This is a genomic window from Ruegeria sp. AB8 (assembly GCF_056542605.1).
Genome location: NZ_JBQGAB010000005.1, coordinates 1 through 56670, shown reverse-complemented (window position 1 = coordinate 56670; position 56670 = coordinate 1). Strand labels below are relative to the sequence as shown.

The 56670-nt window shown below is 56.9% G+C and carries 54 protein-coding genes and 1 pseudogene (1 of these 55 only partly in view); 31 read left to right on the top strand and 24 right to left on the bottom strand.

Features of this window, described 5'->3' with window-relative positions:
* On the top strand, nt 1-497 hold the 3' portion of the coding sequence (locus ACR0CG_RS06770; protein WP_170816066.1) for a GNAT family N-acetyltransferase. 19 nt of this gene lie to the left of the window's left edge; 497 of the gene's 516 nt are visible here — the last part of the coding sequence; its start codon lies off the left edge, out of view; the stop codon is at nt 495-497.
* Nucleotides 498-597: 100 nt separating this feature from the next.
* Here the strand turns inward: ACR0CG_RS06770 and ACR0CG_RS06765 are convergent, their stop codons facing one another.
* Both ACR0CG_RS06765 and ACR0CG_RS06760 read right to left on the bottom strand, forming a co-directional pair.
* Nucleotides 598-1989, bottom strand: a complete 1392-nt coding sequence (locus ACR0CG_RS06765; RefSeq protein WP_170616061.1) for an aminotransferase family protein — start codon at nt 1987-1989, stop codon at nt 598-600.
* A gap of 38 nt (nt 1990-2027) precedes the next feature.
* Nucleotides 2028-2153 (bottom strand): hypothetical protein, encoded by a 126-nt coding sequence (locus ACR0CG_RS06760; RefSeq protein ID WP_480523599.1) that lies wholly within the window; start codon nt 2151-2153, stop codon nt 2028-2030.
* Nucleotides 2154-2204: 51 nt separating this feature from the next.
* Here ACR0CG_RS06760 and ACR0CG_RS06755 point away from each other — a divergent pair, with 51 nt between their 5' ends.
* Entirely contained in the window at nt 2205-3833 is a 1629-nt protein-coding gene (locus ACR0CG_RS06755) for an acyl-CoA synthetase (protein WP_480523597.1), read from the top strand.
* On the opposite strand, the gene ACR0CG_RS06750 is transcribed toward ACR0CG_RS06755, so the two are convergent.
* The 4 genes and pseudogenes from ACR0CG_RS06750 to ACR0CG_RS06735 form a co-directional block, all read right to left on the bottom strand.
* Nucleotides 3830-4171, bottom strand: coding sequence for a DOPA 4,5-dioxygenase family protein (locus ACR0CG_RS06750; RefSeq protein ID WP_480523595.1), 342 nt, complete (start codon nt 4169-4171; stop codon nt 3830-3832). The two genes, ACR0CG_RS06755 and ACR0CG_RS06750, sit on opposite strands and share 4 nt — an antisense overlap.
* A gap of 92 nt (nt 4172-4263) precedes the next feature.
* A complete protein-coding gene (gene maiA, locus ACR0CG_RS06745; protein ID WP_480523594.1) occupies nt 4264-4902 on the bottom strand; it encodes a maleylacetoacetate isomerase in 639 nt (212 codons plus the stop codon).
* Between the two features lie 19 nt (nt 4903-4921).
* Nucleotides 4922-5998: pseudogene (locus ACR0CG_RS06740) on the bottom strand (NAD-dependent epimerase/dehydratase family protein).
* Between the two features lie 187 nt (nt 5999-6185).
* Nucleotides 6186-7082 carry a LysR family transcriptional regulator gene (locus tag ACR0CG_RS06735; RefSeq protein WP_480523592.1) on the bottom strand — a complete coding sequence of 299 codons (897 nt, stop codon included), beginning with the start codon at nt 7080-7082 and terminating at the stop codon, nt 6186-6188.
* 135 nt (nt 7083-7217) lie between these two features.
* Here ACR0CG_RS06735 and ACR0CG_RS06730 point away from each other — a divergent pair, with 135 nt between their 5' ends.
* The 4 genes from ACR0CG_RS06730 (at nt 7218) to speB (ending at nt 11176) form a co-directional block, all read left to right on the top strand.
* Complete coding sequence (locus tag ACR0CG_RS06730; protein WP_480523590.1) at nt 7218-8234, top strand: TRAP transporter substrate-binding protein; 1017 nt, start codon at nt 7218-7220, stop codon at nt 8232-8234.
* Nucleotides 8235-8305: 71 nt separating this feature from the next.
* Nucleotides 8306-8911, top strand: coding sequence for a TRAP transporter small permease (locus ACR0CG_RS06725; RefSeq protein ID WP_480523588.1), 606 nt, complete (start codon nt 8306-8308; stop codon nt 8909-8911).
* Nucleotides 8908-10188 (top strand): TRAP transporter large permease, encoded by a 1281-nt coding sequence (locus ACR0CG_RS06720; RefSeq protein ID WP_480523586.1) that lies wholly within the window; start codon nt 8908-8910, stop codon nt 10186-10188. The genes ACR0CG_RS06725 and ACR0CG_RS06720 overlap by 4 nt, the downstream gene beginning before the upstream one ends.
* Before the next feature lie 22 nt (nt 10189-10210).
* A complete protein-coding gene (gene speB, locus ACR0CG_RS06715) occupies nt 10211-11176 on the top strand; it encodes an agmatinase (RefSeq protein WP_480523584.1) in 966 nt (321 codons plus the stop codon).
* A 226-nt stretch (nt 11177-11402) separates the two neighbouring features.
* Here the strand turns inward: speB and ACR0CG_RS06710 are convergent, their stop codons facing one another.
* The gene (locus tag ACR0CG_RS06710) at nt 11403-12083 is read right to left on the bottom strand and encodes a GntR family transcriptional regulator (protein ID WP_480523582.1); all 681 of its coding nucleotides are present in this window, start codon (nt 12081-12083) and stop codon (nt 11403-11405) included.
* Between the two features lie 322 nt (nt 12084-12405).
* Between ACR0CG_RS06710 and ACR0CG_RS06705 the strand changes: the two genes are divergently transcribed.
* Both ACR0CG_RS06705 and ACR0CG_RS06700 read left to right on the top strand, forming a co-directional pair.
* Nucleotides 12406-13395 carry a TAXI family TRAP transporter solute-binding subunit gene (locus ACR0CG_RS06705; protein WP_480523580.1) on the top strand — a complete coding sequence of 330 codons (990 nt, stop codon included), beginning with the start codon at nt 12406-12408 and terminating at the stop codon, nt 13393-13395.
* 73 nt (nt 13396-13468) lie between these two features.
* Nucleotides 13469-14419, top strand: a complete 951-nt coding sequence (locus tag ACR0CG_RS06700) for an aminotransferase class IV (RefSeq protein ID WP_480523578.1) — start codon at nt 13469-13471, stop codon at nt 14417-14419.
* A 294-nt stretch (nt 14420-14713) separates the two neighbouring features.
* On the opposite strand, the gene ACR0CG_RS06695 is transcribed toward ACR0CG_RS06700, so the two are convergent.
* Nucleotides 14714-16255: a phospholipase D family protein gene (locus ACR0CG_RS06695; RefSeq protein WP_480523577.1), complete on the bottom strand. Its 1542-nt coding sequence runs from the start codon at nt 16253-16255 to the stop codon at nt 14714-14716.
* A gap of 269 nt (nt 16256-16524) precedes the next feature.
* A complete protein-coding gene (pdxR, locus tag ACR0CG_RS06690) occupies nt 16525-17940 on the bottom strand; it encodes a MocR-like pyridoxine biosynthesis transcription factor PdxR (protein WP_480523575.1) in 1416 nt (471 codons plus the stop codon).
* 94 nt (nt 17941-18034) lie between these two features.
* Between pdxR and ACR0CG_RS06685 the strand changes: the two genes are divergently transcribed.
* The 4 genes from ACR0CG_RS06685 to ACR0CG_RS06670 are packed head-to-tail and all read left to right on the top strand — an operon-like array spanning nt 18035 to nt 21040.
* The gene (locus ACR0CG_RS06685; protein ID WP_480523573.1) at nt 18035-18781 is read left to right on the top strand and encodes a GNAT family N-acetyltransferase; all 747 of its coding nucleotides are present in this window, start codon (nt 18035-18037) and stop codon (nt 18779-18781) included.
* Nucleotides 18778-19962: an MFS transporter gene (locus tag ACR0CG_RS06680; RefSeq protein ID WP_480523571.1), complete on the top strand. Its 1185-nt coding sequence runs from the start codon at nt 18778-18780 to the stop codon at nt 19960-19962. Before ACR0CG_RS06685 ends, ACR0CG_RS06680 begins: the two co-directional genes overlap by 4 nt.
* Nucleotides 19959-20699 (top strand): YggS family pyridoxal phosphate-dependent enzyme, encoded by a 741-nt coding sequence (locus ACR0CG_RS06675; protein WP_480523569.1) that lies wholly within the window; start codon nt 19959-19961, stop codon nt 20697-20699. The genes ACR0CG_RS06680 and ACR0CG_RS06675 overlap by 4 nt, the downstream gene beginning before the upstream one ends.
* Entirely contained in the window at nt 20696-21040 is a 345-nt protein-coding gene (locus ACR0CG_RS06670; protein ID WP_480523567.1) for an antibiotic biosynthesis monooxygenase family protein, read from the top strand. The genes ACR0CG_RS06675 and ACR0CG_RS06670 overlap by 4 nt, the downstream gene beginning before the upstream one ends.
* Nucleotides 21041-21089: 49 nt before the next feature.
* On the opposite strand, the gene pcaQ is transcribed toward ACR0CG_RS06670, so the two are convergent.
* On the bottom strand, nt 21090-22007 hold the full coding sequence (pcaQ, locus tag ACR0CG_RS06665) for a pca operon transcription factor PcaQ (protein ID WP_170617274.1): 918 nt from the start codon (nt 22005-22007) through the stop codon (nt 21090-21092).
* Between the two features lie 93 nt (nt 22008-22100).
* Here pcaQ and pobA point away from each other — a divergent pair, with 93 nt between their 5' ends.
* The 12 genes from pobA (at nt 22101) to ACR0CG_RS06605 (ending at nt 32741) form a co-directional block, all read left to right on the top strand.
* Nucleotides 22101-23270, top strand: a complete 1170-nt coding sequence (gene pobA, locus ACR0CG_RS06660) for a 4-hydroxybenzoate 3-monooxygenase (protein ID WP_170807489.1) — start codon at nt 22101-22103, stop codon at nt 23268-23270.
* A gap of 23 nt (nt 23271-23293) precedes the next feature.
* Nucleotides 23294-23677 carry a 4-carboxymuconolactone decarboxylase gene (pcaC, locus tag ACR0CG_RS06655; protein ID WP_170617270.1) on the top strand — a complete coding sequence of 128 codons (384 nt, stop codon included), beginning with the start codon at nt 23294-23296 and terminating at the stop codon, nt 23675-23677.
* On the top strand, nt 23674-24399 hold the full coding sequence (gene pcaH / locus ACR0CG_RS06650; RefSeq protein ID WP_480523565.1) for a protocatechuate 3,4-dioxygenase subunit beta: 726 nt from the start codon (nt 23674-23676) through the stop codon (nt 24397-24399). Before pcaC ends, pcaH begins: the two co-directional genes overlap by 4 nt.
* A gap of 2 nt (nt 24400-24401) precedes the next feature.
* The gene (pcaG, locus tag ACR0CG_RS06645; protein WP_480523563.1) at nt 24402-25001 is read left to right on the top strand and encodes a protocatechuate 3,4-dioxygenase subunit alpha; all 600 of its coding nucleotides are present in this window, start codon (nt 24402-24404) and stop codon (nt 24999-25001) included.
* Nucleotides 24994-25845, top strand: coding sequence for a 3-oxoadipate:acetyl-CoA acetyltransferase (locus ACR0CG_RS06640; protein WP_480523561.1), 852 nt, complete (start codon nt 24994-24996; stop codon nt 25843-25845). The genes pcaG and ACR0CG_RS06640 overlap by 8 nt, the downstream gene beginning before the upstream one ends.
* Nucleotides 25845-26630: a 3-oxoadipate enol-lactonase gene (gene pcaD / locus ACR0CG_RS06635; RefSeq protein ID WP_480523559.1), complete on the top strand. Its 786-nt coding sequence runs from the start codon at nt 25845-25847 to the stop codon at nt 26628-26630. The genes ACR0CG_RS06640 and pcaD overlap by 1 nt, the downstream gene beginning before the upstream one ends.
* Entirely contained in the window at nt 26627-27685 is a 1059-nt protein-coding gene (locus tag ACR0CG_RS06630) for a 3-carboxy-cis,cis-muconate cycloisomerase (RefSeq protein WP_480523558.1), read from the top strand. The genes pcaD and ACR0CG_RS06630 overlap by 4 nt, the downstream gene beginning before the upstream one ends.
* Nucleotides 27686-27758: 73 nt before the next feature.
* Entirely contained in the window at nt 27759-28793 is a 1035-nt protein-coding gene (locus ACR0CG_RS06625; protein WP_480523556.1) for a TRAP transporter substrate-binding protein, read from the top strand.
* Nucleotides 28794-28856: 63 nt separating this feature from the next.
* On the top strand, nt 28857-29354 hold the full coding sequence (locus ACR0CG_RS06620) for a TRAP transporter small permease (protein ID WP_480523555.1): 498 nt from the start codon (nt 28857-28859) through the stop codon (nt 29352-29354).
* The gene (locus ACR0CG_RS06615) at nt 29347-30738 is read left to right on the top strand and encodes a TRAP transporter large permease (protein ID WP_480523552.1); all 1392 of its coding nucleotides are present in this window, start codon (nt 29347-29349) and stop codon (nt 30736-30738) included. Before ACR0CG_RS06620 ends, ACR0CG_RS06615 begins: the two co-directional genes overlap by 8 nt.
* A gap of 135 nt (nt 30739-30873) precedes the next feature.
* A complete protein-coding gene (locus tag ACR0CG_RS06610) occupies nt 30874-31800 on the top strand; it encodes an MBL fold metallo-hydrolase (protein ID WP_480523550.1) in 927 nt (308 codons plus the stop codon).
* On the top strand, nt 31800-32741 hold the full coding sequence (locus ACR0CG_RS06605; protein ID WP_480523823.1) for an MBL fold metallo-hydrolase: 942 nt from the start codon (nt 31800-31802) through the stop codon (nt 32739-32741). Before ACR0CG_RS06610 ends, ACR0CG_RS06605 begins: the two co-directional genes overlap by 1 nt.
* Nucleotide 32742: 1 nt before the next feature.
* Here the strand turns inward: ACR0CG_RS06605 and ACR0CG_RS06600 are convergent, their stop codons facing one another.
* The 14 genes from ACR0CG_RS06600 to ACR0CG_RS06535 form a co-directional block, all read right to left on the bottom strand.
* On the bottom strand, nt 32743-33801 hold the full coding sequence (locus ACR0CG_RS06600; protein ID WP_480523548.1) for a YeeE/YedE family protein: 1059 nt from the start codon (nt 33799-33801) through the stop codon (nt 32743-32745).
* Nucleotides 33802-33853: 52 nt separating this feature from the next.
* The gene (hemA, locus tag ACR0CG_RS06595) at nt 33854-35077 is read right to left on the bottom strand and encodes a 5-aminolevulinate synthase (RefSeq protein WP_480523546.1); all 1224 of its coding nucleotides are present in this window, start codon (nt 35075-35077) and stop codon (nt 33854-33856) included.
* Nucleotide 35078: 1 nt separating this feature from the next.
* A complete protein-coding gene (locus tag ACR0CG_RS06590) occupies nt 35079-35513 on the bottom strand; it encodes a DUF302 domain-containing protein (protein WP_480523544.1) in 435 nt (144 codons plus the stop codon).
* Between the two features lie 78 nt (nt 35514-35591).
* A complete protein-coding gene (locus ACR0CG_RS06585; RefSeq protein ID WP_480523542.1) occupies nt 35592-36854 on the bottom strand; it encodes an FCSD flavin-binding domain-containing protein in 1263 nt (420 codons plus the stop codon).
* Between the two features lie 24 nt (nt 36855-36878).
* The gene (locus ACR0CG_RS06580; RefSeq protein ID WP_480523821.1) at nt 36879-37532 is read right to left on the bottom strand and encodes a c-type cytochrome; all 654 of its coding nucleotides are present in this window, start codon (nt 37530-37532) and stop codon (nt 36879-36881) included.
* Nucleotides 37533-37588: 56 nt separating this feature from the next.
* Entirely contained in the window at nt 37589-38647 is a 1059-nt protein-coding gene (locus ACR0CG_RS06575; protein WP_480523540.1) for a c-type cytochrome, read from the bottom strand.
* Nucleotides 38631-39902, bottom strand: a complete 1272-nt coding sequence (gene soxC / locus ACR0CG_RS06570) for a sulfite dehydrogenase (RefSeq protein WP_480523538.1) — start codon at nt 39900-39902, stop codon at nt 38631-38633. Before soxC ends, ACR0CG_RS06575 begins: the two co-directional genes overlap by 17 nt.
* Before the next feature lie 64 nt (nt 39903-39966).
* Nucleotides 39967-41664 (bottom strand): thiosulfohydrolase SoxB, encoded by a 1698-nt coding sequence (soxB, locus tag ACR0CG_RS06565; RefSeq protein ID WP_480523536.1) that lies wholly within the window; start codon nt 41662-41664, stop codon nt 39967-39969.
* An 87-nt stretch (nt 41665-41751) separates the two neighbouring features.
* Nucleotides 41752-42597 carry a sulfur oxidation c-type cytochrome SoxA gene (gene soxA, locus ACR0CG_RS06560; protein WP_480523534.1) on the bottom strand — a complete coding sequence of 282 codons (846 nt, stop codon included), beginning with the start codon at nt 42595-42597 and terminating at the stop codon, nt 41752-41754.
* Between the two features lie 70 nt (nt 42598-42667).
* Nucleotides 42668-42997 carry a thiosulfate oxidation carrier complex protein SoxZ gene (gene soxZ, locus ACR0CG_RS06555; protein WP_170617232.1) on the bottom strand — a complete coding sequence of 110 codons (330 nt, stop codon included), beginning with the start codon at nt 42995-42997 and terminating at the stop codon, nt 42668-42670.
* A 34-nt stretch (nt 42998-43031) separates the two neighbouring features.
* A complete protein-coding gene (gene soxY, locus ACR0CG_RS06550) occupies nt 43032-43448 on the bottom strand; it encodes a thiosulfate oxidation carrier protein SoxY (RefSeq protein WP_321254752.1) in 417 nt (138 codons plus the stop codon).
* A 46-nt stretch (nt 43449-43494) separates the two neighbouring features.
* Nucleotides 43495-43971, bottom strand: a complete 477-nt coding sequence (gene soxX / locus ACR0CG_RS06545) for a sulfur oxidation c-type cytochrome SoxX (protein WP_480523532.1) — start codon at nt 43969-43971, stop codon at nt 43495-43497.
* Between the two features lie 131 nt (nt 43972-44102).
* Nucleotides 44103-44681 carry a thioredoxin family protein gene (locus ACR0CG_RS06540; protein WP_480523530.1) on the bottom strand — a complete coding sequence of 193 codons (579 nt, stop codon included), beginning with the start codon at nt 44679-44681 and terminating at the stop codon, nt 44103-44105.
* Between the two features lie 14 nt (nt 44682-44695).
* Nucleotides 44696-45436, bottom strand: coding sequence for a cytochrome c biogenesis CcdA family protein (locus tag ACR0CG_RS06535; protein ID WP_480523529.1), 741 nt, complete (start codon nt 45434-45436; stop codon nt 44696-44698).
* Nucleotides 45437-45516: 80 nt separating this feature from the next.
* Between ACR0CG_RS06535 and ACR0CG_RS06530 the strand changes: the two genes are divergently transcribed.
* The 7 genes from ACR0CG_RS06530 (at nt 45517) to ACR0CG_RS06500 (ending at nt 56002) form a co-directional block, all read left to right on the top strand.
* Entirely contained in the window at nt 45517-45891 is a 375-nt protein-coding gene (locus ACR0CG_RS06530) for a thioredoxin domain-containing protein (protein ID WP_170807468.1), read from the top strand.
* A gap of 100 nt (nt 45892-45991) precedes the next feature.
* Nucleotides 45992-46300, top strand: a complete 309-nt coding sequence (locus tag ACR0CG_RS06525; RefSeq protein WP_170617300.1) for a metalloregulator ArsR/SmtB family transcription factor — start codon at nt 45992-45994, stop codon at nt 46298-46300.
* Nucleotides 46301-46343: 43 nt separating this feature from the next.
* The gene (locus ACR0CG_RS06520) at nt 46344-47405 is read left to right on the top strand and encodes a YeeE/YedE family protein (RefSeq protein WP_480523527.1); all 1062 of its coding nucleotides are present in this window, start codon (nt 46344-46346) and stop codon (nt 47403-47405) included.
* Between the two features lie 133 nt (nt 47406-47538).
* A complete protein-coding gene (locus ACR0CG_RS06515) occupies nt 47539-51138 on the top strand; it encodes an adenylate/guanylate cyclase domain-containing protein (RefSeq protein WP_480523525.1) in 3600 nt (1199 codons plus the stop codon).
* Nucleotides 51139-51164: 26 nt separating this feature from the next.
* Nucleotides 51165-51422 carry a DUF4242 domain-containing protein gene (locus ACR0CG_RS06510; RefSeq protein ID WP_170617216.1) on the top strand — a complete coding sequence of 86 codons (258 nt, stop codon included), beginning with the start codon at nt 51165-51167 and terminating at the stop codon, nt 51420-51422.
* Between the two features lie 109 nt (nt 51423-51531).
* On the top strand, nt 51532-52947 hold the full coding sequence (locus ACR0CG_RS06505; RefSeq protein ID WP_480523523.1) for an FAD-binding oxidoreductase: 1416 nt from the start codon (nt 51532-51534) through the stop codon (nt 52945-52947).
* A 970-nt stretch (nt 52948-53917) separates the two neighbouring features.
* Entirely contained in the window at nt 53918-56002 is a 2085-nt protein-coding gene (locus tag ACR0CG_RS06500; protein ID WP_480523521.1) for an alkyl/aryl-sulfatase, read from the top strand.
* Nucleotides 56003-56670 lie beyond the last annotated feature (668 nt).

Sequence of the window (56670 nt, the reverse complement as noted above, 5' to 3'; positions counted from 1 at the left end):
TCAGAACCCAAACACAAGCAGATGCCGTTTATTCGTTGGCATACGAGTTCACGGACTGGCTGCGCGAACGCTATCCGGAAATGGCGGCAGATATTGATGTTTACCTCAAACACCAGAAGTTTGATGAGCAGATCCGAGATGTGCTGATCCATTTCAGCCCGCCAAAAGGGGAATGCCTGCTTGCCGTCAATAATGGGCAAGCGATCGGAATTCTGATGTTGAAGGATCTCGGAGAGGGGACTTGCGAAATGAACAGGATGTTCGTTCGCGAAACCGCGCGGGGGCTGGGGGTAGGCCGGGCTCTGGTCCAGGAACTCAAACGGCGGGCACGGGAAATGGGCTTCAGAACCATGACGCTGAGCGCCCTGCCGCGCCACCACGAAGCTCTGGCCCTTTATCGGGCGAGCGGGTTCCAGTTAGATGATCGCGCAAGGGATGCAGGAAACTCGGCAAACGCTGTTCTCATGAAAATCAATCTGGATGCGCTTTCCGAATAATGGCTGGCCCTGCGGTTTTTGCTGACAAGAAACCAGTTTGTGGTCAAAAAAAACCGGCGCTAAAAGCGCCGGCTCAATTTGCAAATCACCTCGGGTCTGTTTACCCGAACACACGCCCCAGCGCGCCGTCAACGGCGTCAGTGATCTGGTCAATGTCATCCGCCGTTGCGATCAGCGCGGGCGAGAAGCACAGCGTGTTGTTGCGGCTGGGGATCGAGCGGTTGGTGGCCCCGATGATGACGCCCTGCGCCATACAGTCGGCCACAACCGCCTGAACGCGTTTCTCGTCCATCGGGTCTTTGGTGGCGCGGTCGGTTACCAGTTCGGCACCCAGGAACAGGCCCTTGCCGCGCACGTCACCGATCACCTTGTGTTTTTCCATCAGCGCCTGCAGGTTGCCCATCATGCGGTTGCCCATGTCGGTGCAGTTGCCCAGCAGGTTCTCGTCTTCGATGATGCGCATGTTCTCGATCGCGGCCGCCGGACCTGCGGTGCAGCCGCCAAAGGTCGAGATGTCGCGGAAGTAGTTCAGCGGATCGGATGCGTCGTCCTTGAACAGGTCAAAGACTTCCTCGGTGGTGACCATCACGGCAATCGCCGCATAGCCCGAGGCAACGCCTTTGGCCATGGTCACGAAGTCCGGCTTGATTCCGTATTGCTGATAGCCGAACCATGTGCCGGTCCGGCCGACGCCGCAGACGACCTCGTCAATATGCAGCAGCACGTCGTACTTCTTGCAGATCTCCTGCACACGCTGCCAGTAGCCTTCCGGCGCTTCGATCACGCCACCGCCTGCGGTCACGGGCTCAAGGCACAGCGCACCAACGGTGTCGGGACCTTCGCGCAGGATCACTTCTTCGATCTGGTTTGCGGCCCATTCACCGAAGTTCTCCTCGGGCGCGCCGTCCAGCTCGTGCTTGCGGTATTCCATGCAGTGCGGAACGCGTACGAAATCAGGCGCAAACGGACCATACTGCGCGGTGCGCTCGTCCTGACCGCCTGCCGACATGGTCGCCAGCGTCGAGCCGTGATAGTCGCGGTCGCGATACAGGATCTTGGTCTTCTTGCCGCCATAGCGCTTATGCGCGATCTGCCGGACCATCTTGAACGCTTTCTCGTTCGCTTCCGAGCCCGAGTTGGTGTAGTAGACGCGGCTCATCCCCGGCATCTTTTCGATCAGGTTTTCAGCAAAGATCGAACCGGGAATCGAACCTGCGGTATTGGCGAAATAGCACAGCTTCATCAGCTGGTCGTACACCGCCTTGCAGATCGATTCGCGGCCATAGCCTACGTTGACCGTCCAGACCCCGCCGGACACGGCATCCAGATGCTCTTTGCCTTTCTGGTCCCAGACGCGCATGCCCTTGCCTTCGACAATGATGCGCGGGTCACTGGTTTCAAAAGGTTTATGCTGCAGCAGATGGTGCCAGATATGGGCGCGGTCGGCTTCGACTACGCGCGAAAGATCGTTTTCGTTGAACGTGCCGTCCATGACATGTCCTTTCCAAAATGCAGTGCCCGGCGGCGAAATCAGCCCTGTCCCGGGAAGTGTTTCCGATAGCCCAGATCACCTTGAAAGGTGCTTTGTAGATAGGGCCAGATCGCATCATCCCGTATCTCCAGAGCATAGGCCAGCGTATTTTTACGGATTTGCACAGCCCTGTCTTTGTGGTGAAGTCTACCGGCACGAATTGGGAGGACCAGCGGATGTCAGGCACCAACATCTATACCCGCCATCTGGATAAAAGCGGCGCGAACTACACACCGTTGTCTCCGCTCAGCTTTATCGAAAGGACGGCGCAGGTTTACCCGGATTATCCGTCCGTGGTTTACGGTGATCGCAGGTATACTTGGGAGGAAACGTACACGCGTTGCCGCCAGCTTGCCGGCGCGCTCGCGGCGCACGGAATCGGGCAGGGGGATACGGTGTCGATCATAGCGGCCAATCTGCCTGAAATGTACGAGGCGCATTTTGGCGTGCCAATGGCAGGGGCAGTGCTGAACGCGATCAACACCCGGCTGGATGCTCCGATCGTTGCGTTCATCCTGAACCATGCCGAAGCCAAGGTTCTGCTGGTGGATCCCGAGTTTTCAGGCGTGGTCAACGAGGCGTTGAAACAGGTCGATCACGAGGTTTTGGTCATCGACATAGAAGACCCAAGTTTTGCCGGCGGCGAAAAGATCGGATCAGTCACCTATGGTGATTTTCTGGCCACGGGTGATCCGCATTACAACTGGTCGTTGCCGGCAGATGAATGGGACGCCATCACGCTGAACTATACCTCCGGTACGACCGGAAACCCGAAGGGCGTCGTCTACCACCACAGGGGTGCCGCCCTGAACGCGCAATCGGATATTCTGGACTGGGACATGCCGAAACACTCGGTGTACCTGTGGACCCTGCCGATGTTTCACTGCAACGGGTGGTGTTTCCCATGGGCCATGGCGGCCAATGCCGGGGTTTCGGTCTGCCTGCGTGCAGTGCGGGATGAGCCGATCTATGCCGCGTTCCGAGAGGAGAAAGTAACCCATTTCTGCGGTGCCCCCATTGTTCTGAACATGCTGGCCAATGCCCCGGACCACCTCAAGGTTTTTGATCATCCCATCAAGGTGATGACCGCCGGTGCGCCGCCGCCAGCCGCCGTCATCGAAAAGATGGAGGCCATGGGCGTCGAAGTGACCCATGTTTACGGGCTGACCGAGACTTATGGCCCTTCGGTTGTCTGTGCGTGGAAAGAGAAATGGAATGAGAGGGGCGCGGATGAACGCGCTGCGCTGAAGGTGCGGCAGGGTGTGAAATACACGGCGCTGTCCGGCCTGATGGTCGCGGATCCGGAAACACTGGAACCTGTTCCGGCCGATGGCGAAACCATGGGTGAGATTTTCATGCAGGGCAACGTCGTGATGAAAGGGTACCTGAAAAACCCGGATGCCACGGACAAGGCGTTCCGGGGCGGTTGGTTCGCTTCGGGCGATCTTGGGGTGATGCATCCCGACGGCTATGTCGCGTTGAAGGACCGATCCAAGGACATCATCATTTCGGGGGGCGAAAACATCTCATCCGTCGAGGTTGAGGGGATCCTTTACAAGCATCCCGCCGTGATGGAGGCGGCAGTGGTCGCGCGCCCGGATGACAAGTGGGGCGAAACACCCTGTGCATTTGTCGAACTGAAGCCGGGCAGGGAAGCAACTGAGGCTGAAATTATCACTTTCTGCCGGGACAACATGGCCCATTTTAAAGCGCCCAAAACGGTAGTTTTCGGCGCATTGCCCAAGACCTCGACCGGCAAGATCCAGAAATTCAAGCTGCGCGATCAGGCGCGAGAGCTCTCTTAGGTCCTGGCGTCATCGAAAATGGACAGATCGAGAGGCAGCATCTCTCCCATCCAGATCGCGCGGTCACGGTGATCGCTCAGATGGTCGCCGGTCTCGGGGTGGGTGAACACGGTCAAACCCCTGCGGTTTATCATAAGCCAGGGAATGACCTGGTCGAATGTCTCCGGCCCAAAGCCCAACTGGCAACTCCACCGGGGGTGGGGGCCGACATTGCGCGCATGCATTCGGCCCACCTGAACGGGAAACAGGCGCGCGGCTTCTTCACAGACAAGCCGGGCAGATTCCTGTGTATCCGCGTCAAAATAGACATGGGCGTGATAGCCGGTAATTTCAGTCATATAGGGCCTCGATCATCATTCACTGGCCAAAGTGTACCGGCTGCACGGCTTCCTAGCCATCCTTGTCAAACACACAGAGACTGTGCGCTGAATCAGGCTGGGGCGTGCGCGTCAGGATATGCCGCTGCAAACGCCGGGTGTTTGGTGCACGCGGCCTCAACTTGCAGGATTCGGGGCATTCCGCTCAGGTCGACCTGCCAGCGGCGCGCATTGTACATCTGCGGCATCAGGCACAGATCGGCCAGACCGGGCGCGTCTCCGGTGCAATACGGGGATTGATCGAACCCGCCCAGCAGGTCTTCAAACGCCAGCAGACCGGGGCGAATGAAATGACGCATCCAGTCGTCGGGCATGTCACCGGCCCCGCCGCTCAGCGTGGTGGCATGGCGCGCGACGGAAAGATTGCAGACGGGATGCAGGTCGACGGCAATGGAATGCGCCAGGGCCTGAACTTTGGCACGTTTGCCTGCGTCAGCTGGCAGCAGCCCCAGATTTCGCGTTTGATCGAGATACTCAAGGATTGCCAGAGACTGGGTCAGCCGCAGGCCGTCAATCTCCAGAACAGGAACGAAACCCTGCGGATTCCGGGACAGGTGGGCCTTGGATTTATGTTCGCCCGCAACCAGATCGACGATTTCCGACCGATAGGGGATGCCAGCCAGATTAAGGGCGATCCGAACCCGGTAGCTGGCCGATGACCGCCAGTAGTCATAAAGAACGACGTCACTCATCCTCGTCTCCGCTGCCAAATCACCCCTGCTCCTTTTTTGCCCATATGCTGAATTGGTTGAGGCCGTCCCTGACGGAGACCTGTGGGGACCAGTTCAGCAGGCGGCGTGCCTTCGAGATATCGGCCAGAGCATAGCGAATGTCGCCGGCGCGGAAATCGCCGGTGACTTGGACGCCGTTGCGCGCGTCCCCGACAAGGTCGATCAGTTGCCGGGCCACGTCGATGATGGTCGCCGCCTCGCCTGCGCCGATATCCACGATCTGATCCGAGAAGCTGTCCAGCGCGACGGTGCTGGCAAAGGCGCGCACAACGTCGTCGACATAGATAAAATCGCGGGTGATGTCGCCGTCCTCGAAGATGTTGAGCGTCTTGCCCTGCATGATCTAGTCGGCAAAGATCGAGATCACGCCGGTATAGGGGTTCGACATGGACTGCCCCGGGCCATAGACGTTCTGCAGGCGCAGAATGCCGACCTCGGTCGGGGTGCCCCAGAAGGCCTGGGTCAGCAGGTATTCCTGCATCAGCTTGGTCGAGGCATAGATCGAGGCGGGTGCCACCGGGCAGGTATCGGCATTGGTCGGCACCGGTGTCAGGGTTTCGCCGCTGGCCGATTTCGGCAGGAAGTCTCCGTTCGACATGTCCTGGCTGGTGCGGGCGACCGCAGGCACAAGGACGTTGTTGGCGTCCACGCAGGCGCCCTCGCCATAGACGCTGCGCGAGCCGGTCAGAATGATGCGGCGTACCGGGGTATCGGCCGCGCGCACCGCCTCGATCAGGTTGGTGGTGCCGATGATGTTGACCTCGTTGTACCGGGTCGGGTGGTCAAAGGACTGGCCGGTGCCGGTTTCGGCGGCCAGGTGGAAGATGAACTCGGGCCGGACCTGCGACATGGCGCGCTGCATGTCGTCGCGCGAACGCACGTCGCCCACGATCATCCCGGCGCCCGAGGATTTGGCGATCCTGAAATTGGTCTCGTTCTGGAAATGAACCTGTGGGTGCAGCGAGTCGAAAATCGTGACGTCATGCCCTTGCTGAACAAGTTCAGCGCTCAGCCGCGACCCGATAAAACCCGCGCCCCCCGTGATCAGAATCTTCATTAAGCTATCCACCATGTCTACAGATGGCGCGTCACTAGTTCATTCAGGCGAATTTCGCAATGTAGCCCGGATGTGCCGGGTGCAACCGGCCTGAAAATTCAACGTCTCAGGCGTTGTCCTGGAGCCGGCAGGTGCCGGCATGTGTTGAGGCAGGTGAGCCCAAATACTAGCTACACGGCAAGTGCATTTAGGTTTTAAATGCCCCGCATGACCGGAGCACGTCCGCCACAAAAAGTTCAACGGCCTGTCTGTGCAGGCTGGAAGATCGCGTTGCGAGGTAGAATGTCGAGGTCCAGTGCAGTCTTTCAGGCGCAAGTTCTCTCAGACGGCCGTTTTGCCCAAGGCCTTCCACAAAGTGAACAGGCAGCGGCCCCAGAAAATGGCCGGTTTCAATCAATGTCGCCATCGCCTCCATATTCGCCACGACCGCTTTGGATTCCTGGGATTGCAGTTCTGGCGATACCAGCATGCCGTAGGACCGCTGGCAAATCTGATGTTGCGAGATGACGTCGAGATCGATCTTGTTGTCGGGCTGGTCGTACAATGGATGGTCTCGGCCGCAGTAGAGCCGATGTTCTTCCTGACACAGTTCGTAATAGGTCAGTTCGGCAACCTGATTGCGAAATGGCGCAATTGCCACATGCAGTTCCCCGGTCAGCAACCGTTGCGTCAATTCTGTTGGTGAGGCAACGACGACTTCCAACTGCACCTCGTTTGGCCGATCCAGAAATCGCTTGAGGGCTTCTGCCAGGTTCAGCTCGGCCAACGAGTTGACAGCGTCCACGACGCCGATCCTCAAATCGCCGGCTATCGTATTTCGAAGCCCCAGCAGTTCGGCATCAAAATCACGCGCGCTCCGCAATATGTCTTTGGCCTTTTTGTAAGCAATCTCGCCGCGTTCCGTCAGCCAGAAACCGCCGCGCCCCCGTTCGCAGACCCGGTAACCCAGCGCAGCTTCCAGGTCGCGGATTCGGATGCTGATGGCTGATTGGGTGATACCTAGCGCATATTGCGCATCGGTGAATCCACCGCAATCGACCACGGCAACAAAAGTCTCCAGAAGTGTATTTCTCAGCAGTTTCAACGATCAGCCCTCACTGAGGTCATTGCATGAAGAATCCTTATGTCAACATTTACAGTATGATATTTTTTAATGAAAGGAACCGTGATGTGATCTCCCTCAGAAGCAACTGACTAAGCGAAACGGGAGGATATTCGCGTGGCTTTTACTCTTAGTACCCTAAGAACAACTGCGGCCGCCGCGCTGCTCGGGCTGGCGCCCATTGGTGTGCTGGCGGAAGACTGGAAATTCGCCATCGAGGAAATTCCGGGCTCGATCATGGATGCCTATGCGCAGGAGTTCAAATCCCGCATCGAAACCGCGACGAATGGTGACGTGACCGTGACCGTCTATCCTATGGGCACGCTGGGCACGCCGACAGAAACAGTCGAGCAGGCCGCCGATGGCATCATCCAATTCACCAATGTCTCGATCGGCAACTTGGGCACTGTTGTGCCGGAAAGCCAGGTGTTCCTGCTGCCCTACCTGCTGCCGTCCGACCCGGCTGCAATCTCGAACATCCTGAGCAGCTCGGAAACCATATACGGCCCGATGAATGATGATTTCCGCCAGCGCGGTCTGGAAGTTCTGACGATGTATTCCGAAGGCCCGCAGGTCTGGACCACCAACCGCGAGATCCGCACGCCTGAAGACTTCGACAACTTCAAGATGCGCGTGATGGTGTCGCCGATCCTGCTGGAAACCTACAAGAACATGGGTGCAAGCCCGACGCCGCTGCCGTTTGGCGAAGTGTTCGGGGCGCTGCAACTGGGTGCTGTTGATGGTCAGGTCAACCCGATCCCGACCATCGAAGAGATGAAGTTCTATGAAGTCACCAGCCACCTGATCTGGGCTGGCGAGCAGGAGCTCGTCACCACAGTTGTGGCCGGTTCGGACTGGTTTGAAACCCTCAGCCCGGACCGCCAGCAGCTGGTACGTGACACCATGGCCGACATGACCGGGTTCATCGATGGCGTTGTCACCGACTTCAACCAGCAGCGTCTGGACATCATCAAGGAAGCCAAGCCTGACATCGGTCTGGTTGTTCTGACCGAAGAAGAGCGTGATGCGTTCCGCGCGCGCAGCACCGACACCTCGGCGACTTTTGTTGATACCGTCGGTTCCCGCGGCCAGGAGTTGCTGGACGCGCTGCAGGCGGAATTGGCTACCAACTAACCTCTCCCCAACCACTCATATAAAACGTCCTCACGCGTATTGCGCGTGAGGCTTCAAAAAGGGAGGACTTCATGCACAGCGGCACTACCACTCCCTTCGGCTTTCTGGGAAAGATCGACGCCGTCATCGGACGGATCGAAGTCTGCATCCTGGGCTGGGGGATCATCCTGATGGCCTTGAACACAATCGTCAATGTCTTTGGCCGGTATGTGTTCAACCAGTCCATCTATTTCTCTGAGGAACTGAACGAGTTCCTGATCGTCATCGTCACCTTCATGGGGCTGGGCTATGCCACCCGCAAGGGTATCCACATCCGCATGTCGGCGATCTATGACGCATTGCCGATCAAACTGCGCAAGGGTCTGATGGTGGTGATTGCCGCCACCACCGCAGTCGTCATGGCGGTACTGGCCTGGTACGCGCTTGAATATGTTCAGAAAGTCGCCTCGCGCGGGCGGATAACCCCGGCGCTGCAGCTGCCGCTGTACCTGACCTATGTCTGGGTGGTGATCGGACTTGCGCTGGCTTCATTCCAATACCTGCTGACCGCGATCCGCAACCTGAATTTCGCCGAGGAGGAGGTCTACGTCTCGTACCTAGAGGTCGACAGCTACGAAGACCCCGAGACCGCGGCGGCCATCAAGAAATTCGAAGATTCCAAGGAGGCAGGCAAATGACCGAGTTGATGCTGGTCGTCATGATCGTCCTGCTGCTGGCAGGCTTCCCGATGAAAATGCCGCTGATCTCGGCGGCGGTGCTTGGGTTTCTCGTCTATTTCCCAGACATGAACATGCAGATTCTGATCCAACAGATGATCGGGGGTGTGAAACCGGCTGCGCTGATCGCGGTGCCGATGTTCATTCTGGCCGCTGACATCATCACACGCGGTCATTCCGCCAACCGGCTGATTGACCTGGTGATGAGCTTCATGGGTCATATCAAGGGCGGGCTGGCCATCTCGGTTACGTCTGCCTGCGCACTGTTCGGCGCGGTTTGTGGCTCGACACAGGCGACGGTTGTGGCCATCGGCGGCGCGATGCGCCCCCGGATGCTGAAATCGGGCTACAGCGACAGTTTCTCGATCGGTCTGATCGTGAACGCCGCCGACCTTGCCTATCTGATCCCGCCGTCGATCGGCATGATCATTTATGGCGTCGTGTCAGGCACTTCGATCTCGCAACTGTTCATCGCGGGTATCCTGCCAGGGCTGCTGATCCTGGCGCTGTTCTCGGCCTATTGCATGGTCTACGCCTATCGCCATGACATCCCCGTGCTGCCGCGCGAGGGCTGGGTGCAGCGTTTTACCGCCCTGCGCAAAGCGCTATGGCCGATGGGTTTTCCAGCGATCATCGTGGGCGGTATCTATGGCGGCGTCTTTTCCCCGACCGAAGCTGCTGCGATTTGCGTTCTCTATGCGGTCGTGCTGGAGGTCGTGATCTTCCGCTCGATCAAAATCGGAGATCTTTTCGATATCGCGCTGTCCACCGGTGCCATCACCTCGGTCGTTTTCATCCTGATTGCGGCAGGCGCGGCGTTCAGTTGGACGCTCAGCTTTGCGCAGGTACCGCAGACCATCATCGCAGCATTGGGTCTGGAAAGCGCCAGCCCGCTGATGGTGCTACTCGCAGTCAACGTGGCCTTCTTTGTTGGCTGCATGTTTGTGGACTCGATCGTGGTGATCCTGATCCTGGTTCCGATCTTCGCGCCTATGATCAAGGCCAGCGGGCTGGACCCGGTTCTGGTCGGTGTGCTGATCACGCTGCAGGTTGCCATCGGAGCGGCGACGCCACCCTTTGGCTGCAACCTGTTCACCGCCATCGCGGTCTTCCGCCGCCCCTTTGTCGAGGTGGTACGCGGAGTACCCCCGTTCCTGATCATCCTTTTGATCGTGACGGGCTTGCTGATAACCTTCCCTCAAATCGCCCTGTTCCTGCCGGAACTGGCCTATCGCTAAACCATAAGAAACGGAGAAAATCATGTCGGGACATGGTTATGAAGCTGGTCGCCTGAATCTGCCTTTTGTCGGCATCTCGACCTTTGGCAAGAAACCTTATGTCGAGAACTGGGACGAGATTGACGCCGATGTGGCGATCCTTGGCGCGCCATTCGATTTCGGCTGTCAGTTCCGCTCGGGCGCACGGTTCGGGCCACGCTCGGTGCGCGAGGCATCGACCCTGTTCAGCTTTGGTCACGCGGGAGCTTATGATCACGAGGATGACGCCACCTATCTGGGCAGCGACGTGCGCATCGTCGATCTGGGGGATGCCGATATCATCCACACCAAGACCGAGGAAAGCCACGCCAACATCGAATACGGCGTCAGGAAAATCCTCGATGCCGGCGCGATCCCTGTCACCATCGGCGGCGACCATTCGGTCAATATTCCCTGCATCAACGCATATAGGGACGACTGCGCCAAAAACGGACCGATCCACGTGATCCAGATCGATGCGCATCTGGACTTCGTCGACGAACGGCACGGTGTCACCGTTGGCCATGGCAACCCGATGCGCCGCGCCATCGAAAAGGACTATGTCTCGGGCATGACCCAACTGGGCATCCGCAACGTGTCCTCGACCGCGAAAGAAGGTTATGACGATGCGCGGGCGCGCGGATCGGACATCCTGTCGGTGCGGCAGGTTCGCAAGCTGGGCGTCGAAGGCGTTCTGGATCGCATCCCGGAAGGCAGCCGGTACTATGTCACCATCGATATCGACGCTTTCTGCCCGTCGATTGCGCCGGGTACAGGAACACCCAGCCATGGCGGGTTCCAGTATTATGATGTTCTGGAAATCCTGCAGGGCCTCAGCAAACGCGGCGACGTGGTCGGCATCGATCTGGTCGAGGTCGCGCCTGCTTATGACCCCTCTGAAAGCACACAGATCCTGGCAGCCCAATTGTTACTGAACTTTATCGGGTTCATTTTCCACAACAGAAAATAGGCTCCCTCCCATGGCGTTTTCTGATGCCGTGACACGCCGGCGCGCTGACAACAAACGTCGCGTGCCGGTTTGGACCGTTCCCATAATGCATTGACGGTTGCGCGGCTTGAACCAAGGCCCCTTTGCATCCTCGGACGATCGGTTCGGGAAGTGGAGCGAATCTCAAGATGTGCGACTCTAAGGGCGTGCAGTGTTTGTTCAATCCCCGGGAAAGCTATGGCCTGACTTACGAAACGTTTCGTTCATCAAGAAACTTCATCGTATTTTCCAGGCCTTGTCGCATGTGGTCTTCAAGGTGATCCAGCATGTCATCCAAGCTGTCCCCGTTGGCTAGCTGAATATACTTGTCGTGGGACTCATGGAGCGGGCCGCCACGCCCATGCGCCTTTTGATGCATGGCAAAGTAGAACTGCAAGTTGGGTTTCAGACGTTCCCAGCTTTGCAACAGCAGGGTATGCCCCGACAGTTCGTAGCACCAAGAATGAAGATGCATTTCGGCCATGATCGCGCCGTATGGATCATTGTTCGAGATGCAATCGCATAGCTTGTTGTTTCGCATCTGCAGGTCGGCGAGGCTGATCAGATCGCGCTTGTCCCAGCAGAACTGGAAGGCCATCTTCTCGAGCCCGGTGCGAAACGAATAGATTTCATCCAGATCAACCGGATCCAATGTACGCAGGAACGTTCCGCGGAAAGGCAGATAGACCAGAAGCCCGATCTCGCTCAATTGAACCATGGCCTCGCGAAGCGTTGCGCGGCTTACGTCCAATTGGGCGGCAACTTGTGTTTCAAGCAGCTTTGCACCCGGATCCAGATTGCCGGTCAGGATCAGTCTCTGGAGACGCTCCAGTGTTCTGTCTTTCAGCGTGTCGCCGGATTTTTCTGGTGAGGATTCTTTCCGTGTCATTTCGATCCCGTTGGTGGAACACCCGATGGGCGGAAGGCGAGATTACTTCTTTAAGCCAGGATAGCCAGAAAAATGACCGAAGCTGAACTTTCTATTCCGGTTCGACGGCTGGCTGCGGTGTTTGGAAACTTAAGTTAGTTCGAATATGCAGTATTGTCGACAATTATACAAATTGTCGACAATATGAAAATCCTGCTGTAGTGTCATGCCAGGTGGGGATTCGAAAAGCGCGAAACCTGGCTGCGATTGCCCACCCCATCGGCAAGAACAGTTCATCCGGTCCGGAACCGGGATGACGCAACAGGTGAAAAGGGAGAAATTCATGTTGTCGACCGGCGTTCTCAAACGGAAAATGCACTCGGGGCTCGCGGTGATTGGCGCCGCTGCGCTGCTGTCGGGCGCTCCGGCAAAAGCCGAAGAGTTCCTGACCATCGGCACGGGCGGTGTTACCGGCATCTATTACGCCGTTGGCGGCGGCATCTGCCGGCTGGTCAATCAGGGACGGAAAGAGCACGGCATTCGCTGCTCGGTCGAGAGCACCGGCGGTTCGGTCTACAATCTGCGCACGATGCGTGAAGGTGAACTGGAGATGGGCATTGTGCAATCGGACTGGCAGTTCCACGCCCTGAACGGAACCAGCTTATTCGAAGAAGATGGTCCGGATTCTGAGCTTCGCAGCCTGTTTTCTCTGCATCCGGATACGGTCATCATCGCCGCGCGCAAGGATACGGGGATCGAGTCGCTGGACGATCTTGGCGGTCGGACTATCAATCTGGGCAATCCCGGCTCTGGTACGCGAGGGACGGCAGAGGTTCTGGTAGACGCGTTGGGTTGGGATATGAATCACTTCGGGCTGGTGACCGAGTTGAAGTCCGCAGAACAATCCGCAGCGTTGTGCGACAACACCATCGAGGCGTTTCTGATGGTCGCTGGGAACCCGGTGGCCAACGTTCTGGAAGCCGCCACAACCTGCGACATCAACATCATTCCGGTTGAAGGCGAAGCCGTGCAGGCTCTGGTCGAGAGCAAACCCTATTACGGTAACGTCACCATTCCGGGTGGTCTGTACCGCGGCGTAGATGGAGACGTTCCGTCCTTCGGTCTTCCGTCCACCTTCGTGACATCCTCGGACGTGCCGGAAGAAACCGTCTACGTGATGGTCAAGGCGGTCTTTGACAACTTTGATGCCTTCAAGTCGTTTCACCCGGCCTTTGCCAACCTCAAGAAAGAGGAGATGGTCGTAAACGGACTGTCCGCACCGATGCACCCCGGTGCAGAGCGCTATTTCCGCGAAGTCGGGTTGTTAAACTAACCACCTTTACCAGGGCGGCGGCCATCGCCGCCTCTGCACCACCTAAACCCAGCGTCCAGCTACGAGCGAAGATATGAGCGAGCAATCCCTGAGCCATTCCACCCATGACGCGCAGGAAGATCTGCGCAATCGGGACATCAAGATCTTTCTCAACGGCAGGATCGTACCGCGCAGCGAAGCCATGGTGTCCGTCTACGATTCCGGCTTCATGCTGGGTGATGGGATGTGGGAGGGGCTGCGGCTTTATGACGGTGTATGGGCGTTTTTTGACGAACACATGGATCGGTTTTTTAACAGCTGCAAGGCCGTCTCGATTGATGTTGGCATGAGCAAGGCCGAAGTCCTGCAGGCGCTGAACGATACTGCCAAGGCCAACGGTATGACAACGGACGCACATTGCCGGTTCATGGTGACCCGGGGGCCAAAGGACAAGCCGTTTCAGCATCCCGGGTTGTCACGGTCCGGGCCCACGGTAGTTGCAATCGTCGAGCACTCGAAACCCGCGGACAGCCTGATGAGCCAGGGCATCCGGCTGGCCACCGTGCCTCAGGTGCGGGGGCTGCCGATGAGCCAGGACGCCAAGTATAACAGCCACTCGAAACTGAACTGCGTCATAGCATGTCTGCAGGCCGAGCAGGCGGGTGCCGACGAAGCCCTGATGCTGGACCCTCATGGCTTTGTGAACACCACGAACGCATGCAACTTTCTCATCGTGCGCCGTGGCGAGGTTTGGACCTCCACCGGAGACTACTGCATGAACGGGGTGACGCGCCAAAAGGTCATCGACCTGTGCCATGCCAACGACATCCCTGTGTTCGAAAAGAACTACTCGATATACGAAGCCTATGGTGCCGACGAGGCATTCCTGACAGGTACTTTCGGCGCCCAGACACCCGTCGCGTCAATTGATGGAAAAAAAATCGGTGAACATGAAGGTGCCGGTCCAATGACCCGTCGCATCCGAGAGCTCTACAAGCAGCTTGTGCAGCGAAATGTTCGCCATCAAGCCGGTTGCCCCGACTAAGCGGAGAGCATTGAGAGCGACCTGGCCAAACTGTTGCTTTTTTCGGTTTGCAAAGTGCGCACCGCCTTCCAAACGAGAGATGCTGAGGAAGGGGAACCTGCAAAATCACAGCGGACATTGCCCGCCCACATGGCCTCCAGAGTGAGAGAGAGGCATGTTCTTCCAACAGCAACTTGGCGTTATCCGCGTCTTTGATCAGAGCGGCATCGAACATGCCTTTGAGATCAGAACCCTCAGTCCGGGTATCCCAAGCAACGACGGCTCGTAAACACCGGACTGTTCAAAGTAGGGAAACTAGAGCATCCACTCGACCGGCAGCCACCTTACGACCGCCGTCAACGCGCGCTGGAAGCTGCTGGTTTCCGGTTCCGTCATGTGAACGGTGACTGTCCCGTCTTTTTCTTCTTGCAGCCAGATCACCTCACCGTTGTCGGCCAGTTCAACACGGTACGCGAATTCGGGCCTGTTCAGTTGATCGGCAAGCGATGCCGCAATCGCAGGGCTTTCGACCAGCAATCCCATTTCGGTATTGAGACGCGCAGATCTGGGGTCAAGGTTATAGGAACCGATAAACACCCGCTTTCCATCGGACCCAAAGACCTTCGCGTGTAAACCCGATGCTGATCCGGCCAGTATCTCGGGCAGGCTTCGGTCGCGATGTTCCTGCCGTAACGCCCGAAGTTCCAGCAATTCGACACCGCTGTTCAGCAGGCCATCCCTGTATCGCATATAGGCCGCATGAACCGGCATAACGTCCGTGGCGTCCAGCGAGTTGGTCAGAACGCGGACCTTAACGCCGGACTTCGCCAACCCTTCCAGAATGTCAGCCCCTCTTTCACCGGGAATAAAATACGCCGACACAAGGTCCAGCGAGGTTTCAGAGCCTTGTGCGAATTCGATCAGCCGTTCCACGATCAGGTCTTCGCCTTTGACTTCGCCAAGGCCTTTTGCCGGGTCGTCAGCAAAAAGGGTGATTTCGCTCCATTCGAACTTCAGATCATGTGCGGCTATTTGATCGGTCAGCGCATTTTCCTGGATTGCCTTTTGGTAGCCCGCGCCAACGGCAGTCTGTCGCGCAGCGTCCGCCGTGGATTGAAGGCTTTGTTCCGCCGGAGGCCCAAGAAAGAGGTCGGCGTCGTAGGATGAACCGCTGTTCCAGTAAGAATCGAAGGATTGCGAAACCTCGTCCACGATCGGACCAATGGCTATTGCGTCCACGTCCAGGTAGTGGGTTCCAGCGCCGTAATCGAAGTAAATGTCGCCGACATTGCGGCCCCCGACAATCGTTGCCACACCGTCCACTGTCATTGATTTGTTGTGCATGCGTCGATTCAGGCGGCCGAAGTCAAAAGCATATGACAGGAGTTTGGGGTTTCTCAGCGTGAACGGATTGAAAATACGCACATTTGCGGTCGGTAGGGCATCGAGTTCGGCAAGATAACTGTCCATTCCGGATATGCCGCTATCGTCGACCAGCAACCTGACCCGCACGCCGCGCTCGGCCGCCGACCTAAGCTCATCCAGCAGCATCACGCCCGTGACGTCATCTTGCCAGATGTAGTACTGAGCATCGATTGAGGAAACCGCCTCTCTCGCGAGGATGGCCCGGGCCGCGAAAGCCACGCGCCCATTGCCCAAAGGCCGAATTCCGTCCCGCCCGGGATTCCGTTCGAGAGCGTTTTTGATCGTCTCCCCCAAGGGTCCGGTCCAGTCCGCATCTTGCTTCAGCGTTCGCTCAGAGAAATTCTCTTCAGGAAGCGGAAACGCCAGTCTTAACCCGACTACGGCGATTGCGATCACCACCACTGCAATCAAACAAATCCTGATCAGCCGCATTCAGGGTCCCTTGTTGTGCGCGCCGGATTGGCCTTGTTGCCAAGATTGACCTATTGGAACTTGGGTTTTCAAGAGAATAGATCGAAGCAAGTGGTTTAGCGACATGCTGTGACTGCCTTTGGGCGGAATCAGACCATCGCGCTAAGTTCCGGACTCTGAGGAAGGATGCGGATCTCAGGCAAAGTGAGGATCAGCGCATCGAACAACAGGATCGTTCACTCGAATTTCGGCACGGATTGCGCTTGAGGCTTTGCAGGGCGAACGGACGATCACTGGCGGGCTTTGCGCCTCATGAAACAGGTTTTTAACGCGGCCAATGCCGAATCCATTTCTTCCTCGGAATACCCGCAAAAGCCAAGGATCAGGCCATTGTGGGCCGAACCTTTGACTGAGAACCGTGATAGCGGCTGCGCTGTGACGCCCGACTCTGATGCGCGCATGGAAATTTCGGTATCTTCGAAGCCATCGTTGAGGTGCAACACGACCTGCATACCCGCCTGGTGGTTGATGAAGTGCCCATAATCCGAGAAATCGTGCCTGAGCCGCTCCAGAAGATATTTCCGCCGGTCATCGTATATCCGACGCACCCGGCGCAAGTGTCGGTAAAATTCCCCTGACTTCATGAACTCGGCCAGCGCCTGTTGGGGCATATAGCTTGCTTTCAGCCCGAAACGCCTCAACGTTGTTCGGAAACGGTCAATCAGGACTTCGGGGACGATGACATATCCCAACCGAAGTGAATTAGAGAATACCTTGGAGAAACTGCCGACATAGATTGCTCGGTTCAGACTATCAAATCCCGCCATGGCAGGGATCGGGCGGCCCGCATACCGGAATTCGCTGTCGTAGTCGTCTTCGAGAACCCACGCGTCATTTCGTTGCGCCCATGCCAGGAAATCCAGCCGACGGCTTGGCGACATGGCCCCACCAAGCGGGTACTGATGAGACGGCGTCAACACGGCAAGCTTTGGCACGGTGCGCTGTTCGGGCAAACGGGCACCACTTTCATCCACGTCCAGATAGGTTGGCGCAAGCCCCTGGGCGTCGGCAAGCTGGCGAACGGGCAGATAGCCCGGGTTTTCCAGGCCGACGATCTCGCCTTTGCCAACCAGACTGCGCAAACAAATCTCGATTGCATCGATTGAGCCGGCGGTTACGATGATCTGATGCGGCGAGGCATCGATCCCACGCCACTCTGATACATGTGCGGCGATGGCTTCGCGCAGATCGCTGTTTCCAAAACTGGAACTCCCGACCAGCATGGCCTCAGGATTTGTTCGGCAGACGCGGGCAACCGCCTTGGCCCACTGCCGGTGCGGGAACAATCGCATGTCCGGATAGCTGGCCTCGAAAGGGATCGGAGTTTTGATTTGTTTATCGGCGGATCGGGTCCCTGTGCGGCTTCCCTGTTTCGTCAATTCAACCTCACCCAAAGCACAAATGAAGTAGCCCGACCCTTGCAGGCTGTTCAGATAGCCTTCGGCAACCAGTTGTTCATAGGCTGTCACGATGGTCGAACGCGACACCCCAAGTTCAGTGGCAAACACGCGGGTTGGCGGCAGTTTTGTACCCTCGGCCAGATCGCCGGAAATGGCGCGGTCTCGGATAGCGGCACAGATCTGCTCGAAGACCGGTGTCTTCGCGGACCGGTCGATGGAAAAGGCAAGCCAGGGTGTTTGCTTCATATTGGTATGCTCATTTTTGTCTATTTTGGACATTAATGAACGTCCAAAATCATGACAATCGATTCCCGACCAAAAACACCTTGAGGACGCCGCCATGACAGTGCGTAGAAATGAATACGGCCAGCTGATCGGCATGGCCTTGCCCAAGTGGGCAGGCGCCGAGCACCCCGGACACAAGGGAATGGCCGGGCGCTATGCGCGCTTGATCTCTCTGGATCCGTTGACGCACACAAAAGAACTGTTCGAGGCGTTCAGCCAGGATCGATCAGGAAAAATCTGGACCTACAACTTCATTGGGCCGTTTAACACCGCCTCGAGACTCAGGGCTTGGACCAAAGATGCCAGCGGCGTTGACGCGCAACCCTATTTTGCTGTGATCAATCAGGAAACCGGCAAGGCGTCAGGGATTGCCAGCTTTATGCGCATCCAGCCCGAACATGGCGTGATCGAGATCGGCGGCATCACTTTCGCACCCGGTTTGCAACGCACAAGGGTTGCGACCGAAGCGATATACCTGATGATGCGGCGCGCCATGACCGAACTGGGCTATCGCCGCCTGGAATGGAAATGCGACGCGCTGAACACACCCTCTCGGGCAGCGGCAGAGCGTTTTGGTTTTCGGTTCGAAGGTGTGTTCCAACAGGCAGCCACGTACAAGGGCCGCAACCGTGACACCGCTTGGTATGCGCTTTTGGATCGGGAATGGGAACCCGTCCAGCGTGGTTTCCAGACGTGGCTTGCACCGGAAAACTTCGATGAACATGGCCGGCAGCACCGGAAGCTCTCGGACCTGATCGCGCTGGAACGCGCCAGTTTCTACAAAGCGGAGAACGTCGCATGAACCGACTGACCATGTTCGCCCTGTTTTACACCGCCAGTTTCCTTCAGGCGGGTGCCTATGGCCTCACGTTCATGTTGCCGCGCCTGTTCGAGACCTTTGGGGCCAATGAGAAAGTGGTGGGCATAATGTTGTTCGTTACCACCATCGCCACGCTGATCACTGTCTATTATGCCGGGCATCTGTCAGACAGGTTCGGGCGCCTGCGCACGCTTGGCGTGGCCTGTCTGTCCATCGCGGCCGCGCTGACCGCCTATGGCCTCGCCGAAGGTGTCGGGGCGCTTCTGATCTTTGCCAGCATCGCGATCGGCTTTGGCTGGGGACTTACCTACGCGCTGTCGCCCATCGTTCTTACCCGATTGGTCACGACCGCTGAACGGGTTCGTTATTTTGCCATTCTGTCGGTGGCCTTGATGGCCGGGTTCGGCCTGTCGCCGGTCATGGCGTCGATGATGGAAAAAGCCGGCATGACGGTGAACACCGCGTTCTTTGTCACGGCCGCGCTGTGCGCTTTGGCCGGCGCTATCTTCTTTGCCCTCATCAAGCCTGTTCGCGCTCATTCCGAGGGCTCCGGCCCCGAGCTGCGTTCCTCCCTCTCGCTGGCCGGCGTCGCCGCTATCATGCGCTCGCGTGCGCGACTGCCGGTGATCATGGTCTGCCTTGGCGCGTCGGTCTTTGCCGGGATGAACAACTTTCAGACCGTCTTTGCGGATGAGCGTGGACTGGATTACGCCGATTATTTCCTGGTCTACACGGTCACTGTCGTGTTGTTCCGGGTGGTGCTGGCGCGGTTCAAAGGCGGGCGCAATCCCTACGTGACGATCGCCACCCTGCAATACGTGATGTTCGGGTCCGTTGTGCTGTTCATCGGGATCGGCAGCAATGTCCCGATGTATCTGGTCGTCGCCTTCCTGTTCGGCATCGGATACGGAGTAAGCTATCCGATCCTGGCAGCGATGGCAGCCAATGATGCCGACCAGGACCTTTTGCCCCAGACACTTCAGTTTTTTGCTCTTTCCTACTTCATTGGCATCTTCGGCTTCCCACTGGTGGCGGGATGGATGATCGTCGAATTGGGCAGCTTAGCACTTCTGATCCTGGTGGCCGCCCTGGCCGGGATCGAGGCAACCATGGCGGCACTACGCGGCGCGCAGCAACGCAAGGCTATTCCGGTCAGCACATGACCCGGATTGCCGAGAACCTTGCGGCGGTGCAAGCCCGGATCACCCGCGCTTGTATCGCCTGCAACCGAAACCCTTCGGAGGTGACGCTGCTGCTGGCGACCAAGACGCAACCGGCAGCACGGGTCCTTGAAGCCATGGCGCACGGCTCCTTCCTGACGGGCGAGAACCGCGTGCAGGAACTTGTCGAGAAATCACCGGCTCTGGCCGGGCACAGGATAGAACGGCATCTGATAGGGCACCTGCAATCGAACAAGGCGGGCAAGGCGTTGGAACATGTCACCTGCGTGCAGTCCGTCGATCGGCTGTCGATTGCCGAAAAGCTGAATCGCCTGTGCGAGGTTCGAGAACGGGAGTTAGATGTTTTCCTGCAATTCAACACATCGGGCGAGGCCAGCAAGTTCGGCATGGATCCAGCCGACGCCATATCATTTGCCCGTGCCGCGGCTGCACTACCCAACCTGCGGGTGTGGGGCTTGATGACGGTTGGTTTGCTGGCCCCGCACCCGGTTCTGTCCCGCGATAGTCTGCGCGACTTGCGCCTGTTGCGGGACAAGATCACATCCGAAGATATCGACGACGTGGACCTGCGCCACCTGTCGATGGGCATGAGCACGGATCTGGAGATTGCTATTCAGGAAGGTTCAACCATGCTTCGCATCGGGACTGACGTTTTCGGAAAACGAAACCTGCCGCCGGGAACCTTTTGGCCCGAAAAAGAATGGGAGTATCTGGCATGATTGCAGTCATCTTCGAGGTTGAAATCGCCGACGGGCGAAAACAGGACTATCTGGACGTTGCCGCAGACCTGAAGCCGCTGCTGGAGCAGGTGGATGGGTTCATATCCGTCGAACGCTTTCAAAGCCCGACCAATCCCGGAAAACTGCTGTCACTTTCATTCTTTAGGGATGAGAAGGCTGTTGAAGCTTGGCGCAATCTGCCGCGTCACCGGGCCGGACAGGCCATGGGCCGAGACGGAATTTTCGAAGGTTATCGCCTGCGCGTTGCCGGTGTGATCCGGGACTACGGAATGAACGACCGGGAACAGGCCCCGAAGGACAGCCGGGAAACGCACAGTTGAAGGTTGGGTGCCTCGCTGCCGTCGATCCGCATCTGGAATTGCCTGATGTCTAAGCAAGGTTCAGATTGCTCACAGCGCGAACAGATGCTTGCCGGAACAGACTTGCCAATGGGGACATTTCACTGTCCGCCCGGGCCATTATGCCAATTGGCCCCGCAGTCAGACTTGTATCGATCGGTAGCGCCTTTAGCCGTCCGCTTTGGATGTCTGCGGCGACCACGCCCGTTGAAATGATCCATACGGCACCGCCGGCAAGCGCAACCTGCCGCCCGAACGCTGCGGAGACGGATTCGATCATTCTTGGAAAACTGCTCAGACCGTTGGCGATCATCATCCGGTCGACCAGCGGTCGGATCGCCGAGTCATCCGGCGGATAGATAACGGGATAGTCTGACAACTCGCTCAGGTTCTGGGCATGGACCAATGGGTGATCGGGCGCACAAACGATTGCGACGCGTTCGATATACATTTGAGTGAAGGAGATATCCTTCATCGTCGTTGGTTTTCCCAGCCGACCGATGACAAGCTCCAACTGCCCCGCGTGCAAGCGATCGATCAAATATCCATGGGGGCCGTCCTCGACCCGGGGAATGGTGTCGGGCGAAAGCTGGGAAAAGATCTCTAGCGCATGCGGCAGTAACCGGGCGGCAACGCTGGGCAGGGCGCCAATGGAAATCGAACCGGCATCTCCCTTGCGGATCGCGGCGACGCTGTTCATCGCCATGTCCAAGGCTGTCATTCCACTTGTTGCGTGTCGCAAGAACACGTCCCCGGCCACGGTCAGTGTAATGCCACCCCTGTTGCGCTCCAGAAGGGTGGTGCCGGTGATGTCCTCCAGCTCTTTCAGGGTTTTCGAGATTGCAGGCTGACTGAGATTCAGGTTCTCGGCCGCAAGTTTCATGCTTTGTCGCCGCACGATTTCAACGAAGGCTTCGATGTGCCTGACTTTTAGCCTGCGATCGATCATCACTTTCCATTTTTGGAAACTAAATGGGACATAACGTCATTTTACATAACGGAAACCGTAGTGCAATCTGGTCGAAGTTGGAGGAGGGGACAGATGCGCACACAAGTCGTGGTCATCGGTGGCGGACCGTCAGGCTTGCTTTTGTCGCAGCTTCTGCATGTCCACGGCATAGACAGCATCGTTTTGGAGAGAAAGACCAAGGAATATGTCCTCGGCCGCATCCGCGCAGGTGTATTGGAAAAGGGATTTGTCGGCCTGATGGAAGAGGCCGGTGTCGCCGACCGCCTTCATGCCGAAGGTTTCGAACATGACGGCACGCTGATTGCTTATGATGACGAGTGCTTTCGCGTCGATTTTCGCGAACACACCGACACGCCTGTCGTCATCTATGGCCAGACGGAAGTGACGCGCGATTTATATGCTGCCCGCGAAGCCGCAGGCGGCAGGATTGTTTTCAACGTGGAAGATGTCACGATCCATGATGCCGACACCGACACGCCGTTTGTAACATTCACGGTCGACGGTAAGGAGCAGCGTGTGGATACCGATTTCGTGGCTGGCTGCGACGGGTTCCACGGCGTCAGTCGCCAGACCATTCCTTTGGATGTGCGCCGCGAATACGAAAAAGTCTATCCATTCGGTTGGCTTGGCGTTTTATCTGAGACGCCCCCTGTCCACGAAGAACTGATTTATTCTTCATCGAGCCGTGGTTTTGCGCTGTGCTCCATGCGCAACGAGTCTCTTAGCCGCTATTACATTCAGTGTTCGTTGTCCGACAAACCCGAAGATTGGTCTGACGCGTCTTTCTGGGCCGAGCTCAAGCGTCGAATCCCGCGCGAATTCGCCGATGCTTTGGTGACGGGGCCGTCGATCGAGAAATCGATTGCACCCTTACGCTCGTTCGTGACGGAACCGATGCGCTGGGGGCGGCTGTTTCTTTGCGGTGATGCCGCGCATATCGTGCCGCCGACCGGAGCAAAGGGGCTGAACACCGCGTCTTCGGACGTACACTACTTGTACAACGCCCTCAGGGACTTCTACGAAAACGGCTGCACCCGGGGAATCGACAGTTATTCGCAAAATGCGCTGGCCCGCATCTGGAAAGCTGAACGCTTCAGCTGGTGGTTTTCATCGCTGCTGCACCGGTTTCCGGATCAGTCCGAATTTGACCTTAAGATGCAGCAGGCCGAGATCGACTTTCTGCGGACGAACACGGCGGCCCAAAGGGCGATGGCTGAAAACTACGTCGGTTTGCCGTATTGATGGGCATAGCCAAGGAGATAACGATGACGGATCGCTATACCACGGGAATGTCAGTCCGGCGCCGGGTGCTTGGTGATGTGCATGTGGACCGGGCGGAGGCACAGAAATCCGCCTTCGATGCGCCGTTCCAGGAAATGATAACTGAAACGGCGTGGGGCACCCTTTGGGCCAACGATGCGATCACACCGCGCGAACGTTCGATGATCACGCTTGCCCTGTTGGCGGCCACGCGGAACTTCGAAGAGATCCCGATGCATGTGAAGGCGTGCAGAAATACAGGTGCCTCTAGGGAAGACATCATGCAAGCTTTCATGCATGCGGCGGTTTACGCAGGCGTTGCATGCGCGAACCAGGCCGTGAAGCTGGCAAAACAGACATTTGCCGAAATGGAGGGTGAGGTGAAATGACCAGGCCGATGGACCTGTACCAGCGGGACCGTGAACGGCACCCGCCTGCCTTTTCCCCGAATTACAAGACGAGTGTGTCGCGCTCGCCCAGAAATGCCCTGTTGTCGCTGGAACCTTCGCTGAGCGAGTCCACGGGACCGACATTCGGCCATGGTGATCTGGACCCGCTGGATAATGACCTGATCCGAAATTACGCCAAGACAGGCGATCCGATCGGCGAGCGTATCATCCTCCATGGCCGGGTTCTGGACGAAAACGCACGGCCCGTTCCGAATACCTTGGTGGAAATCTGGCAGGCCAATGCAGGGGGGCGTTATCGTCACAAGAAAGACACCTATCTGGCAGCGATTGATCCCAATTTCGGAGGGTGTGGCCGTACGCTGACGGACGAGAATGGCTGTTACACTTTCAGAACGATCAAGCCAGGGGCTTATCCATGGCGCAATTGGGTCAACAGCTGGCGGCCGGCGCATATTCATGTTTCGGTGTTCGGCTCGGCCTTTGCGCAGCGGCTGATCACACAGCTATATTTTGAAGGCGACCCCCTGATTGCCAAATGTCCGATCGTGAACACGATTCCGGATCAAATCGCGATCGATCAACTGGTTGCCGCGCTGGATCTGAACGCGACGGTTCCGCTGGACAGTATCGCCTACAAGTTTGACATCGTGCTGCGCGGTCATCGATCGACCTATTTCGAAAATCGACCGGACGGGAATTGATCATGGCTCAGAAGCTCGACTATCTGAAAGAAACCCCATCGCAAACGGCCGGACCCTACGTTCACATTGGCCTGGCCCCGGGGGATGCAGGGTTTGACATTTATCGGCAGGAATTGGGCCGGGACGTTGTCGGCGCGCAGGCCGAAGGTGAGCGGATCACCATTCGGGGCAGGGTGCTGGATGGCACCGGCGCGCTGGTCAAGGATGTTCTGATCGAAGTCTGGCAAGCCAATGCCAAGGGGATTTACCCCGGGCAGGGCGAGGTCGAGCCCGGTTTTCGTGGATGGGGCCGTATCATACCCGATTTTGAATCCGGAGAGTGGATCGTTGAAACAGTCAAGCCCGGCTCTGTTCCGTATCGGGACGGCAGGCCAATGGCTCCGCACATCAGCCTGTGGTTAGTGGCGCGCGGCATAAATGTTGGGCTGAACACGCGGCTCTATTTCCCGGAAGAAGAGGCCGCCAATTCGGTTGATCCGGTTCTGAATCTGATCGAACAGGTTGACCGGCGGCAAACCCTGATAGCTGAAAGAACCCCGGACGGCTATCGGTTCGACATTCGCTTGCAGGGGGAAAAAGAAACGGTGTTCTTCGATGTCTGACGAAACAAAACAAAACCCGTGTATTATCTGCGTGGCAATCACCGGCTCGGTTCCGACCAAGGCGGACAACCCGGCTGTTCCGATCAGCGTGTCGGAACAGGTTGAAAGCACACATGAGGCTTTTGAGGCCGGTGCTGCCATCGCCCATTGCCATGTGCGCGATGAGGAAGGCAAACCTACCTCGGACCCCGATCTTTTTGCCGCGTTGAAAGAAGGGATCGAAACCCACTGTCCCGGCATGATCGTGCAGCTTTCGACGGGCGGGCGGTCCGGGGCGGGCTCCGCCCGTGGTGGCATGTTGCCACTGCGGCCGGACATGGCGTCCTTGTCCGTCGGATCGAATAACTTTCCGACCCGCGTTTACGAAAACCCGCCTGATCTTGTCGAATGGCTGGCCAGCGAGATGGTGAAATACGATGTCAGGCCAGAGATTGAGGCGTTCGACCTGTCTCATATCTTTCAGGCGGCCAAAATGCATAAGGCAGGTCAAATCAGGGATGTGCCCTATGTCCAGTTTGTCATGGGCGTGAAAAACGCGATGCCCGTTGATCTTGAGGTTTTCGATTTCTACGTGCACACAGTGCGCCGCCTTTGGGGGGATGTGCCATGGTGTGCGGCAGGCGTCGGGGCAAATCAGGTCGTGTTGAACGAGTGGTCTGTTGTTTCTGGCGGGCATGTTCGAACGGGGCTTGAAGACAATGTGCGCCTGGACAGAACCACGCTTGCTCCGTCGAATGCAGCGTTGGTTCGTCGAGCCGTCGAAATCTGCGAAACGCACGAACGCCCTGTCGCGACTGTCGCGCAGGCACGCGCGATCCTTGGGCTGCGAGAGGTCGCCGCCTGATGCCGAGTTTCGCCAGACCCCGTGACGTAATCCTGCACTATGAAGTGGCAAACCACGGTGTCGGCGGAGTGCCAGTTGTCTTTCTGAACTCTTTGGGGACGGATTATCGCATCTGGCGGGAAGTCGTGGCAGGTCTGGGCAAAACAGAATGCCTGCTTTGGGACAAGCGCGGGCATGGACTGTCGGATTGCGCTGTGACCTCAATTGATATGCTGGCCGAAGATGTTGCGGATCTGATGGACATGTTGGGTTGGCGCAATGCAATTCTGTGCGGTGTTTCGGTCGGCGGACTGATCGCACAGCGCGCTGCCCACCGACGCCCCGATCTTGTGGCCGGGCTTATCCTGAGCAACTCCGGTACGAAAATTGGAAATGACGAGGTTTGGAATACGCGCATTCAGGCTGTGCGTGAATCCGGTATCGATGACATCGCCGACACGGTAATGGAACGTTGGTTTTCCAACCGTTTCCGAGCCGAGCACCCCGATGCCGTGGCCGGTTACCGGAACATGCTGACACGCATACCTGCCGAAGGTTATGTCGCGACCTGCGAGGCCATTCGGGATGCGGACCTTGCCGAAACAACCAGCCAGATCAAAGTACCCACCATCTGTGTCGGTGGGCGTGAAGATCAGGCAACGCCGCCCGAACTTGTAGAGGCTTTGGCCGATCTCATAAAAGGCGCAGAGCGACATATTTTGCCGGATGTCGGGCACTTGCCATGCGTCGAAGCGCCGGGATTTGTCGCGGGCCAGATCCGGGCACTGTTAGGTGTTGTGGCATGAGTGACGTGTTCAATCATCCTTGGTTGTCGGGCCTCTTTGGCGATCAGGAAGCCGAGGTGATCTGGTCAGCCGAACGCACGCTGGCCCATATGCTTGCCTTCGAAGCCGCCTATTCCCGCGGGCTTGGCGCCATTGGCGTCGTGCCGGAGGACCAGGCCCGGGCCGCCGCCGAGTTGATTGAGCCCGCCAATCCGGACCTTCGGGATTTGCAGACCGGAACCTTAAAAGACGGGATGCCAATTCCCGCATTTGTGCGTGGTTTGAAGGCCGAGGCCGGGCCATTAGAGGGCGCGATCCATACCGGCACAACCTCACAGGATGTGATGGATACAGCGCTGGCTATGACAATGCGCGAAAACTCAGACCTGATCGCGGATCGTTTGTCGACCCTGACCGAGCGATTGGGTGATCTGGGCCGTCGGTTCGGCAGCAACAAGATGATGGGGCGTACACGGATGCAGGCCGCATTGCCGATCTCGGTCGGGCACCGGATCGAGAACTGGCAAGCGCCGTTTATCGAGCACGGCGATCGCATCGAGCAGATGCGCAAGAGTGTCGAGCGCCTTCAATGGGGCGGGGCAGTCGGGGATGGACAGGCCATTGGCGAAAAGCATCGCGACCTGGCAGCCTTTGTTGCCAAAGCGTTGTCGCTGCGCCCACCCAGCCGCAACTGGCATTCAGATCGCGCAACCGTCACCAATTATGCAAATCTGTTGTCGCTGATTTCCGGTTCGATTGGGAAAATGGGGCAAGACATCTGCTTGATGGCGCAGCAGGGTGTCGACGAAATCAAGCTTTCAGGCGGCGGCGGGTCATCAGCCATGCCGCACAAACAGAACCCAATTCTTGCCGAATTGCTGGTAACGCTGGCGCGCTTCAATGCCACGCAAGTATCGGGGATGCATCAGGCGCTTGTGCATGAACAGGAACGTTCAGGAAGCGCCTGGTCCCTGGAATGGATGCTGTTGCCAAACATGGCCAGGTGCACGGCCAGATCGCTTTCGGCAGCGAATGCCCTGTGCGCGCAAATTGATTCAATGGGGGTGCGGGAATAGGCGCGAGGCAGACATCGCGCCGAACGCCAAACACCGAACTTCGCCATCACGACACTACGGAGGAGGAGAAATCATGACCAAAAGGAAATCCTTGCTGAGTTCACTGGCCGCCCTGGCCGTTTCAGCAACAGCCAGCCTGGCCCAGGATGTGACGCTGACGATGCATCACTTCCTGCCGCCAGTCGCAGCGGCGCATAAAGGCATGCTTCAGCCATGGGCCGATAAGATCACTGCCGACAGCGATGGTAGGATTGCGATTGAAATCTTCCCGTCAATGTCGATGGGTGGCAAACCACCTGAACTGTACAGCCAAGTGCGTGATGGGTCTGCCGATATTGTCTGGACAGTCCTGGGATACACACCGGGTGTCTTTCCGCGCACCGAAGTTTTCGAGCTGCCGCTTGTTCACGCAGGCTCTGCGACGGATACAACGGTCGCCATGAACGCCTCGATGGAGATGCTGGCGGAGGACTTCGATGACGTCCACGTCATCTTTTTGCACACCCATGATGGGAATGTCATACATTCGGCGTCCGACCCGGTGCGCACTCTGGAAGACGCAAAGGGGATGAAGCTGCGGACCCCCAGCCGTACGGGCGCGTGGGTGATCGAAGGCATTGGTGCGGAACCCGTCGGCATGCCCGTGCCGGCCTTGCCCGAAGCCATGTCGAAAGGCGTTGTGGATGGCGCGCTGATCCCGCTGGAAATCGTGCGGCCCCTGAAATTGCAGGAACTGGACAAGTCCATAACAGAACTGCCGAACGGAGACCGCTTTGGCACCGCAACCTTCATGGTGGCGATGAACAAAGACGCCTACGAAGCGCTTCCGGATGACCTTAAGGCCGTTATCGACGCCAATTCAGGCGCCAATGTCGCGCGCGAGGTCGGTTCCAATTGGGAGAGTTTCGAAGAAAGCGGCACCGAGGCACTTGAAGCCGCAGGTGTAGAACGGATCGTGTTGTCCGACGAAGAAGCGGCCAAGTTCAACGCCGTGAGCGAACAGATCGTCCAGCGTTGGATTGACGAGGTGAGCGAGAAGGGCATTGATGGTGCAGCCCTCGTCGACAAGGCCCGCGCGGCAATTGCCGCAGCCCAGTCTGGCAACTGATTGGAAAACGGCCGAGCGGTCCGATGGTCGCTCGGTCGTTTGTGAAGCCTCGGGAATATGAGAATGCGCGTGGTTCTGAAACGGCTGGCGGATGCTTTTGCATTGCTCGGCGGCGTCATCTTGCTGGCGATTGTCGCCGTCACAACAACGAATGCTTTTGCCTTCATCCTCGATCGGTTTGCCGGGGCGTTCGGCGCGGATGTGTCGGGTCTGCCGGGCTATGAGGATTTTGTTCAGCTGGCGATCAGCTGCGCAGCCTTGATGTTCTTTCCCTACTGCCAGGCAAATCGAGGCCATGTGTCAGTGGATCTGCTGATGGATCACTTGCCCAAGTCCGTGCAGCGCGGCTTCGATCTTCTTTGGTTGGGGGTCACCGTCATTGTAGCTGTGTTTTTAAGCTACTGGATGGTTTTCGGTATGCTCGAAGTACGCTCGGACGCGGTGGTGACCAGCGTTCTGGGGTGGCCGACCTGGCCATTCTATTTCCCCGGTCTGCTGTCGATGATCCTGTGGGCTTTGATCGCGGTGTCTCAGGCATTCGAGGGCGCCGCAGATGCTTGATCCCATTTCCATCGGCATTCTTGGCCTGATCGTTCTTTTCGTCCTGCTGCTGCTTCGGATGCCCGTCGGGATCGCGATGATCGTTGTGGGGATTGGCGGCACGTGGGTGTTGAGCCAATCTGTCAGTTACATCCGGTTCGTGCCCTACCTGAAGCAATTCAAAAGCCTGCTGTGGGAAAACGTGGCCAACTATGACCTTTCCGTCGTCCCGCTGTTTGTCCTGATGGGCTATGTTGCGGCCGAAGCGCGACTATCCACTGATCTCTTCAAAGGCCTCGAAGCGCTCATGTCGCGTTTGCGCGGTGGCGTTGCGATGGCTGCGGTCGCGGCTTGCGGTGGTTTCGGTGCAGTTTGCGGGTCTTCTCTGGCGACCGCAGCCACGATGGGGCGCGTGTCGTTGCCCGAACTGAAACGGCTGGGATATGCGCCCAGTCTTGCCTCAGGTTCACTGGCCGCCGGAGGGACCTTGGGAATTCTGATCCCGCCATCGGTAGCCCTGGTGATCTATGCAATCATCGTGGAGGGCTCGATCCTGCGGATGTTTCAGGCCGCTATCGTGCCAGGGATATTGGCCGTTCTGGGTTTTATCGCCGTGATTGCCATTCAGGTGAGGGTGAAACCATCGCTGGCGCCAGAGCCGACGCAGATGGATCCGGTTGAACGAAAACTGGCTATACGTCGCCTCTGGCCCGTTATTCTGATTTTCGGTGCCATCATACTGGGTCTGGGCTTTGGTCTGTTCACGCCAACACCCGCCGCCAGCATTGGGGTTTTTGTGATAACGGCCTACGGTTTTGCACTGCGGGTGTTTACCGGCGAAGGCCTAGCGTTTTCCGGGTTGCTGAAGGCCATTCGCGCCACGGCAATCACCAGTGGAATGATCTACCTGATCCTTTTTGGCGCCGAAGTTCTGAAAGGCTTTTTTGCCCGCACTCAGCTGCCGCAGGCCTTGTCCGACTGGGCCGCAACCAGTGGTATGGATCCGATGCTGATCCTTGTGGTCATGCTGTGCCTCTTTGTCATTCTTGGCTGCTTCATGGAGAGCTTGGCAATGATCCTGGTGGTGGTCCCGTTTTTCTGGCCGACCCTGATTGCGTTGAATGGGGGCGAGTACGCCACGGCCGAGACGGCGGCGTTCGGAATGGACGCCGATAACCTCAAGATCTGGTTTGGAATACTGGCGCTGATCGTTGTGGAACTGGGGTTGATAACGCCCCCCGTCGGGTTGAACGTGTTCATCATTTCGTCGCTTGCAAGGGATACGTCCATGGGCACGGTATTCCGAGGCGTCTTTCCCTTTCTTGGTGCCGAGGTCGTACGGGTTGCATTGATCCTGTCGATACCGGCCCTGACGCTAGCGGTGCCGGCACTCATCGGGGGCTAAGCGAGTTTTGATACCTGTTTTGGACGCTTGCGCAGTATCTCCGACTTAGATGCGCTGTGATTTTGAGGAAAACGGCACGGCACCAAATTCCTTTTCGCCGTTTACAAATTAAAATATTCATTTTAGTGATTGTGTATGAGTGAGAATGCATGGTCCCGACGCACTTTCTTGTTTCACGCCGCATGCCTGACGGCATTGGGTGCTCAATCCAGGATTGCACTCGCCGAGGTGCAGCTTGGTACTTCGGCCCGGATATCAACAGTGTCAGACGGGCACCTGTCGTTGCCGCCGGAGATGGTGTTCGGATCCATGCCGAAGGAAGAGCTGAAGCAGCTTCTGAACCGCAACAAGGTGGACACGACCAAGTACGAGCCGGAGTGCAACGTTGCACTTTACCGCGACAATGAAAACACGGTGTTGTTCGATGTTGGGGCGGGGTCTGATTTCATGCCGACGTCCGGCAAGCTTTTGGAAACTCTTGAAACAATTGGCCTGGCGCCTGAAGACGTAACTCAGGTGATCTTTACCCACGCGCACCCGGATCACCTTTGGGGCGTTTTGGATGACTTCGACGATCTGTTTTTTCCCAACGCCACGCACCACTTTGGCCGCAAGGAATGGGACTATTGGTGGAACCCTTCAACGGTAGGATCGATAGGGGAAGATCGCGCCGCGTTTGCCGTGGGCGCAAAGCGACGCATGGAGGCGATTGAGGATCAGGTCGCGTTCTTTGACGACGGTCAGGAGATCCTTCCCGGTATCGCCGCGCGGGCAAGTTATGGGCACACGCCCGGCCATATGGCATTTGAAATTCACAATGGAACCGAGGCCGTCATGATCGTCGGCGATGCGCTCGGGAATCCGCATGTCGCGTTCGAACGCCCGGACTGGCACAGTGGTACTGATCAGGAACCTGAAGCTGCAGCAACTGCGCGCACATCACTGCTGGGTCAGATTTCTCAGGAGCAAATGAAAATCATTGGCTTCCATCTGCCGAACGGTGGGATTGGCCGGGTCGAAAAGACCGGCTCCGCATATCGATTCATTGGAGAGCCTTCATGATGCGATCGTTCGTGATTGCCGTTGCCTTGGCCACACCAGCCCTGGCCAGCGAAGATATTGCAGATCAATACCCGCAAAGCGTGCTGTATTCCAAGCCGGTCGAATACATTCCCGGCGTCTATTCTGCCATTGGCGCAACTGCTCCGCCCACCTATGAAAACTCCGGTCACAACAACAACCTCAGCTTCATCGTAACCGGTGAGGGCGTGGTCGTTGTAAACGGTGGTGCGGCCTATGTGCTTGCCGAAGCGCTTCACAAGGAAATCCAGGCGATCACGGATCAGCCGGTCAAACTTGTCTTTAACGAGAACGGTCAGGGGCACGCGATGCTTGGCAATGCCTACTGGTCAGAACTTGGCGTTCCAATCATCGCACACTCGGATGCGGCGGCAGAGTTTGAGGAATACGGCGCCCAGATCCTGCAGGGGATGCAAAACTACAATAAAGACAAATCCGAAGGGACGTTTCTGGCTGGACCGACCGAAACATTCGACGACGAATATGTGGTCGAGCTGGGCGACTATCGCATGGAGGCGAAATACCTTGGGCCCGCACACAGTCCCGGTGATATTTCGATCTGGTTGCCCAACCAAAGCCTTGTCATCGCAGGCGACATGGCCTTCCACGAGCGTTTGCTGCCGATCTTTCAGGAGACCTATACGGCCGATTGGCTCGAGACCTGGGACAATGAGTTCGAAGCCTTGAATGCCACCTATGTCATTCCCGGACACGGTCACCCGACAAACATGGATCAGGTACGCCGCTATACGCGCGACTACCTGATTTACCTGCGCGGCAAGGTTCAGGAGCACATGGATGCCGGTGGTGATCTGGCCGGGGCCTACTACGTCGATCAGTCCCCGTACGCCCAACTGGATACGTTTGAAGAACTGGCAACAAAAAACGCCGGACGTGTTTTTGAGCAGATGGAATTCGAATAGTTCAGGACTGCTGCGGAACGGGCAACCGCATCAGCAATCTATGCGTGCTGATCGCGCCAACCCACATGAAGAAGACGGCAAGCCATGCGGTCAATGACAGGGCTGACCCACCAGACAAACCGGCCCCAACGGCGCAGCCGCCTGCCAGCATCGCTCCGAAACCCATAAGAACGGCCCCGACCAGGTAGCGTTCCATCGGTGTATCCGGGCCAAACCGTTCAATCTTCCACTCTCCGGCAAGTATGGCTGATCCCGCCGCGCCGACGGCCACACCCGGAACAAGGCCGATACCGAAGGACAGCACGACATTACGCTCTGCAACCAATGCCATCAGTGTATCTGTGGAGGGGCCCGTGAAGGTGACCGAGGACACAGGCACAACTTCAAAAGACGCTTGCGCGATTGCAAATGTCATCAACCAGCCAAGTGCAACCGCCACCCCAACTCCTGCTGCGGATACGATCTTGGTGATCGGGACATTGCGGCGGATTGCAAATGCAATTGCCAAGGCCAACCCGAAGGCCGCAAGGCTTGCGTAAATCACCGGAGAAAACCCAATTATCTTGGACAGATCACGCGGCGCGCCTCCAGCGATGGTCCAGATGCCGGAAAGCGCCTCGCGCGCCGGGCTGAGAACACCGGTGTAGGCCGCCTGAGCCACCAAGGTCAGAATCAACCCCGCTACAAGGGCACGCAGGTTCCCGCTGGACGCCAGAACCAACAGGCGTGAGGCGCACCCGCGCGACAGAACCATTCCAACCCCGAACATTGCACCGCCAATTACCGCACCGCTGAGACTTCCCGTCGATGCAATCGCACGCGCCCCGGACAGGTCCAGCCATCCGAACGAGACAAACCCCTGCACCAGAGTCAGCGCTGCGGAGAAGGCAATCAGCCAAACCGCGAGCCGTGGCCCGAACTCACCTTCAGCGACCTCGACGGTCGAGGCGCGCAAACAGAAGTGGGATTTCTGGGCGGTCACACCGAACAGGAGGCCGACAAGCGCTCCGGCAAAGGCCAGCGCGCCCGGGTCTCCCAGTAAATCGATGAGCCTCTCCATGGACAGAAACTCTCACCTCGTTGATTGTTCGTCTTTGCCTTTCGTCAAATTACTATTGTGCGGCCATCGGCCGACGAGCCAGTTGGCATTGCGTCCAAAGCTCGCCCAAAGCGGCTACCAACCTGCCGATGTCTTCCGGTGAATGCACGGGCGACGGAGTGATCCGTAAACGTTCAGTTCCCTTCGGGACGGTTGGATAGTTGATGGGCTGGATATAGATCCCGAAATCACGCATCAGAACGTCTGATATAAAGCGGCATTTGACCGGGTCGCCAACCATGACCGGGATGATGTGGCTTGGGTTGGGTGTGTGTGGAATGCCCAGTTCGTCCAGCCTGATTCTGACTTCCTGCACGCGTTGCCGGTGCAAATGCCGCTCCGCTTTGCTCTGCTTCAGATGACGAACAGAGGCCGCCGCACCAGCTGCCACGGCAGGGGGCAGCGCGGTGGTGAATATGAACCCGCTGGCAAAAGACCGAACAAAGTCGACAAGGTCATGGGAGGCCGCAATGTATCCGCCGACAACGCCGAACGCTTTGCCCAATGTTCCTTCGATGACGGTCAGACGGTCCATCAGACCTTCGCGTTCGGCAATGCCACCTCCGCGTGGGCCGTAAAGTCCGACGGCGTGAACCTCATCCAGATATGTCATCGCGCCATAGCGATCCGCCAGATCGCAAATCTCGGCAATCGGTGCAATGTCGCCGTCCATCGAATAAACACTCTCGAACGCGATGAGTTTCGGGGTATTGGCCGGCAGGTCCGCAAGGTGCCTTTCAAGGTCCGCGAGGTCGTTGTGCTTCCAGATCCGCTTGTTGCAGCGACTATGGCGTATGCCCTCGATCATCGAAGCGTGGTTCAGTTCATCGGACAGAACAGTGATACCGGGGATCTTGGACGCCAAAGTGCCCAAAGCAGCCCAGTTCGACACGTAGCCGGACGTGAACAACAACGCCGCTTCCTTGCCATGCAGGTCTGCAAGTTCTTGTTCAAGCAACACATGCTCGTGAGTGGTTCCCGAGATATTCCGTGTTCCGCCAGCCCCGGCACCACAGCTGTCAATGGCCTGATGCATGGCGGCGAGGACTTTGGGATGCTGACCCATCCCGAGATAATCGTTCGAACACCAGACGGTTACATTCTGAGGACTGTTCTTCGTGTGGCTTCGGGCAGTTGGGAACTTGCCACACTGACGTTCCAGATCAGCGAAAACCCGGTAGTTCCCTTCTTCCTTCAGCTTATCAAGCTGGTCGCGAATGCACTGCTGGTAGTCCATTTCAGTTTCCAACGGCCTCTTCGACGATCTCGGACAACAGGGTCTGAACCTTTTGCATCGGACCGTCAGGATAGCTACGGTATCCCACCATCACGCCGCTATCGTTCTCGGCCACAAAAATTCCGTAGGGGCAGTAGCCGATATTCATTGGGTCGGCTTCCATCACCTCACGCGAGATCTTTGCTGAACAGAAGATGAAGATATCTGCGGCCGAAAAAATCTGTTTGTTGCTGCCGACATCAGCGCCTGTTCGGTTCAGCATTTCACCGACATGGCTGACATAGTCGATGACCAGTCCCTGTCCCACGATCGCGGACTCCACGGCGAAGGTTGCATCGTCAAAACTTCCGTCGAAGGGAGTGGTTATGATCGCTTCCGCAAGCGCCTGGCTTGCCAAGACAGCGGAAAGCGCGGCCGTAGCGATAAAGTGTTTCATGATCGTGATCCTCCTCGTGAACCGCATTCTCTCAGGTTGTGCTGCGGGGGCTTTGACACCGGTCAACCCCCGAGTCCTTTAGCCAAACATGTCCGAAGTGATACCCGCGTACCAACCAAGCGACTCTTCGTAGGTTGCTTTCCGAAGGTCTGCGTTTTCGCCTGTCTGACTGATGAAACCATCCACCTTGGCGATCTTCTCGGGCGTCGCTTCGTACGTGGCACCAACCTTGACCCCGTCATCTGCATCGATGAGCGACCAGCACGTGTTCGAAAACTTGGCCGGAAACACTTTCGACCCGGTCAGCGCGCCTCGTACGGCATTTGCACAAACCTTCGCCTGACTGTTTGCCGAGAAACCGGATTTCGGCATGTCGCCCTGCTGGCTGGCATCACCAAGGACATAAATGTCCGGATCGGCTTTCGAGGACATGTCCGCCGCATTGACGGGCGCCCAGTTGCCGTCGGTCACACCGGCCATTTCCGCGATGCGCCCCGCTTTCATCGCTGGGATCACATTGCAGACATCGACCTTGGTCACTTCACCGTCGATGGTCACAGTCATCGCGTCCGGATTCACCGACACGTTGCCGCCGCCGAAGTCTTCACCGATCCAGTCAACCATCCCTTCGTAGTGGTTTGCCCAGCCTTCCTGAAACAGTGACATCTTGGAAAACTTCGGTTTCGGATCAGCCACGATAATTTTTGCTGTCGGATTGTTCGCCTGCAGAACATGCGCGACCATTGAAACGCGCTCATACGGCCCGGGAGGGCAACGGTAGGGATTCGGCGGGGCGACCATTGCAAAGGTCCCGCCTTCGGGCATTGCCATTACCTGCGCTTTCAGGAGTTCGGTCTGGGAACCGGCCTTATATGCGTGCGGCATCTTGTTTTGTGCGGAGATATCCCAACCCTCGACCGCGCCATCGACGAAATCGATACCCGGGCTCAGGATCAGCTTGTCATACGGGACGGATCCACCCCCCGCCAGGGACACGGTCTTTGCGTCGCGATCAACACCAACCGCCCAATCGTGAACCACGTTGATGCCGTAGTCCGCGGCCAGAGTGCCATAGCTGTGAGCAATATCCGAAAGCTCCTGAAACCCTCCCAGATACAGGTTCGAGAAGAAACAGGTGTAGTATGTTCGGGACGGCTCGATCAGAGTAACGTCGATTTCGCCTTTGCTATCCTTGGCAATGTAGCGTGCAGCGGTTGCCCCACCGGCGCCGCCGCCAACAACCACGACCCGTGGCTTGCCTTGCGCCAGTACCATCGGAGCGGACAGCCCGGCGGCAATTGCCCCGGCGGTTCCAAGAAATGCTCGTCTATTGATTGTCATCGCGTTTCCTCCCCTTAGTCACTTTCACTCTGGATTGTTGAAATAGGCGGCCAAGGCCGCGATCTCGTCGTTGCTTAGCCGTCCGGCGATCATTTGCATGACCGGATGGGGCCGCTGCTTTTGCTTGTATGCGTGCATGGCGACCAAGAAGTCCTCATCAGGCCAATACACGATCGACGGAATGCCATCGTCGGCCCCTTCGATCTGATGGCATGTCGTACATTCGCTGCTGAGATATGCGCCGTATTCAGGATCACCCTGGATCGCCAGAATTGCCGGGTCGACCGAGCGATCGGTACTTTTAGCCGTTGGATCCGCTTCGGGAATATCCCGGGGATTGTCCGAAAACGCCCGAAGATATGCGATAACGTTTGCCCGGTCTTCCGCGGTCTTCAAACCGCGAAAACTCATCCGTGTTCCTGACGCAAAGGCACGTGGGTTTTCGATGTAAGCCGACAGGGTGTCCGCGTGCCATTCCAGGCCCGAATTTCCTGCACGTTTCAGGCTTTTCGAATAGTTGAAGCCATCCAGCCCGGCGGCCTTGCGTCCGAAGATTCCGTTCAGATGTGGACCGATCTTGTTTTCAGCCCCGTCACCGACCTCGTGGCAGCCTTTACACTGCGCGAACACAGCTTTCCCGGCGTCCGCATCGCCCAGGTCCTCGGTTGCGCTTGCCATGGGTGCAAGACCACCCAAGACCGCAGCACAACTCAGTACCTTCGGCCACCCCATGGTCAGCCTCCGAACGACTTGAGATAGACAATGACCGCCTGGATATCGTCCTCTTTCTTAAGGCCCGCGAAAGACATTCGGGTCCCCTTCATGTAGGCTTTGGGCTTTGCCAGAAACGCCGCCATTTCTTCGTCAGTCCAGACGAGGCCGTCATCGGCAGCCGCCTTCATTGCCTTGGAATATTTGAACCCTTCGACAGCACCGGCATTGGCCCCGATAATCCCATTCAAGGCAGGGCCCGTCCGGTGCTTGGCACTTTCACCGACCTGATGACAGGATTGGCACTTCTTGAAAACTTTCTTTCCGCTTTCGATCATCTCGGGATCAAGTGCGGCGGTTTGTTCTACTGCTGTAGCTTCCGCCGGTTTCTCTTCGACCTCCACCGATGCTTCCTGAACCGAAGGCTGCGCCTCGGTCGCCTTTGCTGCGGTTTCTTCAGGCGTAACATCCAAAACGGCCGCGCGCATCGTGATTTCCACGCTTTCCTTGCAATCGGTCATGCAAGGTTTGATGGTCCAGAAATGGGCCTCAGCGGTTTCACGATCATCCACGATGAAACCGCCTGCATTCGGCATTTCGACTTCGAGGAAATTCTCGTGCGACAGAGTAAACTCGTCATCGACGATGTCATTGGAATAAAGGATATAGGCCACCATCGCATAGACATCATCCGTTTCCAGCGACTGTGCGTTTCCGAAGGGCATGGACCGGTTTACATAGTCCCAGACCGTCGAAAGATAGGGCCAATAGGACCCGACTGTTTTCAGGGGGTCCTTGTCGGACAGTGTACCTTCGCCGCCCGCCAGTTTGGGCCAGTTGTCCACGCCTTCCGCGAAATCGCCGTGGCAGATCGCGCATTGCTCGGCAAAGACCTCTTCTCCGGTGAACACGTCACCAGAACCCTCCGGCAACCCGGTTCCGTCCGGAGCGACGTCCAGATCCCACGCCGCAATCTCTTCTGACAGTGCTGGCCGTCCAAGTCCGAATTTTTCGGCATGAGCCGGTACGGCCAAACATAAAGCAAGGGCAGAGGCGGCCAACAGCTCAGGATACTTCGACATTTTCCGCCTCTCCGGTCTCTTTGATCCACCAGGTCTGGATGCAATTGTTGTGGTAAATTGAATTCTCGCCGCGCACTTCACGCAGTTGGGCCTTGCTTGGCTGGACATAGCCTGTGGAATCCTTCGCGCGGGCCTGCAGAAGCATTTCGGACCCGTCCCAGTTGTAGTCCAGATAAAAGCGGGTCAGCGCCTTGTCCGTACCGGGCGCTGCCAGTCGGGCCGGAATCCAGTTCTTGCCCCCGTCCACGGAAACGTCGACACCCGTGATCGAGCCTCTTCCAGACCAGGCCAACCCTGTGATCACCAAGGGTCCCGGTCCGTGCTTTATCGGAGCCTGTGGACTGGGCGACGTTACAACGGACTTGGCGTCCATGACCCAAGTCCATTTACGGGATGTGCCGTCTTCCAGCGTGTCGGTGTATTTCGAAGTCTCCTCGCGGCTCTCAATCACCATTTCCGTGACCTCGACACGGCGCAGCCATTTGACCCACATGTTGCCTTCCCAACCGGGGACGACCAGGCGAACCGGATAGCCATGTTCCTTGCGCAACGCCTCGCCATTGGCCTTGAAGGCCACGAGCACGTCGTCCATGGCCTTTTCCAGCGGGATCGAGCGCCCGTTCGAGGATGCATCCGCCCCTTCAACGTAAACCCACTTGCCTTCGGGCTTCACGCCGGCCTCTTCCAGCAGGGTGCGAAGCGATACGCCGGAATATTCCATATTGTGGATCATTCCATGGGTGAACTGCGCACCATTCAGTTGCGCACCGGCCCACTCCATACCTGTATTTGCAGCGCACTCGCAGAAATAAACGCGGTTCTCTCGCGGGAAGCGTTCAAGGTCTTCGTAGGTGAACACAAGGGGTGTATCGACCAACCCGTTGATCATCAGGCGGTAGTCCGCCTTGCTCAGTTCGATGGCGCCTGAATGATGCCTTTCGAACGCGCAACCCTGCGGCGTGATTGTACCGTCCAACGCGTGGATCGGTGTGAAGTTTATCGAACTGATCGTGTCGGCGGTCAGCCACTCGACATTGCGGCGCACGACGTCGTCTTCAAACTGGATCGGCAACCCGTAGGGGGTCGCATCCACGCCCTCACCAGTGGCCTGTGCCCATTCCTGAACCTGGGTAATCAGCGGATCGGGGCCGGCAGCGCGCACTGCTCCGGCGCCGACTGCTCCTACTCCAACGGCGGCCGCGCCACTTAGAAATTGGCGGCGGGAGGGTGCCTTTTCTCTGGAGTTTTCACTCATCGTGTTTGCCTCCGTTACTCGATCAGCAAATTTTGTTTATGTGTTGCAAGTTCCGGCCGCGGCCTCAGGCGCCGATGACATCGACCGATGTATTCGGCTCGACGGTCACGGTGCCCTGGCCGCGAATGTGGTTTTCGACGACATCCCAAATGGGTGGGCCTTCGGTGCCCTCGTTGACGCTGGCCCAACCCGCCACGACGTAGGTTTTCGACGGATCAATCGCCTCGCCGGTCTTGAGCAGGGTCATTTCACTGATCCGCTGGCCTTGCGGTTTGGTTACGTCGATGCGGTAGCCAAGCCCGCCGACACGCACCATGTCGCCGCCCTGCTGGTAGTAGGGATCTGGGTTGAACAGGTTGTCACCGACATCTTCGAGGATGACGTGGATGAATTCGCCCGTCATTTCCGTGCGATACGCGTTCGGATAGGACATCGAGGTGACGTTCCAGATGTCTTCGCGGGTAATGTCCTGCCCCGGCAGGATCGACGGCCCCCAACGGACGCCGGGCGACATCGCGATGTCCGCCTCGCGCTGGTTGATCAGGGCATCGCAGATCAGATCATCCCAGGTGCCGTTAAAGTTGCCCCGGCGGTAAAGCAGCGAGTCGGTCTTACCGATGACCTCGCTCAATGCCGTTTCGAAAGGTGCCCGTTGATCGTTGATCAAGGCGGAAATGGCAGGATCTGGGGCGATAACGTCCGAGAAGATCGGGATCAGCTTGTGCTTCAACCCCATCATCTGGCCATCCCGCACATCCAGGTCCACGCGGCTGACGAATTTACCATTCGAACCCGACGCGATGATGTGGGTCTTGCCAACCAGAACTGGCTCGGGCAACGCATCATGGGTGTGACCGCTGAGGATCACGTCGATCCCCTGCACCCGTGCGGCCATCTTTTTGTCAACGTCGAACCCATTGTGGCTGAGGACAACGACAACATCGGCACCGGCATCGCGCACTTCGTCGACCATGGCCTGCATGTTTTCGTCCCGAATACCGAAAGAGTATTCCGGGAACATCCAGCCAGGGTTGGCGATTGGCATGTAGGGGAATGCCTGCCCGATCACGGCGACCTTTGCGCCGCCCCGGTCAAAGAACTTGTAGGGTTGGAACAGCTCGGCGGGTTCGTCCCATTCGGCATCAAAGATGTTCTGGCCCAGGGCGGCAAAGGGCAAACCTTCGACGATTTCGTTGACTCTGTCGCTGCCCAGGGTGAATTCCCAATGGAATGTCATCGCGTCAGGTTTCAGCGCGTTCATGACATTGACCATGTCCTGCCCAGCCGTCTGGTAGCAGGTGTAAGAACCGTGCCATGTATCGCCGCCGTCCAGAAGCAGGGCATCAGGGCGTTCAGCGCGGATAGCATTTATGACTGTCGAGACCCGGTCCAGACCACCGACCCGGCCATAGGTCTTCGCCAGCGCCGCGAAATCATTGTAGGTCAGCGCATAGGCAGACGGGCTTCCATCCTCGATCCCGTAGGCTTTGCGAAACGCGGCACCCGTCACATGCGGCATGTGCCCACGCGCGTCGCCGATACCCAGATTGACTTCGGGTTCGCGGAAATAGATCGGCTTGAGTTGCGCGTGTATGTCGGTGACATGGATCAGGCTGATATTGCCAAAAGTCTCAAACTCCAGCAGCTGATCCTGCGTCAGGCTTTGCTGCGCGGCAAGTCTGGCCCAGTTTCCAAACCCGGACGCCCCATAGAGCGCGGAAGCGGCCATCGAAACCTGCAGGAAGTCACGTCGCGAAATCATCTATCGGCTTTCCTATTTCACATATAAATGTGTGAATGTTTAATCAGATGAAAACCCGCGCAAGACATCTCTTGCGCGGGTTCAGTGTTATTGACGCACGGCCGGAGTTTCGATCGACAGCCCGTTTCCGCGCGAAGCAACGTAAAGCTCCAGCGCGCGGAACTCATCCGATCCTTCGGCAAAGGTTTCCGCCCGTGTGTCGCGAATACAGCCGCGGAAACGATTGTGGCGCGAAATTAGCTTGGCCTGTTTCAGGCGGTAGGTCGGAAATCCGTTGATCATACCCTGGCTCAGGTGATCCGCCCGGATCATGTTGCCCCAGTTGTCCTCATGACAATTGGCGCAGCTCAGTTCCAACTGGCCATAGCGGGTATAGTACATTTCCTTACCCTGCTCCCAATAGGGGGCGGCATCGCCATCAATAGCGACGTTCATCGGCATCCCGCGTGACTGCAGACCAATCAGCGCGACCATTCCCTGCATGTCGCCACCGGACCATTTCCAGGCATCGGCTTCCATGCGATCCGTACGACACTTGTTGATCAGATCTTCCATCACCATCAGCTTGCCGCTTTCGGCATCGACCTTGGGCATGGACGCCTGCAACCCCTTGAAGCTTTCCACGCCATCATGGCACGAGGCACAGCTTTCACCAGCGGCACCGTCGGCCGCCTGGAACAGGTCTGCGGCCTGATCGACAAAGATCATCGCCGGATTGTCAAAATCGTCGATTTGAAGCGCCTGGGTTTCATCGGTTCGGAAATGCCACCCAGAATAGATCTTGTCGAAGTTTTCGACATGCGCCGGTGCTGCGGTTACCGAGATCATATCCAGCTCGTCGTTGATCACGAGATTGTCGCCGTCTGGTTCGGCCACTGCCGCCACTGGGAAAGCCAGAATAGCCGCAATCGTCGTAAGTGCCTTATTTTTCATTACGTTCCTCCCTTGGTGGACCAGCGCCAGAACTCATAACCGGCGCTGACCTGCCTTAGCGGCCGAGCCGTCAGGCGATCTCGATCGATTTCTTTTCGTCGTAGACAGAACCGTCATCGTCGTACCATGTGAAGACAAACTCACCGGCCTCGGGCACGGTTGCTTCGAACTGGAAGTACGGGTTTGTCGAAATCGCCGGCTCCATCGTCACATCAACGACCAGCTCACCGTTAAACTCGCAGGTGAAACGGTTTATGATCGAACGCGGGATGACATTTCCTTCTTTGTCTTTGCGCTGACCGCTTTCCATTTTGTGGCTGATCAGCGTTTTGATCGTGATCGTTTCGCCAGCAGCGGCAGTCTTGGGAACCTTGACGCGGGGTTTTACACCGGATGCCATTGGTTGAACTCCTGTTCTTCAGGGCGCGTGGCGATCAGCCGCCGCAGCCGCCAATTGTCACTTTTACGGTCGCGGATGCCTTGGCAAAGCTACCATCCGCCATCTTGGCCACAGCAATGACGTCCTGCGTTCCGGCAAGCCGAATGCGCGTGGAAGCAGCCTGTTCGGCCGCCAGCGGGCCGAAATTGAACGTGGCAACGCCCGGCTCGGGGTTGCCTGCCGCCACGATCAGAATTGCGGAAGCACCCGGCGCACTGACTTCAATCGGTACAGTATTGCCATTCTCGGCAATTTCCGGCGCGGTAAGGGTGACACCACCGTCCGCCATGTCCGCCCCGCCGGTAAACGCCGCGATGGCATCATCGGCGGCCGCATTGGCGCGAAGCGGCATCAGTGTCAGGAACGCGGCGCTCAGGCCAAGGGCCAGAGTCTCGCGACGAGAAAGTTCCATTTTCAATCTCCTTCGGATTCTCGCAATTTCACGCCTTAATGCGTGATCATTCCTCTTTCAGGGTCGCCAGAAATGCGACCACATCCTCGATCTCCTGCGCGGTGAGGATCGTCGTCAAAGGCGCTGACGGAGCTTTGCCGGTATAGGCGTCGCCGGGGCGAATATAACCGTCATCCTTGTAGAAGGCGGGCATGACCGTTCCTTCAAACGTCATCTTGGCATTTGCGACCAAACCACGAAGTTCTGCTTCGCTCCAACGATCACCAGCGCCGTCCAGCATCGGTCCAACTTCGCCATGAAACGGAATTTCCGCCAAGGCCGTAACCGCGTGGCAGGCCACGCAGTTGCCCTTGGACTTGTCTCCGACGATGATCGCGCCGTTTTCGACATCACCTGCAACGCCGGTCAGAGAGACCTCGATTGCACCATAATCATCATAGGCTACGTCCTTTGGGCCTGTACCTGCCGCATAGGCGCCGACACCTGTCATTGCGCAGACCAAAGTTAAGAGTCTCAGCTTCATGATCCCTCCCATTTGTTACCGCGCCGATGGCGCTTTGCGGCCTAAAGCTTTGGCGTACCGTAGTCGACGGGCAGGGTTCGTCGCAACATTAAATTCATCAAAATGAATTTTTTTATTTGTAACGCTAACGCTCAGTCCTGCGAAATATTGTTTCGCTCCTGAATGCGCCGCGCATGATACCGTTGAAAATCTTCACCATTATCAAGTTCGTATCGTTTCTCATTGACCCACGTGAAAAGATCCAGGGTTGTTCCATTGGAGAACGCGCCTGGCATGACGGCAACCGCCGCATTGATGGCCGTGGCGTCCTGTGGAACTTCTTCCGGCAGAAAAACAAGCGTCGGGGTGAACAGAATCCCCCACTTGCGCATCAGCGCTCTTTGCTCATTTTCTTCCCCGTCAAAGTCGGTGGCGGTGGTGCTTCCATGCAGATCCAATTGGACCACAAAGAAGTTGTCTTCGATATACACCGCCAGATCAGGCTGGGGAAAAACCTCATCATGCATCTTTTTGCAATAGATGCAGCCTTGTTGTTCAATGAATAAAACCAGGCGCTTACCTTCGCTTGAAGCCTCTTCAAGATCGTCGCGGAGGTCCTTGAACGTATCGCGCATCCACGGCGTTTTGTGCAAGCCGTCGTCGCCCAGTTCCGCCGCGGAAACGGCCCCACCCAACAGGCATGCTGCCAGGAAAAGTAATACTCGGTTCATGTCTTCCTCCTGTCTTAGCCAATCGCCGCGAGCCAGGGAATATGGTCCAGCATCCACTGGGCGATGAGGTTGATAGAGTTGGTTGCAATCAGCACGCCGAAGAGAATCAGCATCCCGCCCATTGCCTTTTCGATCAAAGGCAAATGCTTCCTGAACCGCGCCATCCATTGCATGAACGGACGAACCAAAAAGGCCGCCAGAACAAACGGCGCGGTCATTCCTACACCGTAGACGAACAAAAGCATTGCACCACGCCAGGCCGTCTCGGTACCTGCCGCGGTAAACAGGATTGCCGCAAGCACCGGCCCGACGCAGGGTGTCCAGCCAAAAGCAAAGGCCAGTCCCAGAACGTAGGCTCCGATCAGGCTTATGTTCGACGTCTCGCCTAAATCCGCGCGAATCTGGCGATACAGAAACCCGATGCGGACAAGCCCAAGGAAATGTAGGCCCATCGCAATGATGGTGGCCGCCGCGATCCAACGCAGAATGTCGAAATACTCTCGGACCAACTGCCCAAAAATCGAAGCCGTCGCTCCGAGTGCCATGAATACGGTGATGATCCCGGCGGCAAATGCGATTGCAGATAACATGGCCCTGCGACGGACGCCGGGCGAAATGGCGGAACCTGCTGAAATCTGCTCCATCCCGACACCCGCCAGATAGCTGAGGTAGAAGGGCACAATTGGCAGGATGCAAGGAGAGAGAAAGGACAACAGCCCCGCGACCAAAGCTCCTGCAAATGTAATGTCGAGCATGGTCAAATCCGTCCCAAAGCGCTATCATTCACACATTCAAAATAGTAAAGATATAATGCTGCGGTCAATCGGAGCTTGAGATGCGTCAATTACTCTTGCTTGTTCTGGCAATCACATTGCTTGTTTTCCCTGTGTCTTCACGGGCCGAAATGACACTTCTGATGGCAGAGGAAGATGGGTGTATGTGGTGCGCCCGTTGGGATTCCGAAATCTCTCAGATCTACCCGAAAACGCCCGAAGGACATGCCGCACCATTGCAGCGCGTCGATATCCACGCGGCACTGCCAGACGGTATTTCTCTCACTAAACCTCTCTACTACACGCCGACCTTTGTTTTGTTGGACAATGGCCACGAGGTCGGCCGGATCGAAGGCTACCCGGGCGAGGACTTTTTCTGGGGCATGTTGGGTGTTTTGCTTCGTGACGCAGGAATACCGATTGAGACCTCTGGCTAATTGGCTGCAAATTATATAAACTGTTTTGAATACGTGAAGCCAAGACAGCGAGGCATTCTTGTTGGACAAACCATCGAAACTGCCTGTGTTCTCGAAGGACATGTGTGCGGAAGATCTGGACCGAATGATGGAAAATGCCCAGACGGCATCAAACTTCCTGAAGGCTATCAGTCACGAAGGGCGTCTTATGATCCTGTGCTATCTGTCCTCGGGGGAAAAATCCGTCACCCAGATGGAGGAGATGCTATCAGCTCGGCAGGCTGCGGTCTCTCAACAACTGTCTCGCCTGCGCTTCGAAGGTCTGGTCAAAACCCGGCGCGAAGGAAAAACGATCTACTACAGACTGGCTGACGACCGATCGACACAGATTCTCGAAGTTGTTTACGATCTTTTCTGCAGGGAAAACTAGAGGCCCTGTCTGAAAGGCCGCCAGCTTTGGGAGGGGACTGGCCATGTTCGAATTGCTGGGAGACGCCAATTCCGTTGCCCTGATCGGTTTGATCGGCGGGATAGTGTTGGGATTGGCGGCACGTATCGGCCGATTCTGCACGTTGGGCGCGATTGAGGACTACCTATACGCGGATGATGATGGGCGGCTGCGAATGTGGGCCGTTGCAATCGGTGTGGCCATTGTCGGTAGCCACGCGGCTATGGCGTTGGGTTGGCTCGATCCCGTCGAAACGACATATCTTGCGCAATCGTGGAACCCGATCGGCTCGATCGTGGGGGGGGTGCTGTTCGGCTACGGCATGGCCATCAGTGGAAACTGTGGCTACGGCGCATTGGCAAGGCTGGGGGGCGGTGACCTCCGATCATTCGTAATCGTATCTGTCCTTGGTCTGTCAGCATACGTCGCAATGTCGGGCCCCCTGGCATATCTCAGGGTTTCGGTATTTCCTGTGGAAATGGATATTGGCCAGCCGCAGAGCATCAGCTTTCTGGCCGAGCGCTTGACCTCTGTTCCGGCCTGGTTGATCGGTGCGCTTGCCGGCGCCGCCATGGTGGGTTTCGCTCTGGCAAACGAACGGTTTCGCCGCACCCCGTCGCGGGTGTTTTGGGGCACAGCCGTAGGACTGGCGGTCGCCTCAGGTTGGCTTGGAACGTATTGGGTTGCGTCTCATGGCTTTGACGCAGAGACGGTGCAGACCCATACATTCGCAAGGCCGCTGGGTGACACGATACTCTATCTGATGACTGCATCCGGCACCACGCTTTCGTTTGCTGTCGGTTCGGTCTCAGGTGTTCTCATCGGAGCGTTCCTTGGATCCTGGTCCAAGGGCCATTTCCGGTGGGAAGCGTGCGAGGATCCACGTGAACTCAAGCGGCAAATGCTGGGCGCCGCCATCATGGGCCCGGGCGCGGTCATCGCGGTTGGATGCAGCGTTGGACAAGGTATCTCTGCCTTCTCACTTCTTGCCTACAGCGCGCCCGTCACATTCGCTGCGATCTTCGCCGGGGCAGCCCTTGGTTTGAGGCAACTCGTCTCAGGGCTGTCTTTCATAACTGAGCGTTGAGTTCCTAATTCAACGCCAACCGGAAACAACTTCCCGCCGCTTCCCTGACGTCGGTGAGTTTCTTTCGCCAATAATCAGTTCGTGTTGATAGCGTTTTCTTGATTAGCGCCTCATACCTCATCATGATCCAGATATGTCGGTCGAAATTGAAAAGTGGCTAAATGATCTCGGATTGAGTCAGTACGCAGATGCTTTTGCGGAAAACGATATCGATGCGCGCGTTTTGCCATTGTTGACAAGCGACGACCTCAAGGAGCTTGGGGTAAGTCTGGGTCATCGAAAAATTATTCTCGCTGCGGTTCGGGAACTGGGTAGCCAACAGAAATTGCCCACTTCATCCCAGTCAGCGGACGGGCAAATCGATGAGAAGGATGAGGAATTTGTTTCTGATGAGACTGAAAGTGGAAGTCCATCGAAAAGAAGATCTACAACACAAACAGCCGCTGAGAGGCGACATTTAACAGTCGTGTTTGCTGATCTGGTTGGCTCGACAGAACTGACCAATCGCCTGGATCCCGAAGACATGCGGGGTCTGTTGCAGAATTACCAGGATGCCGTCGCAGGGGCGGTAAGCCGATATGGCGGCTACGTCGCGAAATATCTGGGCGATGGCCTTCTGGTGTTCTTCGGCTGGCCAACGGCCTATGAAGATCACGCTGTTCGCGCGGTAAAGGCCGGTCTTGAGGCTGTTCGACGGGTCAAAGAACTTAAAACGCCGGACGGCGAGCGTTTGTCTGTCAGGCTGGGCGTTGCGAGTGGTGATGTGGTGGTCGGCGACACGGTCGGAGAAAATACTTACGAAGAAGGCGCAATGACCGGCCCGATCGTCAATCTTGCGGCTCGTTTGCAGGAATATGCAGAACCAAACTCAGTCGTCTTGTCTGTTGAAGAAACCGAAGCAGCCTTGCATCAGATTTTTGAGTTCAAATCTCTTGGGCAAACCGAACTCAAGGGGTTCAGAGAACCACGCACTCTGTTGAAAGTAGTTTCGGAGCGCAGCGCGGAGAGCCGTTTTCGCGCTTCACACAGAAATGACGCCGGCAGCGCCATGATTGGCAGGGATTACGAAAAAGGGATCCTTTTGCAGTCGTGGCAACGCGCCAAAAGCGGTCATGGGGAGGTTGTCCTTCTGGCGGGCGAGGCCGGAATTGGAAAATCGCGCCTGACAGAGGAATTCCTTGCAGAAGTCGCCGCAACTGACGAAGCCGATGTGATAAGACTGAACTGTTCCCCTTATCTGACCAGCAGTCCTTTCCACCCGGTTACGCAGCGAATTTCCCAGGACGCGGATGTTGAACCGGACTTTGATGACGATCTGATCCTCGACCATGTCAGGAAGATGCTGGAGGGCAGAAAAGGCTTGGACTGGGAGAAGGTCTTGCCTGTTTTCGCCGCACTGGTCGCGCCTCGTAGCGCGCTCGCTCGAGAAGTGCTCGACTTGACGCCGCAGGAGCAGCGCGACCTAACAATTCAAACCTTGATCCACGCGGTTCAGGTTCGGTCAAGCGTTCGCCCGGTTATTCTGTGCGTTGAGGATGCTCATTGGATCGATCCTTCGACGCAGGCCCTGTTGGAGCGTTTCAAAGCGATTTGCACCGATCTTCCCCTGATGATGTTGATAACGCACAGACCGGGCTGGGAAATGGCCCGTGACGATGGAGCCTCGCACGTTCAGACCCTCTTGCTGAGGCGGTTTGATTCAGCTCATGTCTTCAATCTGGTTCGCAATATTACCGGTCAGGATCCGGACGATGCGCTGATCGCCGCAATTGTTGAGAAGACGGATGGCGTGCCCTTGTTCGTCGAGGAACTGACCCGCGCAATCGTGGAAGCCGGAGAGCAGGGACAAATCCACATACCGTCATCTTTGAAAGGTGCGTTGATGGCGCGGCTCGATGCGGTTTCACCAGAGGCCAAACAAGTCGCGCTTACGGGATCCGTCATTGGTCGAGAGTTTGAGCCGAGCATATTGAGTGCCGCAATGAGCCTAGATGAAGCCGACATCATCAAGCGTCTCGAAGAGCTTTCTCGTACCGGCCTGATCTTTGAAAGCGGGCATAATCGCGGGCATTTCGTTTTCCGACATGCCCTTATTCGTGACACTGCCTATCAGTCTATGTTGAGCTCTACCCGAAGGCAGCAGCACTCAGGTGTGGCGCGCGCTTTGCTGCAGATGCGATCTGCTGAGATTGAACGCCGACCCGAATTGGTCGCCCGCCATCTTTCAGAGGCCGAAGAATGGCCCGCTGCGTTCGAAAAATGGCGCACTGCGACTGAAATGGCCCTGGCGCGATCTGCCAGCCAAGAAGCGATGGTCAACGCCCGGGAAACACTCAAGGCAGCGGAAAAACTTGGACCTGAGAACAGTGCTCAAACGATCAAGAGCAAAATATTGATCGGTCGCAGCCATGACAGCCTGGGTCAGTTGCCAGAGGGTATAGCGGTCTTGAAAGCTGCTTCGGACGCAGCCCGTGTCATACGTGACGTAGAGCTCGCTGCAGATGCGGCCAACCACTTTGCGGATTCGTGTATGATGTCGAGCGAGAAATACAGCGAGGCAATTGAACTTTGTGACAACGCGCTGAAGGACCTGCCCGACCATGACGAAGTTCGCCGGTGCAGGCTGATGAGCCAACTTGCGCGCGCGCACATGTTTGCTGGCCAGCTTTCCGAGGGCGTGCGTTTTGGCCAACAATCCATGGAACTGGCCGCGAGACTGGGTGATTACAAATCCCAGTTCTCTGTGATGATGATGCATTTTGGCGCGCCGTTTGTCGCGCGCAAAGGAAGAGAGGCGCGCCATTGGCGTGAAAACCTCGATGCCATGCATCGGGTGGCCGAGAACCTGGGAAGTATTGATCAGGGTCGAAATTGGACACTCAGCCTGTTTGTCGGAGCCGAAATGGCCGACCGAGACCTGATGGACAAATCGCTCGAATTGCTGGCGGAGAACTCGGAAAAGGAAAACCATCTGCAGCTCTACTGGGTTCAGAAACACGCACGCGCCATGATTGCAATTATGGACGGCGATTTTGACCAGGCCGAAAAGCATGCAACCGAGGCGGTGCAGATAGGTCGGAAGACCCACGGAGAACACGTTGAAGGTGTCTTCGGTGTTCAGATGTTCACCATCCGCCGCGAACAGAACCGCCTGCACGAGGTCGCGCCGGTGATCAAAAAACTGATGACGGACAGCCCCGAGGATATTTCCTGGAAACCGGGCTTTGGCCTGATCGCGGCAGAGTTGGGATATACAGAACCAGCCGAACGCATTTTGAACGAAATGGCAGAAAATGGCTTCGATCTTCCACCGGATGCCATGTATTCGACTACATTGTCCTATCTTGCCGACATTTGCGTCGCCGTTGAGAACCTTAAGCATGCCAAGACCCTCTTTGACATGCTTGCCCAATACGAAGAGCTGACGATCACCGCTGGGGCAACCACAGTTTGCACCGGGGCCGCTGCGAGACGCCTTGGCAGTCTGGCCGCGCTGCTGAAGGACTGGGATATTGCCGAAAGGATGTTCGAAAAGGCTATCGAAGTAGACACGCACATGAAATGCCCGCCCTGGATTGCGCATAGCAAGGCAGCCTACGCATCCGCGCTGCGGCGCCGGGGTAGCGCGAGTGATCTGAAGCTGGCGTTTCAACTGGAAGGGGAAGCGTTGGCAATTTCGCAGAAATTGAGTATGGTTTCCTTAAGGTCAAAGCTCGAAGGAACAGCCAGTTAAGGCCATACCATGCTTGGGGGAGCATCATGCCAAGGTACATCATAGAAAGACAATTCGCCGAGCAACTGAACGTCACCGACGATGACAAAATCCACATCAAGCAAATCAATGACGAGGTCGGCGTCGAGTGGATTTTCTCGTTCCTGAGTGCAGACAAGCGCAAGACATATTGTCTTTATGAAGCCCCTGATGAGGAGAGCCTCAGAAAGGCGGCCGAGCGCCTGAACATTCCTGCCGATGTCATAACACCTGTGGATCAGATCGATCCGGGCATATTCGCCTGACCGTCAGCCGGTCTTTTACTTGAAAGAACGTAGCTCCTTCGTGAAGGGCTTCATAAGTACATGAGGCAGCCGTGCAAGAAGCCTGACCTGACAATGGGGAGGCCTAAGCATGTATGACCTGAAAACACTCGACGGAAGCACAGCAACTGTGGATCAGGAAGCGCTGGACGCGCTGGATGCTTCACTTCGTGGCGGTGTCTACCTGCAGGGAACTTCGGAATATGAAGACGCAAGGACGACCTGGAACAGTATGTTCGAACGTTATCCCGGGTTCGTAATCCGCGCCATGGGGGCGAGCGATGTCCAGAAGGCAGTGAACTTTGTCCGAGACGCAGGCCTCATGATGTCGGTCCGGTCCGGCGGTCATCAGATTGCAGGTCATGCTGTCGCGGACGAGACCGTAATGCTCGATCTGTCCCATATGCGGTCTGTACACGTGGATCCCATCAACAAGACAGCGCGGGTTGCGCCAGGTGCACTGCTTGGCGACGTGGATCGCGAAACTCAGGCTCATGGGCTTGCCGTTCCCGTTGGCATCAACTCGACCACGGGTATCGCAGGCCTGACCTTGGGCGGCGGCTTTGGATGGACCACCCGGAAATTCGGCATGACTATCGACAACCTGCTTTCGGCAGAAGTCGTGACTGCAGACGGCGCGATTGTAACAGCCTCTTCCACGAGCCACCCCGAACTTTTCTGGGCCATCCGCGGTGGGGGTGGAAATTTCGGGGTCGTGACTTCCTTCGAGTTCCAGTTGCACGACCTCGGACCCGATGTTCTGTCGGGCCTGATCGTACATCCGATCGAAAAAGCACCGGAGCTTCTTGCCCAATTTGCGGCCATTGCAGACAATTCCCCTGATGAACTGACCGTCTGGAGCGTGATGCGCAAAGCACCGCCTCTGCCTTTCCTGCCGGAGGAATGGCATGGGCGGGAAGTGCTGATCTTTGCGGCTTGCTATAGTGGACCGATGGGCGAGGGTGAAAAGGCGATGTCACCTTTACGTGCGCTCGGCGAACCGATTGCCGATGTCATATCACCGCACAAGTTCGTGGACTGGCAAGCCGCCTTTGACCCCTTGTTGACGCCCGGGGCCCGGAACTATTGGAAAAGCCATGATTTCGATGCGCTATCCTCGGATGCGATAGCGGGTCTGCTGGAGGCAATTTCCAGCCTTCCCGACCCGGCGTGCGAAGTCTTCATTGCCCATGTAGGTGGCGCAATGGCCCGCGTTGAATCCAGCGCGACAGCGTATCCGGAAAGATCGGCGCATTTCATCATGAACGTTCACACGCGTTGGGAAGATTCTGGAAAGGACGGAGAATGCATTGAATGGGCGCGCAGGCTTTATGAGCAGATGCGACCACATTCGACTGGCAGCGCGTATGTGAACTTCATGCCAGAGGACGAAGCGGATCATATGACTTGCGCGTACGGCGCGCATGGCGAGAAGCTAACAAAGATCAAAGGCAACTATGATCCAAATAATCTGTTCAGGATCAATCACAACATCTTGCCCGGGTGAGGCCATGCAGTGCTTGCAGAGTCGGGCTGAGTAGAGACCCGTAACCTGATTTGGTACCGCACAAATGCTCTCTTGGGTGTGCCAAAAGCCCGCAGGGACCTCTTGATTGCCGTCTTGAGGGTCCATACGAATCCGGTTCCGAAATCAACCGAATGAGGCGGCGAAGAGAGAACTGTGCATTGCATATCTGCCGGTCTTGCTGATCGAAGCGTTCCGCCAGCTTCACCATAACCGGCCCTCGTTTCCCGACCTGAGCGGCGCGCATGTGATCAATAAGGTAGTGCGCCTGCCGCTCTCATTCTCGGGGGCCTAAACTACACACTGGGTCTAAATAGCCATTGCAGGCTGTCCAGACCTTTGGATGACACTTATCCGCTTTTCCTACACAAGCATAAGGGCCGACGCGGCTGCGTCGCTGGGTACGGTATCCGATTTTGGAACTGGAAGAGTGTATCCCACCTTGTATCCCATTGTCGGAAGACTGGGATACACGACGGGTGGAAGGGGAGGAATTCCCCTATTTTGTTGCTCTTTCGGAGAATGGTGGCTGGGATGGTAGGAATCCTTGCCCACCGATGAAACCTATCAACTTTTCTCACTAGCCCGAGAAACTGGGGCGGTTTCGGGGGCATTCTGCTGAGCGAAGCGACGGGCGGAATGGAGCGTCAGCGGAATGAGCACGGGGCAAATCTAACAGTGAGCACGGGACTTTTCGACCGCCGGAGAGGCCGGTCTCTGGTGCTGACAGAACCGCTGACGACTGGTTTCGGGCGCTGACGGGTGGTCGCTGGTGTTGATGTTCCGGGGGCTGGGACCAGTGCAGCGAAGGACCGTCTAGAGATCACGCCAGATATCGCAAGAAATGAATTTGTTTATCATGCGTCAAAGCTTCTCGGCTGCTATCATCGCAAACATAGTCACAGTTTGAAGATTTGGGAGGAGGGAACTTATGACCACTAGACGCGATGTATTGAAGGCAATTCCAAGCGTCGGAACGGCATTTGCTGTTTCGTCCGCCGCTCTGTTAGACGAAGCAGCCGCACAGAGCACGGCTTCCGCACCGCCGCTTGAAGGGCATTTCCATCCGAAAGGGAAGGCACCGTCCAAATATACACTGGAAATTCTGGACGAAGCGAGGCGTACCCTTCCATTCTCTGATGTGCAGGACTTCGAAGAACAGCAGCGCGGCCTCATTGCTGAGATGCAGGACACGCAGATCATGGCTGATGCCGGTCACGTCGCGTGGGACAAGAAGCGATTTGATTTTCTGAATAGCGATACTGACTTTGACAGTATTCACCCATCACTGCAGCGCATTTCCCGATTGAACCAGAACTATGGTCTCTACGAGGTTATTCCTGGCATTTTCCAAGTGCGTGGGTTTGACCTATCCGATGTCACTTTCGTGCGCGGCAAGACTGGGTGGATTGTTATTGATCCTCTTATCTCTGCGGAACCTGCTCGCGCTGCTCTGGAGTTGTTCCAGCAGCATGTGGGCGAAGGATTGCCCGTAACAGCGGTGATATATTCGCATTCCCACGGCGACCATTGGGGGGGGGTGCGCGGTGTCGTTGATGAGGCCGATGTCCGCGCAGGTAAGGTTGAAATAATCGCACCACGCGATTTCATGGAGCATACAATTTCCGAGAATGTTTATGCCGGCAACGCCATGAATCGCCGCCTGTTTTACCAGTATGGGCTGCTACTGCCTGCAAGTCCTCATGGCTATGTCGGACAGGGTCTTGGGCAGGGTGTGTCAGCCGGTGCTGTCGGACTGATTGCGCCGACGCGAATAGTCGAAGAGGACATCGAAGAGTTCGAGGTGGATGGTGTCAGGATGATTTTCCAGAACACACCGGGGACAGAGGCACCTTCGAATATGAACACCTACTTGCCCGACTTGAAGGCTCTGTGGATGGCGGAAAACGTTACGGCGACGTTACACAATATTTACACACTGCGCGGCGCACCTGTTCGCGATCCGTTGCGTTGGTCGAAGTATATCAGCCGCGCGCTTCATCTCTATGGTGCAGAAGCAGACGTGATGTTCTATTCGCACCACTGGCCACGTTGGGGCAACGACCGAGTCCAAGCGATTTTGCGCGATCAGCGAGACCTTTATGCACACATGAACAATCAAGCGCTGCATTTCGTCAACAAAGGCGTGACGATCAACCAGATTCACAACGTCTATAGCCTGCCGCAAAGCCTTCAAGACAAGTGGCACTGTCGCGGCTATCACGGTTCACCCCAGCACAACAGCCGAGGTGTTGTACAGCGTTACATTGGCTTCTGGGACTGCAACCCGGCAACGTTGATCCCGCACTCGCCAGAGGACTCAGCGCCTCTCTATGTAGAAATGATGGGCGGCTCAGACGCAATCATGGCTCGAGGAGTCGAATTGCATGACAACGGTAAGTACCTTCTGGCCAGCGAGATTCTGAACAAGCTGGTGCAAGCGGAACCGCATAACATGTCGGCCCGGAATCTGCTGGCAGATGTGTACGAACAACTCGGCTATCAGCAAGAAAACCCGGGACTTCGTAATTCCTTCCTATCCGGAGCATTTGAGTTGCGTTCGGGTATCCCGGGGGGCGACATTCCAGACACTTCGAGTCCGGACGTTATTCGGGCTATGTCGACGGAACTGTTCCTGAACTTCCTTGCCATCAAGATGGACAGCCGCAAAGTCGAAGGGCACGAGTTCACTATGAACTTGGTGACCCCCGACAATGGTGAGAAATTCCTCGTGGAGTTGCGCAACGCGACCTTGACAAATGTCGAAGGGTTCACTGCAGATGCGCCGGATCTGACTTTGACAATCAGCCGTGCCGACTTGGAATTGACAATGGCCGGTGAGAAAACACTGGATGCGCAACTTGCGGATGGATCAGCTCAAATAGAGGGCGACCCCACCGTGCTCGGTATCCTCGCTCAGGCAATGGTCGATTTCGATCCATTCTTTGAAGTCTTGCCCGGGACGCGAGACCCTCATCATGTAGAGCCGCATTCGGACGCTTTTGAGGCGGTCACCGGGCTACCTGCAATTGAATAAGCTGCAAAGTCGAAGCAGATCTTTGGTGTGGGCAAGTAAATTGCCCGCGCCATGAAGCATAGGTTGGCAGCTTTGTCCGCACAGCCTTCATTCCGCCACCTACGACCAACACCCGCTTCAGCAAAAAGAAAGCAAAGCGGACACCCCCGGCAACCCGCTAAGGGCAGCCGAGGGTTCTGTCTATGAAGGTGGTCGCCGCCGGACAACATAGTCTGCCAACCACTGCCAATAGGCTTCAGCGTCACGGAACCCCTGAGCACGAGCGGCCAAATCCTCCGCTGCCTTTCGAGAGCACCTGCTCCACCAGCGTCTCGAAGCGCGCATTGACTTCAGCGGCTCGGACACGGGCGGTGTTACGATCCCCGGTCTTCAGGCCCTGCTTCAGCGCCTGAGCGCCTGAGCGCCCAGCGCGAAAGCCACGTCAACGGGATAGTTCCGTCTGAACAACCACGTATGGCCCTTCAGATAGGCATAGCGAATGTGAGCAGACATAGGTCTCCTCCTTTCAGATTTGGAATGTGGGATGGGTTCAGTTGGTTGAGACAACCCGCAGGATCATCTAGAGTGCCGGTTCGCCGTAGGGTCAGGACCCATTGATTTCCAGCGGTCGGCATGATTCACGGCTGAAAAACGAGCGGTGAACATGTCTGATCTTTTCTGGTTGACCG

Coding starts and splice junctions, on each gene's coding strand:
- pcaH (WP_480523565.1), top strand. CDS start 23,674: ATGACCAGGCCGATGGACCTGTACCAGCGGGACCGTGAACGGCACCCG.
- ACR0CG_RS06705 (WP_480523580.1), top strand. CDS start 12,406: ATGTTGTCGACCGGCGTTCTCAAACGGAAAATGCACTCGGGGCTCGCG.
- pdxR (WP_480523575.1), bottom strand. CDS start 17,940: ATGAAGCAAACACCCTGGCTTGCCTTTTCCATCGACCGGTCCGCGAAG.
- ACR0CG_RS06540 (WP_480523530.1), bottom strand. CDS start 44,681: ATGAACCGAGTATTACTTTTCCTGGCAGCATGCCTGTTGGGTGGGGCC.
- pcaG (WP_480523563.1), top strand. CDS start 24,402: ATGGCTCAGAAGCTCGACTATCTGAAAGAAACCCCATCGCAAACGGCC.
- soxY (WP_321254752.1), bottom strand. CDS start 43,448: ATGGAACTTTCTCGTCGCGAGACTCTGGCCCTTGGCCTGAGCGCCGCG.
- ACR0CG_RS06640 (WP_480523561.1), top strand. CDS start 24,994: ATGTCTGACGAAACAAAACAAAACCCGTGTATTATCTGCGTGGCAATC.
- ACR0CG_RS06600 (WP_480523548.1), bottom strand. CDS start 33,801: ATGGAGAGGCTCATCGATTTACTGGGAGACCCGGGCGCGCTGGCCTTT.
- ACR0CG_RS06685 (WP_480523573.1), top strand. CDS start 18,035: ATGACAGTGCGTAGAAATGAATACGGCCAGCTGATCGGCATGGCCTTG.
- ACR0CG_RS06680 (WP_480523571.1), top strand. CDS start 18,778: ATGAACCGACTGACCATGTTCGCCCTGTTTTACACCGCCAGTTTCCTT.
- ACR0CG_RS06510 (WP_170617216.1), top strand. CDS start 51,165: ATGCCAAGGTACATCATAGAAAGACAATTCGCCGAGCAACTGAACGTC.
- ACR0CG_RS06605 (WP_480523823.1), top strand. CDS start 31,800: ATGCGATCGTTCGTGATTGCCGTTGCCTTGGCCACACCAGCCCTGGCC.
- ACR0CG_RS06575 (WP_480523540.1), bottom strand. CDS start 38,647: ATGTCGAAGTATCCTGAGCTGTTGGCCGCCTCTGCCCTTGCTTTATGT.
- ACR0CG_RS06675 (WP_480523569.1), top strand. CDS start 19,959: ATGACCCGGATTGCCGAGAACCTTGCGGCGGTGCAAGCCCGGATCACC.
- pcaQ (WP_170617274.1), bottom strand. CDS start 22,007: ATGATCGATCGCAGGCTAAAAGTCAGGCACATCGAAGCCTTCGTTGAA.
- ACR0CG_RS06610 (WP_480523550.1), top strand. CDS start 30,874: ATGAGTGAGAATGCATGGTCCCGACGCACTTTCTTGTTTCACGCCGCA.
- pcaD (WP_480523559.1), top strand. CDS start 25,845: ATGCCGAGTTTCGCCAGACCCCGTGACGTAATCCTGCACTATGAAGTG.
- ACR0CG_RS06700 (WP_480523578.1), top strand. CDS start 13,469: ATGAGCGAGCAATCCCTGAGCCATTCCACCCATGACGCGCAGGAAGAT.
- ACR0CG_RS06625 (WP_480523556.1), top strand. CDS start 27,759: ATGACCAAAAGGAAATCCTTGCTGAGTTCACTGGCCGCCCTGGCCGTT.
- ACR0CG_RS06615 (WP_480523552.1), top strand. CDS start 29,347: ATGCTTGATCCCATTTCCATCGGCATTCTTGGCCTGATCGTTCTTTTC.
- ACR0CG_RS06530 (WP_170807468.1), top strand. CDS start 45,517: ATGCGTCAATTACTCTTGCTTGTTCTGGCAATCACATTGCTTGTTTTC.
- hemA (WP_480523546.1), bottom strand. CDS start 35,077: ATGGACTACCAGCAGTGCATTCGCGACCAGCTTGATAAGCTGAAGGAA.
- ACR0CG_RS06695 (WP_480523577.1), bottom strand. CDS start 16,255: ATGCGGCTGATCAGGATTTGTTTGATTGCAGTGGTGGTGATCGCAATC.
- ACR0CG_RS06750 (WP_480523595.1), bottom strand. CDS start 4,171: ATGACTGAAATTACCGGCTATCACGCCCATGTCTATTTTGACGCGGAT.
- soxA (WP_480523534.1), bottom strand. CDS start 42,597: ATGAAAAATAAGGCACTTACGACGATTGCGGCTATTCTGGCTTTCCCA.
- speB (WP_480523584.1), top strand. CDS start 10,211: ATGTCGGGACATGGTTATGAAGCTGGTCGCCTGAATCTGCCTTTTGTC.
- ACR0CG_RS06525 (WP_170617300.1), top strand. CDS start 45,992: ATGTGTGCGGAAGATCTGGACCGAATGATGGAAAATGCCCAGACGGCA.
- soxZ (WP_170617232.1), bottom strand. CDS start 42,997: ATGGCATCCGGTGTAAAACCCCGCGTCAAGGTTCCCAAGACTGCCGCT.
- ACR0CG_RS06670 (WP_480523567.1), top strand. CDS start 20,696: ATGATTGCAGTCATCTTCGAGGTTGAAATCGCCGACGGGCGAAAACAG.
- ACR0CG_RS06520 (WP_480523527.1), top strand. CDS start 46,344: ATGTTCGAATTGCTGGGAGACGCCAATTCCGTTGCCCTGATCGGTTTG.
- soxB (WP_480523536.1), bottom strand. CDS start 41,664: ATGATTTCGCGACGTGACTTCCTGCAGGTTTCGATGGCCGCTTCCGCG.
- ACR0CG_RS06580 (WP_480523821.1), bottom strand. CDS start 37,532: ATGGCAAGCGCAACCGAGGACCTGGGCGATGCGGACGCCGGGAAAGCT.
- ACR0CG_RS06630 (WP_480523558.1), top strand. CDS start 26,627: ATGAGTGACGTGTTCAATCATCCTTGGTTGTCGGGCCTCTTTGGCGAT.
- ACR0CG_RS06620 (WP_480523555.1), top strand. CDS start 28,857: ATGCGCGTGGTTCTGAAACGGCTGGCGGATGCTTTTGCATTGCTCGGC.
- ACR0CG_RS06505 (WP_480523523.1), top strand. CDS start 51,532: ATGTATGACCTGAAAACACTCGACGGAAGCACAGCAACTGTGGATCAG.
- pcaC (WP_170617270.1), top strand. CDS start 23,294: ATGACGGATCGCTATACCACGGGAATGTCAGTCCGGCGCCGGGTGCTT.
- ACR0CG_RS06710 (WP_480523582.1), bottom strand. CDS start 12,083: ATGACACGGAAAGAATCCTCACCAGAAAAATCCGGCGACACGCTGAAA.
- soxC (WP_480523538.1), bottom strand. CDS start 39,902: ATGAGTGAAAACTCCAGAGAAAAGGCACCCTCCCGCCGCCAATTTCTA.
- maiA (WP_480523594.1), bottom strand. CDS start 4,902: ATGAGTGACGTCGTTCTTTATGACTACTGGCGGTCATCGGCCAGCTAC.
- ACR0CG_RS06720 (WP_480523586.1), top strand. CDS start 8,908: ATGACCGAGTTGATGCTGGTCGTCATGATCGTCCTGCTGCTGGCAGGC.
- ACR0CG_RS06585 (WP_480523542.1), bottom strand. CDS start 36,854: ATGACAATCAATAGACGAGCATTTCTTGGAACCGCCGGGGCAATTGCC.
- ACR0CG_RS06725 (WP_480523588.1), top strand. CDS start 8,306: ATGCACAGCGGCACTACCACTCCCTTCGGCTTTCTGGGAAAGATCGAC.
- pobA (WP_170807489.1), top strand. CDS start 22,101: ATGCGCACACAAGTCGTGGTCATCGGTGGCGGACCGTCAGGCTTGCTT.
- ACR0CG_RS06515 (WP_480523525.1), top strand. CDS start 47,539: ATGTCGGTCGAAATTGAAAAGTGGCTAAATGATCTCGGATTGAGTCAG.
- soxX (WP_480523532.1), bottom strand. CDS start 43,971: ATGAAGCTGAGACTCTTAACTTTGGTCTGCGCAATGACAGGTGTCGGC.
- ACR0CG_RS06765 (WP_170616061.1), bottom strand. CDS start 1,989: ATGGACGGCACGTTCAACGAAAACGATCTTTCGCGCGTAGTCGAAGCC.
- ACR0CG_RS06590 (WP_480523544.1), bottom strand. CDS start 35,513: ATGAAACACTTTATCGCTACGGCCGCGCTTTCCGCTGTCTTGGCAAGC.
- ACR0CG_RS06535 (WP_480523529.1), bottom strand. CDS start 45,436: ATGCTCGACATTACATTTGCAGGAGCTTTGGTCGCGGGGCTGTTGTCC.
- ACR0CG_RS06755 (WP_480523597.1), top strand. CDS start 2,205: ATGTCAGGCACCAACATCTATACCCGCCATCTGGATAAAAGCGGCGCG.